Origin of the sequence: Sphingomonas qilianensis (genome assembly GCF_039614825.1) — a bacterium.
GTDB lineage: Bacteria > Pseudomonadota > Alphaproteobacteria > Sphingomonadales > Sphingomonadaceae > Sphingomonas > Sphingomonas qilianensis.
The window spans coordinates 394,455-451,769 of record NZ_JBDIMF010000002.1 but is presented as its reverse complement, the minus strand read 5'-3'; the positions used below and the strand labels follow the sequence as shown (position 1 = coordinate 451,769).

The window sequence follows — 57,315 nt, the reverse complement described above, 5'->3', positions numbered from 1 at the left end:
CGCAGCGCCTGTACCAGACCGATCAATTTGTCCTGCGGGCTGGTGCCGAAATCCCCCGCCACGCCCGAGGCCAGATGCTGCAACTGCCCGAACGCGCGCGTCGCATCCGGCGTCGCCGCGGTGGTATAGGTCAGAAAGCCCTTGGGCCGGTTGATCCCGGTGCCGTTGATGAACGCGCCGCCTTCCGCCTTGGCGAATTCGGTCGCGATCTCGCTCGCCAGCCATGCCTCGACATCGAATGCGGCATCGTCGAGCATCGCTTGGCTGGCCGAGGGGTTGGCATAAAGCTCGCCCATCGGCGGCGCGAGTTCGACGAACACCGGCGTCGCCGTCTCCGGCCGCACCGCCGTCTCCGCTGCCCAGCCCGATGGCGTGCCGCCGGTCGTCACCAGCTTGCGATAGCCCGCCGTGCCGACCTTGACGACATTGGCCACCGACCGGATCGGCGACACCGCTTTGAGCGTCGCATCGATCACCGCATCGATCTCGCGCGGCACGGCAAAGCCGCCGGCATCGCCGGTCAGCCCGGTAAACGACTTCATCTCCACGCTCGCGCCCGAGCGCAAGAACCCGTCAAACGCCGCGCCACCGGCCCGCGCGCCCTCCAGCATCGGCCGCGCGGTCGCCGCCAGTTCCATCGTCTCGAAGCTCGCCTCAAGCGCGTCCATCGTGTTGTCCGTCATGTCCGTCTCCTCCACCCAAAAGAAAAGGCGCGCCCGAACCGGACGCGCCCGACAAAACTCTCCCACCCCCTGCCGTCACCCGGTGGTCTTCGCGGATCGCCGCTCACGGTCCGCTCGTTTCGTCCACCGCATGCACCCGCGCCAGCCGCTGCATCGGCTGCGCCACCAGGCTGATCTCGACCAGCTCCAGCGCGGTCAGCTCGCGCACCCGCCCCCCGGCGAGACGGTGCCGCGCCGCCCGCACGCGGTACCCGAACGACAGCCCCGCCACCGCGCCCGAGGCGACCAGCCCCGCCAGCCGCGGTTCCTCGATCCGCCCGATCACGCGCAAGCCCCGCGCGTCCTCGCGCACCCGCTCGATCACGCCGACCGGCTTTCCGCGATGCTGCCACAATAACGGCACGCCCGCGGGCACCGCCCCGAACGCCCCGGCGCGCACCACATCGCCGCCGCGATCCGCCACATCGAACACCGCGGCGTAACCGGCAAACCGCACGCTCATTCGAGCAGCTCCCACAGCCGCAGTTTCACCGCCAGACCGGCCAGCATCAGCACCAAGGCCATTTTCACGATCCACCCCAGCACCGCCTTCCACAAAGATTTCTTCGCCGCGCGCCACGCCGCCAGCAGCTCGCGCAGTTCGGCCATGTCCTTGGCCGCCTGCGCGTCCTCCAGTCCGAGCCGCGCCAGCGCGCGCCCCGCCGCCAGATCGCCCGCTTCCTCGGCGATCGCGCGCAGCGCGAGCAGATCCGCCCCCTGCCCCGCGCTCTGCGCCAGCAATTGCGCCAGCACCGCGCTGCCCGGCCCGCTCATGACAGCCCCACCATCGCGCGCTTCTCCTCCGGCGTAAGAAAATCCGCCCCCGCGGCCTGCTGCCATAATGCCGCGCGATCCTCCGCCAGCGCGGTCACGCGGTCGAGATCGACGCTCAGCGCCGCGCCCGGAAACCACCCGGTGAGCCCCTGCGCCAGCGACGCCAGGATCGATCCCGCCAGCGGCAAAATCGTCAGCCGCCACAGCGCCCGGCTCGCCTCGCGGTAATTGGCATAGGTCGCATCGCCCGGAAGGCCCAACAGCATCGGCGGCACGCCAAAGGCACCGGCAATCTCGCGCGCCGCCGCCGCCTTGGTCGCGGCGAAATCCATGTCCGCCGGTGATAGTGATAAGGATTGCCATTTCAGCCCGCCCTCCAGCAGCATCGGCCGCCCGGCATTGCCCGCGCCGGCAAACCCCGCCTCCATCTCCGCCTTCAGCCGTGCAAACTGCTCGCCCGACAGGGCCGAGCCATCGCCCGCATCATAGACCAGCGCGCCCGATGGCCGCGCCGCATTGTCGAGCAGCGCCTTGTTCCAGCGCGCCGCGGCATTGTGCACCGCCACCGCCCCCGCCGCCGCGCCCAGGCACCCGAGGCCATAATGATCGTCGCTCGGGTTGAACGCCTTGATGTGCACGATGGCCGGCCGCCCCCCGGCATCCTCCGCTGGCAACCGCGCCACCCGCTCGCCCACCCGGTAGGCATAGCCTGCGGGCCACCCGCCCGCATCCGGCTCCACCGTCACCCGTTCGGGGCGCAGCGCGAACAGCTCGCGCAAGCCCCCGTCCGCATCGGTCAGCAACTGCACATAGGCATTGCCATGCAGCAACAGCTGCGCCGCCACCGTGGCGAGCAACGCCTGCCCGCCCGATCGCGCGCGCACCAGCGCTTCCAGCTCGGGCGACGATGCCGTCAGCGGCGCCTCGCCCAGGCCATCCGCCACCACGCGCACCGCGCGCTGCGCGATGGCATTGCCCAGATACGCCTCGCGCACCTGCGCCTCATAGCGCATCGGCCAGTCCCCGATCACGCGAGACGCGCCGACACGCGACAACACCGGACGCACTTCCGCGCGCCCGGCTGATTTCCAGCCGAAGATTTTCATGTCATGCTCCTGAAAAGCGCCGCGCGCGCCAACCGTCATCCCCGCGTTGGCGGGGACGCATAATCCCGAACGCCGAAACTACCCCGTCACCCCGGACTTGGTCCGGGGTCCACCGTGCCGCATGCCCACCCGTCGAGATTGCGCGGCACCGCAGACCCCGGAACACGTCCGGGGTGACGACAGGGGATAGCGCAGTCCCTGAGGGGTTCAGCCTATACGGGAATGACCAAGATCACCCCTTGGTCGCGAACCAGATCACATGCCGCGGCCCCTTGCCGTTGCTCCTGGCCTTCACTGCGACCTCGTCCACCGCAAACCCGGCATCGCCCAGCCGCTTTAAGAACTTCGGATCCGACGCCGCCGACCACACCGCCAGCACGCCCCCCGGCGACAGCGCATTCTTCGCCGCCGCCAGCCCACGCGCCGAATAGAGGCGCCCGTTGCTCGGCCGCACCAGCCCGTCCGGCCCGTTATCGACATCGAGCAGGATCGCATCATACGTCTCCGTCCCGTCGAAGATCGGCGCCGCGACATCCTCCATCACCAGGCTCACACGCGGATCGTCGAGGCACCCGGCGGTCAGATCCGCCATCGGCCCCTCGGCCCATTCGATGATCTTGGGCACCAGCTCGGCCACCTCGATCCGCGCGTCCGGCCCCACTTCCGCCAGCGCCGCGCGCAGCGTGAACCCCATGCCATAGCCACCGATCAGCATGCGCAGCCCCGCCAGCCCGCCCGGCCGCGCGCGCAGCCGCTCGCACGTCATTACCGCCAGCGCCTCTTCCGATCCGCTCATCCGGCTGTTCATCAATTCGTTGCGCTCGAGCACGATCATATAATCCGCGCCGCGCCGGAACAGCCTGAGCGGCTCGCCCCCCGGCACCTCCGCCACATCGATCAATTCACGCGGTACCATCGGCTGTCCTCATCTGAAGGCGCCGCGATACGCAGATCAGCGCCGCAACGCCACCGTCACGTCCCCCCTCTCACGTCCCCTCACTCACCGCCCCGTCGGCGGCGGCGCGGACCCGGTGGCGCTGTCATCGTCATAATCCTCGCCCGGCGCGCCGCCCGCGCCCGCGCCTGATCCCTCGACCTTGCCGCCCGGATCGACCGCCAGCGCATCCTGCCGCCGCCGCCAATCCTCTTGCCCTGCGGAATCATATTCCTGCCCGGAATAGCCGCCGCCGGTGCCGATCGCGCCCAGCCCCGTATCGATCGGTTTGGCAAAAGCCGGCCGTTTGCCGTTATCGGGGCCGACATCGGGTGCTTCGTCGCTCATCACGCATCTCCTTTGATCCCACGACAACGCACCAGCGCGCGGGAAGATCACAGGCCCCGCACCGCCGCCTCCCCGTGGCTGCCCAGCATCAGTTCGGTCAGCCCCCACACCAGCGCATCGGCGCGATCGGGCGAGCGCCCCGGCCCGCGGTACACCCCGCCGACCACCATGCCGCACAATTCGTCCTCCAGCTGGCGCAAGCCGCTGACATGGCCGATGCGCCCGCCTTCATACAGCGCCGCCACCGGCTCGGCCCGCGCGATCTTCCCCCGCGCGGCGTGCACCAGCGTCAGCGGCATCACCGCATTCGCCGCGCGCAATACGCTGCGCACCATCTCGCCGCCCTGGTTCTTTTCCGCCACCACGCGGTCCGCGTGGTGCCGCGCCGCGCAGTCGGCCACCGCGCGCGCCCAGCCCTCGGGCGATGCGCCGCTCAGGCTGGCATCCTCGATCACATAGCCACGGCCATCCGCGCCCAGCCCGACGCACACGATCCCGCAGGCATCGCCGTCGATCCCCGCCGGCGGATCCACCGCCACCACCACGCGCACCAGCGCGGGCAGCGCATCCACCCGGCACGCCTCGATCATCGCGCGCGTCCACAGCGCGCCCTCGATATCCTCGAGCAGTTCGCCGTCCAGCTCCTGCCGCCCCAGCCGCGTGCCGCCATACAGATGCGTCACCGCGGCGACATAGCTTGGCGGCAGATGCGGATTATCCGCGGTGCTGCCACGCCGTACATTGTCGCCCGCCTCGCGCAGCACGCGCCGTAGCAGCATCACCGGCTTGGGCGTCGTCGTCACCAGCACGCGCGGCTGATCGCCGCGCCGCACGCCCAGCACCATATTGTCCCACGCCGCGTCGCCATACCGCCACTTGGCGAGTTCGTCGCACCACGCCGCATGATGTTCCGGCCCGCGCAGCTTTTCCGGTGCGGCGGCCGAAAACACATAGGCTTTGGCGCCCGAGGCGAATTCGATCTCGTTGCGCGTCTGTCGCCACACGATCGGCTCGTTCGAGCGCGCCACGGCAAGCAGCCCCGATTGGCCTTCGATCATCACGCGGCGAACCTCGTCGACCGTCGCGCCGATCAGCGCGATCCGCGCGTCGGGCGTGGTGCGCGCGACATCGCTGACCCATTCCGCGCCGGCCCGCGTCTTGCCGAAGCCGCGCCCGGCGCAGATCACCCACACGCGCCAGTCGCCGACCGGTGCCAGTTGCGCGGCGCGCGCCCAATTGGTCCAGTCGTCGAGCAGGTCGCGTCGCTCCGCCGGCGGCAGCTTCATCATCTCGATCGCCCGGTCGCGCGCGTCGAGCGCGCTCAGCCGCGCGATCAGCGCGCGCCGTCCGGTCGGCGCGGCGGCGCTCATGTCGCATCCTCGCCGCGCTCCTGCCGGCGGCGCGCCGCCAGCGCATCGAGCCGCTGAAGCAATGCCGCATCGACCTCGCCCTGCGTCTTGATCACCGGCGGCGCGCCCTGCGGGCCTGCGCGCTTGGTCGTCTCACTGCGCAGCTTGAGCACCTGGATGGCCAGCGCCGGGTCGAATGCGGGCAGCACGGCGGGGGGCGTCATGATCTCCGCGCTGGTCGGATTGTCGCCGCTCGAAACGAGCCCCAGCGCGCGTGCCACCAGCTCGTTTTCCAGTCGTTCGTAACCGACCTCGAGCGCTTCGGCCCATAACAGCGAGAATTCGCCGTCGCGCTTGCGCAGCGCGCGCGCCGAATGATCCGATTTGCCCGCCGCGCGCGCCGCCGCGGTCACGTTGCAGGTCGCCGCCAGCGTCGCCAGAAACACCGTCCGCTTGCCCGTGGTCCACCCGCCCTTGCGCGTCGCGCGCTGCTGCACGCGACATCCGTTGCTACCGCCGATATCCGCCACCGCCCATCTCCCACGCAAAAGGGCCGGAAAGCGTCCCCGCTCCGGCCCGTCCCCGGCGCTGCATTCCCGCACCGCCCGACTCGCAATTTGTCATCGTTCCTGATATGTACCAGAACAGCGTGACGCTGTCAAGCGGATTATCCTATATGGTTCGCCTTAAGCCTGGCCTACACCGTTAGCTCCCGTAAGATGGCGTAGGGCTACGCGCGATCACCCGGCCGGTCGCGCGGCCCGCCGCTTGTTGCGTTTGTCGGCCACGTACGTTTGCCCAGCATCGCTCCTGCTAATGTCGAACAGGCCGACTGCTTTGAACAATGCGGGAAAGTTTTTCGCGCCATGCGCGCGCGGGTCGATCGATGATTGCCGGATCGCAGCATTACCTGCTGCGCCGATCATCGCCCAGCCATCGTCCTTCATCGATGCCTCCACCGCACTGCGCAGGCCGTGAACGAGTTTCGTATTCTGCCGCAGCGCCTTTTCCGTTGCCGATAATGGCGCAGGCGCAGGCGCCGACCCGTCAATTTTTGTCGGGGCCTTGGCCGCCGGCAGGGCATTCGCTTCCGCCACGTTATCCTGCAACGGCATGCCCGCGGCACGGTCGCCAAGCTGGTCGAAATAGGTGAACGAGGTACAGGCATCGGCGAAGGGCTGTGGTGCCTTCCGCTCACCATAGCCATATACATCGCAGCCGCGCTCGCGCGGATGCATCACCAGCGGTGTGAAATCCGCGTCGCTGGAAACGATGCAAAAGGCATCCGGTCGCTGCGTGTGGAGCAATTCCATGGCGTCGATGACCAGCGCGATATCGGTCGCGTTCTTGCCGCTGGTGTAGCAGAATTGCTGGATCGGCCGGATCGCCAGCGCGTGCAGCGTCGTCTTCCACGGCTTGAGCAGCTCGCTACTCCAGTCGCCATACGCGCGCCGGATATCGGCCGTGCCGTGCTCGGCGAGCGCCGCGACGATGCCGCGGAGACGGTCACAGGCCACGTTATCAGCATCGATCAGCAGCGCGATGTGCCGCCTGGGGCCAGTAAATGTGTCGGGGTTCATGGCGTCTCGCAGGCTGCAAAGCGCCGACCCTGCCCGGACAAGATTGACAATGTGTAAGCGCTACAGGCTGTCCACCAGCGCGGACCAGGCGGCGATCTCTTCCGGGTAGTGCCGCGTCACTACCAGGTTGCTGGCCACCTCCATCGTCAGGTCGACCTCCACCGTACCGGCAAATTCCCACGTCGCATTGCCCGATAGCCGCACCATGCCGTCGCGCTCGGCTTGCGCGCGGACCAGCCCGCCGCGGTTGAACACCGATAGCTCGGCGCCATACGCGATCCGCCCGGTGAGGCACGCCGCAAAGGTCGATGCCGCCATCGCGCTCCCGCAACTGTCCGTCAGCCCCACGCCACGCTCATGCGTCCGCACGAACAAATCCCCCCCCCGAACCTCCACAAATGAAACATTCGCTCTATTTTTCAACCACTTAGGCGCCGCTCCGCACGCTTTTCCCACGCGCACTAGCTCTGTTTCGTTGATCACGTCGACGAAACTCACCAGATGCGGATTAGGCATCCCCACCGCGGTGAATGTGCGCGCACTCGGCAGCATCGGGATGGTCTGCTCGACGATCTCCCGCCCCATACCCGTCAACGGCCAGGCGGCAATATCGAGCGACGCGGGTCCGGCCACCTCGCGCACGGTGTACACGCCGGGTGCAAGGGCAGCATCGCGCGCGGCCTGCGCTACTGAGGTCTTGAGGCGCACCGCGCCATGATCAATATCCAGCGCCTCGAACCCGGCGCGCGCCACGCAGCGCACGCCGTTGAGACATGTCTCCGCCTCCGAGCCATCAGGATTGAGCATGGTCATGCCAAATGGATGCGCCTTGTTGCCCTCGGTCAGCAACAGGATCCCATCGCCACCAAGCACGCCACGCCGGTCCGCCAGCGCGCGCGCCACGCTTGCCCAGTCGCCAGTGCTCAGCGTGCTCCCGCGCGCGTCGATCAGGGGGAAATCATTGCCCGATCCATGGCATTTGACGAAATCGAGTTTCATATCCTGCATTTAGCGCCGCGCGCCCCGTCCGCAAGGTCGCTTGGCGCGGTGCTGAAGTCGAGTCCGCAGGAGTTCAAATTGGCGCGACATGCCGGTGGCAGATCCGATCCGTCGCCGAAGGCGTGATCGGATTATCGATCGAGCAAGGGCGCTACGCCGCCCGCCATCGATATTTCGGCATGGATTGGTGCCAAGGATGATGCGATCTCGCGGGCGACGGCGAGGGCGGCGCTGGTAAGATAGCGCGATAGGCCAGCGCGCCCGGATGGAAATCCCCGCTCTTCAAGGTGCTAGCATTTCGGAAATGGTCCCGCGGCGAAAATCGATCTGCCGCCCGGCCCGGTCCCGCGCATTGTTGACCGCCTCGCTGGTACTTTCGCCTAGCGATTCGAGATGCTGCGAAAGCGAGCCCATGCGCCGGTCAAGCGCTGTCGCGGCGGCGCGCACGTCGTTTGGCAATAGTGGCTGAACTATTTCGAGAAAACGGGCTAGTGTCAGTTCGGTCAACATTGCTGCAGACGCAGGCTGGGTCACGAACATTCGCAGAAACTCGTGCAAATGGTCGGCGGGCGCCGCGCGAATGGCCTCGATTACGCGATAATATTCATCGCCCAGCGCATCGTCATTAAAGCCGCCGCCGACGACAAGCGCAACGCGCTCGGCGGCGGTTTCGTCATGGTTCGCGGTGCTCATCTAAAGGCTCCTCGTCAGCGTATTACCCGTGCTCGAATCGGCGACGGCTGTCGCGTTTGTCGGTGCCGGAAATGGAAAACGCGTCGTGCGCCGCCGCCTCACCCAGTTGACGACATTATCGTTCGAGGGATCATTGTCGGGATTGGGCGAATGAAGATGCTGAATCCGCAATCTGACGCGCGCATCCGGCACGGCTAGGCCATAGGCTAGCGACGGGTTCGTATTGAACGGAAAGAAAGCGCGGAAGGCGAGGTCCGACACGGGGGGCTTCGGGCTGAGATCCGGCCGGTTGAACAACACATGATGAAGCTCGTGCGCCAACGTCGTTCCCTCGGGATTGATGCCGGGATTGATAAAGACGAAGAATCGGTCGCCAAGCGTGGTCGCGGTGCGCTCGAAAAGGGTGGTATAGGCATTGCTGGATGGCATGCGCACGAACACCACGGTGAGCGTATTGTCGGCGGATCCCGGCAGCAGGTCGTTTAGCGCCGCAATCTCAGCGGCGTCGTCCTTCACCTGCTTTGCGTAATTGCCATGGGCATCCTTGGCGGCGGCAGGAAGATTGCGCGCCTCTGTCTTTGCAGGATCAATCCGCAGGCCCGCTTGTGCCCAGCGACGGTTTGCAGTTGCAAAATGTCCGTTGATGTCCGCCGGCGTGGCATGACCGTCATAGTTTACCACGCGCACCGCGAGCTTGCGCCGGACGTCGGGCGCACGCTGAAAAACGGGTAACCTCTCCGTTACTGCGGCGCCGGTCGAGGGAATGTAGCGTGTCTCGACAAAGCCATCGAGCGCGGCGCGGCGCAACCGGTGGTTGCTCTCCCCGCGTTGGCGCAAACCTGCATCAGGGCCGGACGTAAATCCACTATGCGTCGCCTGTTTGGCATCGGTGTTATTCGACACGATCATCAACGCCTTGGACACGAAGACGTGCGATCCCGGGGCTGTTTGAGTCAGGGTGACGGCTAGGGATGCCGGCGCATCGTCCGTTGATCCATTGGCTTTCAATGTTCGCCAACTGGCGGTCACGGTGGATCCGCCGGCCAATGGGTCGCGCACGCGAATGTAAAAGCGCCGAATATCAAGGCCGACGAAATTGTCGGTTTCCGCGGCAGCGTTGCGGACATTTCCGGACCCATCATAAGCCTGATCCCACAGGCCGAACATCAATGCCGTCGCCGCGGGTGCGCTGGCATCGGCGCGGTGGTCGCCATCCTCATCCGTAACGAATGCAACCGAGGCCGCCTTCGCGGGTGGCGGCGTGGGCGCCGGGCCGGTCCCTGAACCAGCCAACAACGCAGCCCAGGTATGCGGGCCGACGACGCCGTCCCACTCCGACGGGTCGGCAGGAAAAGCGACGCGCTGGAACGATAGTACCGCTGCGCGTGTCAGCGCGCCGAACTTGCCATCGACCGTTAAGGGGCAGCGATCGATCGGCGATTCCCCCCGCGACCGTCGTGATGCGTCGACCGCATTCAGTCGCGCTTGCGCTTCGGCGACGGCCGGCCCCGATGATCCGACGCGGATCGTGGCACGGTTTGAAGGGGCTGGCGCGGCTTCGTCCTGCTCGCCGATGCGCCGCACGATCCGCACATTGGGCAAAACCAGGCCCTCGGGGCCGGTCAACCGCCGTGCAAATCGACTGCCCGATTGCCCGCTTCCCGGTTCGAGCACGCGCACATAACGGCCCGGCAATGGCCCATCGGTCATCAATGCGCGGCGGCGCGCGGTGGCCCTGGTCATTGGCTGCGGCTCGTCGACCACCGACAGTCGCGGCGTGCTGTCGGCGCGGTCGCGCAGGACGAGATCGCCCCGCGCCAATGGCTGCGTCATGCGTTGCCCAGGCCAACCGATCACCGTCATCGAGGGGTCGTCAGGGTCGAGCGCACGCTGGATCAACCGGCCCGGATCGTCGCCGACGAGAGCCGAGATAAACGCCTCGGCCGAAATATCCTCCTCGATCAGCCGCTCTGCCACTTCCGCCATTTCACGGGACATTACATCTCTCCTCAAGCGGTTTCGAGCTGCGTTGCGACGGCAAACTTTGGGGGTTGAACCCGGCCGAGCGCAGGGCCGCCGCCCGCAATATAGGCAATGCCGTCGATCACGGCGGCGCGGAACGCCTTGTTCCTGAAACACGCCGCATGTTCGACGCCGCTGAAAGCGTGAACGAAATGCGGCGCGGCCAGATCGGGGGCGCGGGCGCTGAACGTCGGCACGGTGCCGTCACCGGCCTTGTGTCGTTGCTGCGGATCGAACTGCGTATCGGTCGTCAGCCCGTCGGAATACAGCAGCCCAGTCACTGGATGATATCGTCCACCAACCCGGTCGTGAAAGGCTTTCGCGGCGGCCAACCGCTGCGCCAGCGCATCCCCCGCGGGATCATGGCGCAAACCGGTAGGAATCAAGCCACCCTGATCCCATCCTGCGGCGTACAAGTCGAATACCGAGATCGTTGGACGCTTCGCCGCATGCGGCCACCATCCGCGATCTGCGCCATCCGACGGCAGCAGTTCGTTGGCGCCGGCGACGCCCGCCATTAGGCGTGCATAATATTCCGGATGCGGACCGAGCTTAGTGCTGCTGAAAACAGCCTGCATAATCCAGTTCGCGGCGAATTTTTTGGCCTCTGCGCCTTCGTCATACCAGCCGTCGCGGCCGTCGCCGGAGCCGACCTGTTCCTTCAGCATCTCGGCCATGGCTTCACCGAGCGACCCGTCGATCTTATAAGTGAATCCCGTGCGGAACCGTCGCGCCGCCACGACGGCACCAACCGCGGGCTGCATCGCATGAATAACGCCCGCGATGCGGCCCGCCAGTCTTGGGTAAGCAACCAGCGCCGCGCGCGCCATGAGACCTCCCATGCTGTGCGTGAGGAGGATTAGTTGGGGGGCGTGTTCGGTTTTTAGAATGAGGTCTACATAACTTGCCAGGTGGTGGGCGTGGTCGAGATTGGACTGCCGCCAGTCATAGCCCATGGCCCAGACCGGGCAGCGCAGCGCCGCGCCCGCCCCGCCGCGGTTGAACGCGGCGTCGATCGCCGTCAACAACGGGCGGTAAAATCCCGCGGGCAATTGATCCCAGCCGCGGCGATGCTCGCCGGCATGCTTGCCATCGGCCACAATGGTGACGCGGCTGCGCATATCCAACCCGCGCAACTTATCGTCAGGATCGGCGCGGAACCAGCCGAGCATCGCAGCGGCATTGTCAGGATCCCAGCGCGGCAGCGGCGAATTGGTGAAATCGAGCCGCGTGCCCATGATGCCGGGCAGAACGACTATGGGGACGACCCGACGCCCCGACCCCGACCCCCGCTGCGGCGGCGGCGGCGGTGCCGCAAAGCCTTCGATCGGTCCGGCCGGTGATGGCACTTTCGGGGGCGGCTTTTGGGCGAGCGCGCGCGCGCGAACGACCGCCGCCATGATATCGAGCTTGCCGTACCCCCAGCGCGCATTGTCCTCGCTCACCGGTGCCAGCGACGCGAACAGGCAGCGGCGCAAGGCACTGATCCGTTGCGGGCCGGCCGCTTGCAACATCAGCGCGAGCGTGCCCGTCACCAGCGGCGCGGCCATGCTGGTGCCGCTCATCCGCACATAGCCCGGCGCCGCGGCGGGATCGGCGCGCGACCGCACCGACAATGTCCGGACGCCGGGGGCGGCCAGCAAAGGCTTGCGCCGACCGTCACGGGTCGGCCCGACACTGGAAAAAGGCGGCAACGGGTGCGCGGGATCATGCCCGTCATACGCGCCGACCGCGATCGTGCGGAGCGCGTTACAGATGCTGCCGGTGGTGCCATCCGATGCCGAAAGATCGCTGGGGAACTGCCCCTGGCACGGCGCGCACGCGGCGTTGCGCTCGATCCATGCATGCCATCGTCCGTCGACGACATCGATGCCCTCTATCTGAAGCTCCCAAGCCCCGCTTTTTGCGTGTGGATTGAGGAACAAATTGATCAGATTGTCGCCGTTGTTCGGATCGTTGCGGCGGTGGTAAAGGCGCCCGACTTCCTGCCCGGCGGCGGTGCGCAGCTCGGCCTTGCCGCCCAACGGCGCCTGCGCCGCCACGCCATCGGGACCGCGCGCCGAAGCGATGAATTCATCGGCCCCCTTATACCAGATTTCGACCGACACCGGCTGGGTGTCTCGCCGACCGAGCCTGAACGGCAAGCGGGCAATGCGCGCCTCGCTGATCCGCCCGTTCATATGCACGTCGCGCGAATAATAATTGCCTGTGCTCTGCACGATGGCGGTGCCGGGGCGGTTCATCAGCAGCCAATCGATAGCGCGTTCGATCAACAGCGTGCCATCATGGGGACCGGCATGCCGGCCCAGGCTGAAGTTGATCGCAAGCGGCCGATCCCCGGCCATGCGGACGGCAAAGTCGACCGCTTCGAGCAACTCGATCGAACTGCCGAGATCTTCGCCGCCATTGCCGAGATGGACGAAGATCAGATCGGCCTCGGGCGCGACGCCGGCCGGTCCGCCCGCTCGCCCATTACCTGCCGCAATACCCATAACATGGGTGCCATGCGCGCGATCCGTGCAGGGATAGCCCAACGCCACGAACGGATCCTGCTGCAGCAAGGCGCGGTCGATTGCCGCGCGATCATGCATCCGGCCATAGCCGTAGCGGTTTTCGGCACGACCGATGCGCTGATCCCATAAAGCCAGCAGCCGTGTCCTGCCATCGGGATGGCGAAAATCGGGATGCGCGAAATCACACGACCAATCGATCACACAAACAATCGTGCCCTTACCTGTTTCGGCAAGGCCCGCCGGACGGCGCTCGTCGCCGGGTTGGCTGTCCTCGATCCCCTCCAGGGCCACGCCCAAGGGCTCGTGAATCGCGTCGAGCTCCTTGGCGTAGAGCCGCGGCGCCTTCAGACTGGCGATCGCCGGGTCGGCATGCAGCCGCGCCAGTTCGTCCCGTTGCGCCCGGGCGGTAGCCACCGGGCCGAAACGGCTGATCAACCGCATGCCGACCGGAGGCTCGGCCTTGTCCTGTAACCGAACCACGATCGCGACCTCGTCCTCGGGCCGCCCCTCGGCGATCAGTTCTTGGAGTGCCGGGTCCACCGCCGCCTCCTATGCGCGCTCTTTAGGCTGGTTCTTGACGAGCCGTTCGACCGACTGGCTCAAATTGTGGATCGACTGGTTGAGCGACGCCACTTGCACCTTGTCCTGCGCGGCGAGGTCATTGATCGCTTTGGTCAGCGCCGCCGAATCCCGTTCCAGCTGAGATTTCAGCGGCGCCACGGCAGCCTGGACATCCTTGGTCGTCGCCACCGGCAGCGAGCCGGGATTGGCGCTTGCCCGACTTGCCTGGCCATTGGCCGGCGGCGGAAGCGCGCCGGTTATGGTGCCGTTGTTACCCTTGTCATCAGAATCCTTGCCATCGCCATCCTTGTCGGCTTGCGCTCTTTTGGCGGCGCGGATCGTGTTCGTGGCCAGCACCGCGCCGATGGGGGTGACACCGCCCAGCCCCATCATCAGCCCGGCGCGTGTTGCTGCCTTGGGAACGCCCGCGCCCCGGGCCATTGCGATGCCCAATACGACGCCCTGTCCTGAAATCCCGGTCATGGTCTCTCTCCCAAATAGGTCGTCATTTTTTGCCGCTGGTCAGCGCCATCATGATGGCCAGCGTCGCCATGCCGTTATCATTGCCCCCGAACATTCCCGGACTGGCGCCCGGCGTTGCCGCAGCCGCGTTATTTCCGCCCAGGCCGCCGGATAGCAGGAGGATGGGCAACAGCTTCGACATCTGATCGCCATTGTCGACGACGACATTCGGCACGCCCAGCGCATCGGTCGTCTCTTGCGTGCTCAGCAACGGAAGCATGACCGCGAGCTGCCGCTGTTCGTCGAGACTGCGTTTCAACGCTTCGGTCACCGCCTTGCGTTCGGCGAGTTCACGCCGGAATTCGACCCGCAATTTGTTCGTTTCGTTCTCGATCGAGCGCGTCCGCGTGTCGAGCGTGGTCACGGCCTTTGAATTTGTGGCGATCCGCGCATCGAGCCGCTGGGCTGTCACATGAAGATCGGCCTTGGTGGCATAGCCATCCGCAACCTTTTTCGGGACCGGATTGCCCTTTGGCGCGGTGGCCACTTTACCAAACCGGTTGGCTATCGGACGCGCCCCGCGACCACGGCGGGCGGACTCGTAATCCTCATAGTCTTCGGTGTCTTCGACATCCTCGACGGCTTCAACGGCTTCGAGCAGTTCGCCGTAATCTTCATACGTGTTGAACATCATTCGTTCCTTTCATGTCTCTCTGGGTGGTGTCTTGCTGCGCCGCCTGTCGCGACGGCGATGTCCGGGCTTGAGACGCGTGGGACTGGAGTGGACCGAGCAAAGTTGCGCGCAATTCGGGATCGGGCCGGACCATTCCCGGTCGCCCGCGGCCACGACAACTCGGGCAGCGGTCGTCCTCCCCCCAGCACAGGCCGCACGCACCGAGCGCAGCGGCAAGATCAGCCAGCCTGGCTTGCGCCTCATGATGCGATTGATAGAGCCGGCGCGCCGACTTCTTCATCGCGTCGATCCGGCGATGCGCCTCGGCAAGCCGATCAGCGAGTTCGACCACATGCTCGCCCAGATCTTCCGAGACGGGCGAGGGCACGATCGCGCGGGCCTGCATCATCTGCGCGATCATCGCCAGTTGTGGGTTGCTCGCCTGCAGATCGGCCATCATCTGACTGGCCAACAACGCGGGATCGGGCGCCGCGCCTTCGGGCGGATCGATGACGGTATCAGACATAAAGCGGATCATCCTCGCGCTCGGCCTCGTCGTAATTGGGCCATGCCTCATCGCTGGTTTCGTAATCTTCGCCGGTATCGGATTCCCACACGTCCTCGCCCGCCGTCACCAGCGGCGGCGCTGGCCGGTATGCCGGTTCGGCTGGTGGCGTGACGGTGACGTTCACGGGCCGCTGCGCCTGCGCGCCCCAGATCGAGGGCGACAGCGCCAGCAGCGTCAGCAGCGTATCCGCCCGCCCCTCGGCATCCTCGACATCGAGGCCAAGCGCTTCGCCGGCATCTTCCATGAATCCGGGCAGGGATTCTGCCCCTTGATAATATTCGGCGGCTTCGTGCGCGGTACGATTGGCCAGCGTGCCGAGGGCGCTCATCAACATGTTGACCGGCACCTGCTGCGCGCCGACCGGAACCGTCGGTCGGCCAAAACCACCCATCGCGCTGGCGGAAAGCGCCTGCAGCGTTTCGGGCCGCATCAGCAATCCCAGCAAGGCATTGGCACCGCCGCCGCCGCCCAGCATGGCCAGCGGGTTGCGACCGCCGGCTTTGCCACCGGTTATCGCACCAAGCGCGCCAAGCGCGCCGGCCGGGCCACCGCCACGGACCGTCGACACCAGATTGCTGACGGTGCCGATCCCGCCGCCGACGGCGCGGGCGGTTGGATTGCCGGATTGCGACAATATGCTGCCGGCACCACCCGCAATGCCCCCCGCCAATGCCCCCCACGGCCCCAGCGCCGCGCCGGCGCTGGCGCCCTGGATCATGCCGGGAACCGCCTTGGCCACCACGGGCGCCGCCTTCTGGGCGAACTGGCCGACAGCGCCCGCCGCGTGTTTCAGCCCGCGCCCAATATCGCCAAAGAGCGATTCGACGTCCTCCGCCGTGGCTTCCGGGCCATAGATTTGCTGGACGATCGCTTCCAGCTGATCGGCTTCGGCATGGGCATATTCTGCGCCCAAACTGGCGCGCAGCAGGGGGAAATCATCGGCCATGATACAGTTCCTCATTGCGACGAGTGGGGAAATTCTTCGGGCTGCGGGGCATCGAGCTGTCGCACGACCAGTGCCGCCAGGGCCTCGATCGAGCTGAACGCGCCGAGCATGACGCCGCCAAGCTGGGCGACCGTGCCGCGCAAAATGGGTGGCGCGCCGCCCACCGGCTCGAGCCAGGCGCGCACGACCAACGTGACGGCCGTGCCGGCGAGCGTGTATTCGCGCTGGGCTGACGAGCCTGCATCATCCGCTCCGTGCATTAGATTTATCCAGGGACTCAAAATCCCGATTCGTCATGATCCATGCACCGCGACGATCACTGGCCGATCACGGCAGGATCACGCCCGCAACACCGGCGCTATGGATGATCCGCCAAAGCCTTTTCGATCATGCCCAGCGCATCGCGCACCGCATCCCGCGCAGAGACCAACGCAACGCGACCGGCGGGGCGCGCTGGTACCGCCGGGCCGGCCGCGCGATGACCGAGAATCTGGCGATACAGATGGGCGGTTTCTTCCATCGGATCGACGGCCAGCTCCGCCTGCAACACCGCGGCGCAGGTGCGGAATTGCTTCAGCGCGAGCGCGCGATTGCCGGTCTGCGCATAAGCAGTCATCAGAAGGCGGTGCGCATCTTCGCGCAACGGTTCCAGCGCGCAGAGCGTCCGGGCGGTGCCCATTGCTCTGGCCCAATCGTTGCTATGGGCACTCATCATGGCGAGCGCATAAAGGCCGTCAAGCCGGAGACAATGGAGCCGCTCCCGCTCGTACAAGGCCCATTCGGAATCGACCAGGGGCAGGAAATCGCCGCCATAATCATCCAGCGCGCGCGCCAATTTCAGGCGCAAGTGTTGCTCATGACGCATGGTGCGCGCCCTGAGCGCCGTGCGGACACGCCGATCGAAGGCCAACGCATCGATCCAGCAGGATCCCTTTATACGGAGCGCGATCAGCTCCGCATTAGTGGTTATGAAAGCATCAGCGTCCAGCACCGACTTGGCACGCCACAAGGTCGTCGCCAGGCAGTGCCGGGCGGAGTCCTCGTCGCGCCCCGGCCAGAGCGCATTGGCGATCGTCTCGCGCGGCGCCTCCAGCCGCGGCCGCGTGGTTAAAAAACCAATCAAAGACCAGCAACTGGAAGACAAGGCGACGGCGCCAGCACCAACCTGATTGGCCTGCGTCCCGCCAAGGACTGATAGACGCCAGTGAGGCACGGCTCCCTCCTGATTATTTATCTAGGCGGATGCATAGTTTGTCGGCGTTATTTACCGAATCGTGATTGCTCTGCGACTCGTGCCGCGGACGCGACATCTTCGGCTCATTAAAAGTTATGGCAAGATATCACGCGCTATACTGCCAACAGCGTATTTGGTCTTACGATTGCCGGTCCTGGCGGTGCCGGACCGGCTGGCGGCGGCATCGTAATCACGCGTCACCGTTCTGGCGTGACCCGCCTGCGCCGGTTGCACGGCCGGCGCACGACTTACCGCACATTAGACGCGCTCTATCGAAAGCGGCCGCAGCGGCACTTTTCTAACCTCCCGCAGCGGCTACAGGCGGCGCCGCGGCCACGATCCGCCATCACCACGCTCATCGCCCCCCGCGATGGCCGTCAATAAAGCTTCCCTAAACTCGGCCGCAACCCAACAACCAAGCACGTTCATTGGAGTTTACAGAAGGATGGCGCTTCACGATCCAATCCGTACCGAGGCTGAAGTGCATTATTCGCGCATGACGCAAGATGATCCCCACGATATTTTTCGGTCGTCCACTACAGTGCAGCTGCCTTGCTCGACCGGCGGCAGCAATCCGGAAGCGATATTTGTCTGCCTGGCAGAAAGCAGCGATCAGCGGAACTCGGCCACGGAGCTGGTCAACCACATGTATGCCCGGCGCGGATATGGCGGCAATCATAGCATCCCGCAGACGTCCCTACATACCACCTTTACCGCACGCACGGCGACGAGGACCATTGGCACCATCACTCTTGCCATCGATTCGGCCGCGGGCCTGGCGGCGGATACTATTTTTCGCGCGGAGATCGATGCGTTCAGGCAGGTGCCAGGCGCAAAGGTCTGCGAACTGACCAAGCTGGCGTTCGATACGGAGGCGCCGTCGAAACCGCTGCTGGCCGCGATGTTCCACGTGATCTTCATCTACGGGCAGCGGCGGCATGATTGCACCGATCTGTTCATCGAAGTGAACCCGCGCCACACGCGTTTTTACGAAGTGATGCTCGGATTTGAGCGAGTGGGTACGCTCAAGACGAATGCCAGCGTGGCAGCACCGGCGCAGCTGCTCAGACTGGAGATTAAAAAGATACATGCGGCGCTGGACGGACGACAGGGCTGTGGAGAGAACCGCCGCAGCAGATCACTATATCCCTACTTCCGCTCGAACGACGTGGTTGGCAATATGGATCTGCGCGTAACGGCCTGACGACTGGATCGGCCAAATTGTTTATATTTATACTAATTAATCTATTAAACGTCTGGGCAGAAGATCTCAATGCACCAAGCGGTGTTCAATGACATCGATCGTGTCGTCAACACCGCCTTCTTCAAACCCGTCTGACCAGAACTGATTGCCCGCCCCCCTGCCGATGATCAGTGTAACGCCGTGGGCGAAACGGGCCAGCGTCATCCCGGCGGTCCGCCCTGTTTCAAAGCTATCAATCAGCGAATCGAGAATTGGATCTTTTAACATTCGCAATCAACATCCCTGCTGAGTTTATTGTTCCAGCCGATCCACGCCCCCCTCGAGCGTGAGCGCACCACGCCCGCGGACGCCCGATGGCAGCCGTGAAACGGCGCGCGCGCCAACCGCGCTGTCCGGCTTTGAGACACCTCGCCCGCACCGATATTTAAGTGGAATATGGGCGCCGAATCGCTTTGCAATATATTAACAATGGATTAAGTACATCCCACGAGTGGGTGTGCGAATCGTCGAAATAGTCAGGGAAACTCTATGAAAAATACTTTGTTAGGTGCTGCAGCATTCGCCGCAGCCATATGCGTGTCGCCAGTCGCCAACGCGGCCGATTTCACGCCCGGAACGCCACAGTTCCAGGTTTTCGGCGAAATTACCAACGGTACCGTGTCCGCCTCGATCGGCAACCAGGGGATTGCCGCCGGTTCGTTCACCGACAATTTCATCTTCAAACTCGATCAGACCGGCATCGGCAGCGGCTCGCTGTCGACGAGCACGTCGATCTTCCGCAGCGTTACCGATGTCGATATCGTGTCGGTCGTGATCAATGGCCTGGCGGCAACGAAGATCGCGGGCCCGAACGCTCTGGTCGAATTCTTCAGCATCACCGGTGTTCCGATCTCGTTTGCTGCAACAAACACGCTGACGATCACGGGGACGTCACGTGGCAACGGCTCCTACGGCGGCAACCTGACGTTCGAACCAGCGGTGACCGCAGTTCCTGAGACCGCGACTTGGGCAATGATGCTGTTCGGCTTTGGCCTTGTTGGTGGCGTGATGCGCCGCCGCGTGCGCAAATCCGAGGTCAGCTTCGCTACTTCCGCGGCATAAGCCGAGGATCTACGAGTTCGACAAGCCGCCGGTCGAGAGACCGGCGGCTTTGTCATATGCTGTTGAGCCGACGAACAAGTCCCGGCGATTAACGCGGATCAGCCTAAGCCCCGCGACTGCGCCCAGCGGTAGAACAGATCGGGCCATGCCGCCACCGGCTTGCCCGCCGCGCGGCGCAGCCCGAAACCATGGCCGCCCTGCGTGAACAGATGCGTCTCCACCGCCACGCCCGCCGCTCGCAGCGCGGCACGCATAGCCACGCTGTTGTCGACGGGTACAATATCGTCATCCTCGGCATGAACCAGAAAGCAAGGTGGCGTCTCCCGCGTGACGTTACCCGCCGGCGTGTGCGCCCGTTCGAGCGCGGGCGATGCATCCGGCCCGATCAGCAGGTTGCGTGATCCCTTGTGCGCCAGCGGGAGCGTCATCGACTGGACGGCGTAAATCGGGGCGGCAATATCGGGTCGGGGCGACAAGCGATCCGCCGCATCAACTGCGTTATAGGTCGACTTCGCGAACCGCGTCGCGAGATCGCCACAGACATGGCCACCCGCCGAAAACCCCATCGCCGCGACACGCCCGGGCAGGATGCCATAATGCTGGGCACGCGCTCGAATCACGCGGACCGCGCGCTGCGCGTCGGCCAAGGCGACGTCTGGCCCGGCCGCCCAGCCCTCGCCCGGCAGCCGGTAGAACAGCACGAAGACGGTGTAGCCCCGCGCCGCGAGCCAGCGACCCATTTCATAGCCTTCCTTGTCGACGACCACCCAGCGATAGCCGCCCCCCGGGGTGACCAGCACCGCGGAGCCGTTGGGTGTATCGGGCCGGAAGACGACCAGGCGGGGGCGCGTGATACCGTACACGGCACGGTCGCTGACCTGGTTATCCTTGCTGCGGTCTTCGACGGTTTCGACGGGCGGGGTCGCGGGCATGCCGGCTGCCCCGAACGGCCACAGGTCGATCGTCTCATATGGTTCGGGAAGCCCAGCGACCAACGCCCCCCCCCCGTTACCGGGGGCGCGGTCTGCGCCGACAGGCGTCCGCCCAGTCCGGCGGCGAGCGTTTCGATCAGGGCCTGTCGGCGATCGATCAAGGGCATGGAGCTGTCGGCGCCTTTCAAAAGCGCCTGTCCGAAGACAGGCGCGCCGAGCGGGGAAGCGATCACACCGCAGCGATCACATCTTGAAGCGCGCCCCGATCAGGATGGTACGGCCAAAGTGGTTATATTCATAATTCCGCTTGGCATCGAGATCGGTGTAGCGATCGCGATAATCGTCGGTGAGGTTCGTGCCTTCCAGCGAGACTTCAAAGTTCGGCGTCAATTTGTAGCGGAGCGACGCATCGACGTTGAGCGAGGAGTTATAGCCCTCGAAGATGTTGCCGGTGCCTGAGCCGCCGTCGATGTAAGGGCCACGATAGCTGACCGAGCCACGGGCACTAAACCTGGCGTCCTCGTAATAAAGCGTGCCGTTATACGCGCGCTTCGACAGCCCGTAGAGCGTTTCGGTGCGGGTCACCGGGATCAGCGCGCCGCCGGGGACGATCGCCGGGCCGCTCTGCGTGTAGGCCGCGTCCGATCCAATGAAGGTCGCGTTGGTGATCAAGCCGAAGTTTCGCAGAAAGCCCGGCAGGAAGCGAAAGGCAGTCTGGAACGATATCTCCATGCCTTTCAGCGACGCGCCCGTGCCGTTGGTGATCGAGCTGATCTGCCACAGCTGGCCTTCGGGGTTCGACGCTGCGGGCGAGCTCGGCGGGATGATCGACGTCGGCAGCCCGGTCGAGGCATAGGTGCCCGACGTGGTCACCGATACCGGGAGCCTATCCACTCCAATCCATCAAGCCAATGGATTTCACGGTGGAACTGCGGTGGCCCCTACCGGGCCGGCCCGTTCGAGACCAGCCCTAAGCTATGCCTTTTTGCTTGTTGGCTGCAGCGTCGCGTTACCAGCTGCCGTCCCCACCGTATAAGTCGGCTTGGACCGAGCCCGCTTCCTACCCAAAGCGTCCCAAGCAGGACCCAAACGCGCACCCTACTTTATGAACTTCCAGCCGTAAGTTTCGGATTTCCCTTCTTAAAGGGATGGTGCCGCTTACAGGACTCGAACCTGTGACCCCCGCATTACGAATGCGATGCTCTACCAACTGAGCTAAAGCGGCATAGTGCCAAGGAACGTCGATCGACCTTAGCAAGGCGGCGCGGGTAGCAAATCCTTTTCGGGCTGGCAAGCGTATCGCGCATGCACACCGCTTTACCCATCGTTTACCACGCGTGGTGCACAAGGGCCGCACCGACGGATCGGCCATCGGTCCCCCTGGAGGTGCTTGCGCGATGGAAACTGTTCTCGGGATCGACGACCCGCGCGAGCGCGAGGACGCCCCCCAGGTCACCGGGGACGTGCCGGCCATCGCCATCGGCAGCGATGAACGCCGCATGCATGTGCGCGCCTATAATCACTGGGTCTCGCTGCTGCAGGCGCGGTCGTTTCCGTCGATCGCCGATCTTGATCCCGCCAATATCGCCGATTTCGGCCCGCACAGCGTGTTGCTGGATTTCTCGCGCGGCGCGGAGGATCCGGCGATCGCCTATCTCGGTCGCGCGCTGCGCGACGAGTGCAGCCTCGATTCGTCTGTGGCGCAGATCTCGCAAGTGCCGAGCCGATCGCTGCTGTCGCGGCTCACCGATCGCTATCAGCAGATCATCGCCAATCGCGCGCCGATCGGGTTCGAAGCCGAATTCGTCGGCTCGCGCGGTTTTCACATGATGTATCGTGGCATTCTGATGCCGTTTTCGTCCGATGGCGAGTCGATCGATTTCATCTTTGGCGTGATCAACTGGAAGGAAATGGTCACACCCGATGCGCAGACCATGCTCGAGGCCGAGGTCGCGCAATCGCTGCGCGCCGCGCCGCGCGCCGCGCCCCCCGCGGCGGTGCCGGCCTGGGCAGATGGCCCGAGCGCCCAGCGCAGCGATGCCCCGGTCACATCACCGACGCCAGGCGTCGACCTGACTCATCAGATGACCAGCGCGCGCGCATCGGCCGCTGCCGGGCGCGCCGCCGACGCGCGTGGCCGCGCCGCGCTGCATCGGGCGATCGAACGCGCCTATGCCTTTGCCGCGGCAGCCGACCAAGACCCGCAACACTATGAAGCACTGCTCGATCAGGCCGGCATCACGCTGCATCTGCGCGCGCCGATGCTGTCGATCGCCAAGCTGGTGTTCGGGGCAGACGCGCCGCCCGCGCGGCTGGCCGAATACGCCACCGTGCTCAGCCACGCCCGCCGGCTGAACGTTGCGCCCGATGCGGTAGCCGACTTCCTCGATGCGTTCGAAGGCGGGATAGACGGCGTGGTCACCGCGGAACGCGCGCTCCGCCACGGGAACACGCTGGATGAGGATCAGCGCGCGGTGCTCGATGACCGACCCAGCCTGGCGCGGCTCGCGGCGCCGAGCGGCACCGCTGCGGGCGACTATGTCGTGTTGCTGGCGCGCGCGCGCGACGCTGAAGCGCTCGATGTGGTGGCGACGCTCGACTCGGTGGCGCTGGTCGATCAGGTCGTGCGCGCCGCGCTGTGATCGTCCTCCCCTGCCGGATGCGCAGAATTGCGCACTCGCCAGGGGTTGAGCTGGAAAAGCGGCAGGCGCATAGGTCTCGACCATGGCCAAGACCACGTTGAATTCGCTGTCGGACGCGCTTGCTGCCCGATTGACCAAGGGCGCTCTTCCAGGGGAATTGCAGGACTTCGGCACGGAGGAGCGGCACGCCGCAGCGGCCTTCGTCGCTGCCACGGCGGAATGCCGCACGCCCGGCGCGCCGGCGCTGGAACTGGAGCCGATTTCAGGCACCGATCCCAGGCGGCGCATGCGGCTGGCCATCATCAACGACGATATGCCCTTTCTGGTCGATTCGATCGCCTCCACGATCAGCGCGCACGGCATCGGCATCGATCGCATCATCCATCCGGTACTGCGCGTAACGCGTGACGACAGCGGCGCGCTGACCGCGGTCGGCGATACCGGCCAGCCTGAATCGATGATCTATATCGAGCTGGAGCGCGCCGATGCGCGCGAACGCCGCGATTTGCTTGCCGAGCTGACCGCCAATCTCGCGGATGTGCGCGTCGCGGTGGCGGATTGGCCCGCGCTGCAGGAGGCGCTGGCGCAGGATGCCGATACCCTGCTCGCCAGCAGCCATCACGATAACGATGGCGAAGGCGCCGCTTTGCTGCGCTGGCTGCTCGACGAGCATTTCACGCTGCTCGGGCATGAAACGTGGATCGCCGGCAAAAGCGCTGCGCGGGCCGGCATTGCCCGCAATCCGCACAAGATACCGATGCTCGCCGAAGCGTCGCGCGATCTCGCTGTCGCGCATTTTGCGGAGGGCGGCGAGGCGCCTTTGCTGCTCAAATCGAGCCTGATCTCGGGCGTGCATCGCCATGTCCCGCTCGATCTGGTGCTGGTGCCGGTGATGCACGGCAGCAACGTCGCGGGACTGTCGATCCATGCCGGGTTGTGGACCAGCGCCGCTTTGGCCGCCGCGCCGCAGGACGTGCCGGTGCTGCGCACGCGGCTTGCCGCGCTTGAGGAAAAATTCGGCTTCGATCCCAAGGGCCATACGGGCAAGGCGCTGACGCACGCCTTGGCCGCATTGCCGCACGATGTGGTCACGGCGTTCGACGCGGACGCGCTCGAGCATCTCGCGCTGACCGCCATGTCGCTGGCCGATCGCCCGCGGCCCAAGCTGGTGTTGGTCCGCTCCACGCTGGGGCGGCACATGTTCGCCTTCGTGTGGCTGCCGCGCGACGATCTCAGCACCGCGCGCCGCGTGGCGATCGGCGACATGTTGTCGGATGCCTGCAATGGCGGGCTGCTCAACTGGAGCCTGTCGCTTGAAGACGGCGGCGTCGCGTTGATCCGCTATACGTTCGATCTTCGCGGCGACGGGCATATGCCGGCGGCTGCACCGCTCGACCTGCGCCTTGCGCGCATGGTGCGCGGCTGGATTCCGGCGGTGGAGGCCGCGTTGGGCGAGATGGTCGATCCCGCGCGCGCCGCGCGGCTCGCCTTGCGCTATGCCGGCACTTTTCCGCAACATTATCGTAATCACGCAAGCGCCGATGAGGCCGCGCGCGATGTCATCCGGCTCGCGCGGCTGGAACATCCAGGCGACCGCGATGTGCGGCTGTATCACGACGCCGACGGCGCTGTCTGGCTCAAGATCTACCGTCAGGGCGGCGCCTTGGCCTTGTCCGATGCGGTGCCGGTGCTGGAGAATTTCGGCTTCCGCGTGATCGCCGAACTGCCGCACGCGCTGACCGACGAGGCCAAGGGCTTCGTGCATGAATTCTATGTCGAGGCCGCGCGCAAATTCTCCGGCGACGCCATCGTGCTGGAAAATGCCATCGCCGCGGTGCTCGAAGGCCGGGCCGAGAATGACGCCTTCAACCGGCTGATCGTCGATGCCGATATGGCGCCCGCCTCGGTCGTGCTGTTCCGTGCCTGGTTCCGCTATCTGCGCCAGGCCGGGCTGACCTACGGCCTGGCCACGGTGGTGGATGCGCTGCGCCGTGCGCCGACGGTGGCCAAGACGTTGATTGATCGATTTGCGGCGGCGCATGATCCGGCACGGGATGCCAGCAGCATCGCTGCCACTGATGCAGCGATCGAACGCGGGCTCGATGCCGTCTCGGCGATCGACGACGATCGCATCCTGCGCGCGCTGCGCAGCGTGATCGCCGCGACGCTCCGCACCAACGCCTTTGCCCCGGCGGGGCAGACGGCATTGGCGTTCAAGCTCGACAGCCAGCTGATCCCCGGCCTCCCCGCCCCCGTGCCGTGGCGGGAGATCTGGGTCTATTCACCCCGCGTCGAGGGTATCCATCTGCGCGCCGGCCCGGTCGCGCGCGGCGGCCTGCGCTGGTCCGATCGGCGCGACGATTTCCGTACCGAGATACTCGGCCTGATGAAGGCGCAGCGCGTAAAAAACGCGGTCATCGTACCGACCGGGGCCAAAGGCGGCTTTTACCCGAAGCAACTGCCGCCGTCGTCCAACCGCGACGCCTGGCTAGCCGAAGGCACCGAAAGCTACCGCGTGTTCATCCGCGCCTTGCTGTCGATCACCGACAACATCGTCGAAAACAAGGTCATCCACCCTGAGGGCGTGGCCATCCTCGATGGCGACGATCCCTATTTCGTTGTCGCGGCCGACAAGGGCACGGCGACGTTCAGCGACGTCGCCAATGCGATCGCGCTGGAGCAGGATTTCTGGCTTGGCGACGCGTTCGCCAGCGGCGGATCGGTCGGCTATGATCACAAGGCGATGGGCATCACCGCCAAGGGCGCGTGGCTTTCGGTCCAGCGCCACTTCGCCGAGCGCGGTGTCGATGTGCAAACCCAGCCCATCCGCGTGGTCGGCTGTGGGGATATGTCTGGGGACGTGTTCGGCAACGGCATGCTCCTGTCCAAGACGCTCAAGATCGTCGCGGCCTATGATCACCGCCATATCTTCCTCGATCCCGATCCCGATCCGGCCGCGAGCTGGGAGGAGCGCAACCGCATGTTCGCGCTGCCGCGATCGAGCTGGGCGGATTATGATGCCAAGCTGATCTCCAAGGGCGGCGGCGTGTTTCCGCGCACCGACAAGACGATCAAGCTGAGCAAGCAGATCCGGTCGGCCCTCGGCATCACCGCCGAGGAGATGGAGCCGACGGCGCTGATTTCGGCAATCCTCAAAGCGCCCGTCGACCTGATCTGGTTCGGCGGCATCGGCACGTATGTGAAGGCGCGGGCGGAGAACAATATTTCGGTCGGCGACCCGGCCAATGATCGCCTCCGCGTGGATGCCGAGGATCTGCGCGCCATTGCCATCGGCGAGGGCGCCAATCTGGGCGTCACCCAAGCAGCACGGATTGCCTTCTCGGCCCGTGCCAATGGCCTGGGAGGCGGGCGCATCAACACCGATTTTATCGACAATTCGGCCGGCGTCGATTGCTCGGATAACGAGGTCAATATCAAGATCGCGCTCAACCGCGAGATGATCGAGGGCCGCCTGTCGTACGAGAAGCGCAACAGCTTCCTCGCCAGCATGACGGAGGACGTCGCGCATCTCGTGCTGGAGGATAACCGGCTGCAGACGCTGGCGCTGTCGGTAGCCGAGAATGACGGTTCGCAAGCGCTGCCCAGCTATGTGCGCGTGATCGAGATTTTCGAGAGCACAGGCCGGCTCGACCGCGCGGTGGAAGGGCTGGGCAGCAACGACGATCTGCTGCGCCGCGTGCAGGAACTGCGCGGGCTCACCCGCCCCGAACTGGCGGTGCTGCTCGCCACCGCCAAGCTCGCGCTGCAGGATGCGATCGAACATAGCGATCTGGCGCTCGATCCCGAGCTGAACGGCGATCTGCACGCCGCCTTCCCCAAGGCAATGCAGAAGAAATTCGCCCAAGCGATCGACGAGCATCGTCTGCGCGGCGAGATCGTCGCCACCAAGCTGGCCAACCGCATCGTCAACCGTATGGGCGTGCTTTATCCGTTTGAATTGGCCGAGGAGGAAGGTGCTGCGATGTCGGACATCGCGGCGTTGTTCGTCGTCGCCGAACGGCTGTTCGATCTGCCTGCGCTGTGGCGTGAGATCGAGACGGCCGCGATGCCGGAAGCGGCCCGCATCGCGCTGTTCGATGAGGTCGCCGTGGGCGTCCGGGCGCAGATCGCCGATCTGCTCCGCATCACCCCGCCCGGCGCCAGCCCCAGCCTGGTGCTCAGCCGCATCGCCACGGGCATTGCCAATCTCGACAAGCAGACCAAGCATCTGCTGCTCGAGGAAGCCAGTGCGCAGAGCGCGCGCATCGCCACGCGCCTGGAGACGGCGGGCGCACCGAAGAAATTGGTGCAGAAGGTGGTGCGCCTGTTCGAGATGGACGGCGCCGTCGGGCTGGCTGATCTGGGCCAGCGGCTGGAGCTCGACGAACTGGTGCTGACCCGTGCCTTTACCAGGCTCGGCCAGGCGCTGGGACTGGATTGGGCGCAGGCCAATGCGGCGCGCATCAGCCCAAGCGATCCGTGGGAACGGCTGCTGATCGCCGGGCTGGCACGTGATTTCCAGCAGCTGCGGCTCGACTTTCTGGGGCGCAGCGAAAGCGATCCGCAGGCGCTGGTGGAAAGCTGGCTCAGCAAGAATGCCGATCGGGTCGCGCAGTTCAAGGCGGTGGTAGATCGGGCCCGCAATGCCGCGGCGCCGAATGCGGCGATGCTGGCGCAGATTGCGGGCCAGGCGCGGGTGCTGCTGGGGCGATAGTCCTTAATTCCTCCCCGTGCTTCGCTGGGGGAGGAATAAGGACGAAGCCTCGCCCAGCACCCACGTCCTGAGCGCACTCGCCAGGTTCGGCGGATCGTCGGCGAGGATGCGCACCGCATCCACTTCCGCGATCAGCGCGCTCAGCGGTAACTGCCGCGCTGCCGCCGCCTGCTCGACCGCTGCCCAGAACAGCGGCTCCAGACTGATCGAGGTCTGGTGGCCGGCGATCGTCACCGAACGCTTGACCGGCCCGACGAACCCGCCCGGCGGCGGATCAATCATTCTTGTCGAACAACGCCGCCAGCTGCTCGATGATCGTGCCGCCCAATTGCTCGGCATCCATGATCGTCACCGCCCGGCTATAATAGCGCGTCACATCATGCCCAATGCCGATCGCCACCAGCTCGACCGGCGATTTGCCTTCGATCCAGCCGATCACCTGGCGCAAATGGCGCTCGAGATAGCTGCCCGAATTGACCGACAGCGTCGAATCATCGACCGGTGCGCCATCCGAAATGACCATCAGGATCTTGCGATCCTCGGATCGCCCGATCAGCCGGGAATGCGCCCAGATCAGCGCCTCGCCATCGATATTCTCTTTCAGCAGCCCCTCGCGCATCATCAGCCCGAGATTGGGCTTGGCGCGGCGCCACGGCTCGTCGGCGCGCTTGTAGACGATGTGGCGCACGTCGTTGAGCCGCCCTGGCTGCGGCGGGCGGCCCGCCGCCAGCCAGGTCTCGCGGCTCTGCCCGCCCTTCCAGGCGCGCGTGGTGAAGCCCAGAATCTCTGTCTTGACCCCGCACCGCTCCAGCGTGCGCGCCAGGATGTCCGCGCTGATCGCCGCGATCGAGATCGGGCGGCCGCGCATCGATCCGGAATTGTCGATCAGCAGTGTGACGACGGTATCCTTGAAATCGGTCTCGCGCTCGATCTTGTAGCTCAAGGACTGCATCGGATTGACCACCACGCGGGCGAGCCGCGCCGCATCCAGCATGCCCTCTTCCTGATCGAAATCCCATGAGCGGCTCTGCTGCGCCATCAGCCGGCGCTGCAGCCGATTGGCCAGCTTGGTCACCGCGCCTTGCAGATGAACCAATTGCTGATCGAGATAGGAGCGCAAGCGCGCCAGTTCATCGGCGTCGCAGAGTTCGGTCGCGGCGATCACTTCGTCGTAGGACGTGGTCCACGCCTTGTAATCGAACTGCCCGGCGAAATCCTGCATCGGGCGATTGGGGCGCACCGGCAACATGCCGTCCTCGCCCTCGTCGCCCGGCTCGCCATCGGCATCGTCGAACTCCTGCTCGCCTTCCTCGCCGCCTTCGCCCTGTTCGCTATCGGCATCGCGTTCGGAGCCGCGCGCTTCGACCTCGCCCTGCCCTTCTTCGCTTTCGGACTCGCCATCGTCGCCCTCATCGGACTGCTGATCCTCGGTGCCCTCTTCGTCGTCGCCCCCATCGTCGCTATGCTCGGGGATCATATCCCCCTCGATCAGCTCGAGATCCTCCAGCACCCGCGTGGTGAGCGTTGCAAAGGCGCGCTGATCGTCGATCGCCAACGCCAAGGCATCGAGATCCTTGCCCGCCTTGCCCTCGATCCACTCGCGCACCAGCGCCATGCCCGGCGCGGTCACCGCCGGCGCCGGCAACCCGGTCAGCCGCTCGCGCACCATCAGCCCAAGCGCGGTGGATAGCGGCACTTCTTCCCGATTGCGCGCGCGCGTGATCGGGTCGGCGCGCAGCTTCATATCGAGCGCCGTCGCCAGATTGGCCGAAATCCCCGCATAGCCGCGCGAGCCCAGCGCCTCGACACGAGCGCCCTCGACGGCATCGAACACCGCGCGCGCCACCGCGTCGCCGGGTGCGCCACGGCTGTGCAACGCGGCATCGTGATGCTTCAGCCGCAGCGCAAAGCCATCGGCAAAACCACGCGCTTCCGCGACCTGTTCGGGCGGCAAGGTCCGCGCCGGCATCGGCACCTTGATATGCTTGCCCGAGCTGGCCGGCGCATCGGCGGTGAACGCCAGCTCGATCTCCGGCTCATCGGCCAGCGCGCGCGACGTGCCGCCCAGCACGGCCTTGAAGCGATCGAGGGGCGTCTCGGTCGTCAAGCCTTGCCCACCACGCTCTCGGGCAGATCCTTGCCGAACACGCGCTGGTAATATTCCGCCACCAGGCCGCGCTCCGCCTCATCGCACTTGTTGAGGAAGGACAAGCGGAACGCGAAGCCGACATCCTTGAAGATCAGCGTGTTCTGCGCCCAGGTGATCACGGTGCGCGGGCTCATGACGGTGGAGATGTCGCCGTTGATGAAGCCCTTGCGGGTCAGATCCGCCACGCGGACCATGTTATCGACCTGCGCCTTGCCCTCGGGCTTGTCATATTCGCCCGATTTGGCGAGCACGATCTGCGCCTCGACTGCGGCGGGCAGATAGTTAAGCGTGACGACGATGTTCCAACGGTCCATCTGCCCCTGATTGATCTGCTGCGTGCCGTGATAGAGGCCGCTGGTATCACCCAGGCCGATCGTGTTGGCGGTGGCGAACAGGCGGAAATGGGGGTTGGGGCGGATCACGCGGTTCTGATCGAGCAGCGTCAGCTTGCCCTCGGTTTCGAGCACGCGCTGTATAACGAACATCACGTCCGGGCGCCCGGCATCATATTCGTCGAACACCAAGGCGGTCGGCGTCTGCAGCGCCCAGGGCAGCAGGCCTTCGCGGAATTCGGTGATCTGCTTGCCATCCTTGAGCACGATGGCATCACGCCCGACCAGATCGATGCGGCTGATATGCGCATCGAGATTGATGCGGATGCACGGCCATTTGAGGCGCGCCGCGACCTGCTCGATATGCGTCGATTTGCCCGTGCCGTGATAGCCCTGCACCATCACGCGGCGGTTGAAGGCGAAGCCGGCGCAGATCGCCAGCGTGGTATCGGCATCGAACACATAGGCCGGATCGAGATCGGGCACGCGCTCGTCAGCTTCGCTGAACGCCGGCACCTCCATATCCGAATCGATCCCGAACATGTCGCGCACCTTGACCATGCGGTCAGGCGCATCGAGGATCGTGGTCTCGCGGCTGTCGGGCTGGATGTTCGGAATATCGGTCATAAAGTGCGCCTCGTGTCTGGCCCCATGCCTTAGGGCAAGGCGGTAGGCCGACTCAACCGTCCGCGATCAACTTTGCTCCGTTCACAAGAAGAACGTGCCCTCGATCGTCGTGACGCAGTGCCCGCCGAGGATGACCCGATCACCCTCCAGCCGGCAGGTGAGATGCCCGCCGCGCGCGCTGGCCTGAAACGCGGTAAAGCTGTCGCGCCCCAGCCGCTCGGCCCAATAGGGCACCATCACTGCATGCGCCGATCCGGTGACGGGATCCTCATCGATGGCATAGGCCGGGGTGAACACGCGGCTGGCGATATCCGTAGCATCGCCCGGCGCCGCCACCACCGCGACGATCGGGCCTTCCGCCGCGAGCGCGCGCAAATCGGGATCGAGCCCGCGCACTGCGGCTTCATCGGCAACGATGATCAGGGCATAGCCCTTGTCGTACCATAGCGTGGCGACCGGATCGACGCCGAGCGCGGCGACGATGCCGGGCATGTCCTTGGCCACCGGGGCCCAGGCGGGCAGCGCCAAATGATAGCCGCCGCCATCGCGCGTCACGCTCAGCACGCCGGCCTGGCGCGTCCGAAAACTGACGCTGTCGCGTTCCGGATCCCCGGAAAGCACGAAATGTCCGCTGGCAAGCGTCGCATGGCCGCACAACGCAACCTCGTCGCCAGGCGTGAACCAGCGCAATTCGAAATCCGCGACGCCGCTGTCATCAGCGACCAGAAAGGCGGTTTCGCTGAGATTATTCTCGCTGGCGATGGCCTGCAGCACATCATCGGCAAGCCATGCACCAAGCGGCATCACCGCCGCCGGATTGCCGGTGAACGGCGCGCTGGCGAAGGCATCCACTTGGACGAAGGGAATTCTCATCTGCGAAACCTTTCTACAGGCGCTTGGCGAACCAATGCGGCGTGACGTCCGCTTCGATCAGCGGGTTATCCGTATCGACATGGCCTTCGGGATCGAGATGGATCAGCACCTCGACCTTGGGATAGGCCTTGCGCAGCGCGCGCTCCACGCCCTCGACGATATCGTGCGCGGCAAACACCGTCAGATCACGCGCCACTTCCATATGGAATTGCGCGAATTCGTGGCTGCCCGAGCGCCGCGTGCGGAAATCATGGATGCCCTTGATACCCGGCTGCCGCGCGGCGACCTCGATAAAGTTCGCGCGCTCTTCCTCGGGCCATTCCTTGTCCATCAGCTGATCGATCGCGTTGGACGAGGCCTGGAACGCGCCCCAGGCGAGCCACAAGGCGATGATGATGCCCATCACCGGATCGGCGCCACGCAGCCCGAGATATTGATCAAGCACCAGCGCGACGATCACCGAGCCGTTGAGCAGAACGTCCGACTGGTAATGCACATTATCCGCCATGATCGCGACCGAGCCGGTCTGGCGGATGATGCGGCGCTGATAGGCCAGCAGAATGACGGTCGCCAGGATCGCGATGAGCGATACGCCGATGCCGAAATCGGCGTCCTGCGTTGGCGCCGTATCGCCAAAGGCCAGGATCGCGCGCCAGGCGATGCCGGCGGCCGATGCGGTGATCAGCGCCACCTGGAACAAGGCGGCGAGCGATTCGGCCTTGCCGTGGCCGAAGCGGTGATCGTGATCCGCGGGCTCGGCGGCGAGCTTCACGCCATATAGCGTGACAAGGCTGGCGAGCAGATCGAGCCCGGTATCGGCGAGCGAACCGAGCATGGCGACGGAGCCCGTGTGCCAAGCGGCGAAACCCTTCAGCAGCAGCAGGAAGCACGCCATGCCCACGCTGGCGAGCGCAGCGCGCACGGCGAAGGGGATGGCGCGGCGTTGTTCCTCCGTCATGGGTAGAGCATTCCCTCGCGCCAGCCGGCGCCATCGCGCGTGAAGACGCGGCGCTCATGCAGGCGATGCGCGCGATCCTGCCAGAATTCGATCGTGGCCGGCGTTACGCGGTAGCCACCCCAATGCGGCGGGCGCGGGACATCGCCGCCGGCGAAGCGCGTTTCGATATCCGCGAAGCGCGCCTCGAACGTGGCGCGATCGGCCAGCGGACGCGACTGATCCGAGGCCCACGCGCCGAGCTGCGAATCGCGGCTGCGGCTGGCGAAATAGGCATCGGATTCGCCATCGCTCACGTGCGCCAGCGCGCCTTCGATGCGGATCTGGCGGCGCAGCGATTTCCAGTGGAACAGCAGCGCGACGTTGGGATTGGCGGCAATCTCACCCGCCTTGCGGCTTTCGCGATTGGTGTAGAACACGAAGCCCTCGGGCCCGTGCCCTTTCAGCAGCACCATGCGCGACGACGGGCGACCATCGGCGGCAACGCTGGCGAGCGCCATCGCGTTGGAATCGTTGAGCTCGCTGGCACGCGCCTCGACGTACCAGGCGTCGAACAGAACGAAGGGATCGGTGGTCATGACGCTGCTTTAACGCGTACCCCTCTTTTCGTCACCCCGGACTTGTTCCGGGGTCCACCGGCCCGCAAGCGTCGCCGACGTGTCACAAGGGCCTTCGTGGACCCCGGAACAAGTCCCGGGTGACGGGTGGGAACGGACTCGTTTCTGGGGAATTGAATCGGCTACGTAACGCTCTTGAAATTGGGACACGAACATGGCCGCACGCGCCTATTGGCAAGGACAGATCCGGCTCGCGCTCGTGTCGATTCCGGTGGAAATCTATTCCGCGACCAAATCGGGCGCGGCGGTGAGCTTCAAGCAGATCCACGAGCCGACCGGCAAGCCGATCCATTACGAGAAGGTCGTCACCGGCGTGGGGCCGGTCGACACCGATGAGATCATGAAGGGCTTTGAATACGAAAAAGGCGAATTCGTGCTGCTCGAGCAGGACGAGATCGACGCGGTGAAGCTTGAATCGAAGAAGACGCTGGAGCTGACGCAGTTCGTCGATGCCGACGAGATCGACGTGCTCTATTACGAAAAGCCCTATTTCGTCGTGCCGGCGGACGATCTGGCGGAGGAAGCGTTCATCGTACTGCGCGAGGCATTGCGGAGTACGCGCAAGGTGGGCCTGGGCCAGTTGGCGATGCGCGGGCGCGAATATATCGTATCGCTCAAGCCCTGCGGGCGCGGCATGGTGCTGGAGACGCTGCGTTATGCCGATGAGGTGCACAAGGCGCAGGGCTATTTCCGCGATATCGCCGATGACAAGCCGGATGCCGACCTGATGGATCTGGCCGAAGCGCTGATCGCCAAGAAGACCGCCAAATTCGATCCCGCCGGGTTTCACGATCGCTATGTCGATGCGCTGAAGGAATTGGTCGAGCACAAGAAGCAGGCCAAGGGCCGCAAGATCATCGAGGATGACAGCGACGAGAAGCCGGGCAAGGCCTCTAACGTGGTCGATCTGATGGCGGCGCTGAAGAAATCCATGGGCCAAGCGGGCGGCGCGGCAAAGACTCCGGCCAAGGCGGCGGCCAAGAAGCCTGCCGCAGAAAAGCCAGCGGCGGAGAAGCCGGCCACCAAACGCGCGCCGGCGAAAAAGCGTGCGTAGCCCTGCCCTGCCCGTCACCCCAGCGAACGCTGGGGTCTCAAGCGGCGGGCGCGGGACACTCCCCCGTGAGATCCCAGCATTCGCTGGGATGACGGCTGAGGCGCGCGCGCGTGGCTGAGGCGGCCGATCCGCTCGCGCTGTACAATGCCAAGCGCGATTTCGCGAAGACCGCGGAGCCCGCCGGCACGCTCGATCCGGGGCATGGCAACAGCTTCATGGTGCAGAAGCACGATGCCACGCGGCTGCACTGGGATTTCCGGCTGGAGATCGATGGCGTGCTGAAAAGCTGGGCCGTGACGCGGGGCCCGAGCAGCGACCCCGGGCAGAAGCGGCTGGCGGTGCGGACCGAGGATCATCCTTTGTCCTACGCCACGTTCGAGGGGACCATCCCCAAGGGCGAATATGGCGGCGGCACGGTGATGCTGTGGGATCGCGGCACCTGGTCCCCGATCAAGGGCAAGAGCGCCAAGGATCTGGAGAAGGGCCATCTGCACTTCGTGCTCGATGGCGAGCGGATGAAGGGCGAATGGCTGCTGATCCGCCTAAAACCGCGCGGCAAGGAGAAGAACGAGAATTGGCTGCTGCGCAAGATCGACGATGCCGAGGCGGGCGGCACGGATGCGCTGGTGGAAACCGGGCTGACCAGCGTGGCCACGGGCCGGACGATGGTGGAGATCGCCGAGGGCAAACCTGCTAAATCCTCCCCTGCGACGCAGGGGAGGGGGACCAGCGAAGCTGGTGGAGGGCTAGGCAGCAAGCGCAGCGTACATGGCAAGAACCCCTCCACCATTCGCATGAAGGACGCGAACGGTCCCCCTCCCCCGCAAAGCGGGGGAGGATTTCGCGAACTGCAGCTCTGCACATTGGTCGATACCGTCCCGACCGGCAGCCAATGGCTGCACGAGGTGAAATATGACGGCTATCGCGCGCTGATCGCCATCGCCAAGGGCAAGGCCAAGGTGTTTACGCGATCGGGGCTCGACTGGACCGACAAGTTTCAGGCGATCGCCGATGCCGCCGCCAAGCTGCCCGTGAAATCGGCGCTGATCGATGGCGAGATCGTCGCGTTCAAGAACGGCAAACCGGATTTCTCGACACTGAAGGACGCCATTTCCGCGGGCGGCGACATGACGCTGTTCGCGTTCGATCTGCTCGAACTGAATGGCGAGGACACCACGTCGCTGCCCAATATCCAACGCAAGGAAAGGCTCCGCCCGCTGATCGATGGCGCCGATGCGCGGCTGCAATATTCCGAGCATATCACGGGATCGGGCGAGCAGTTGTTCGAGAATATGTGCCGCGAAGGTTATGAAGGCGTCGTCTCCAAGCGCGCCGACGCGCCGTATCGCGGCGCCCGCACCAAGAACTGGCTCAAGATCAAGTGCATCCAGCGTCAGGAATTCGTCATCGTCGGCTGGACGCCGTCGGATAAATCGCGCGGCTTCAAGGCGCTGCTGCTCGGCGTCAACACGCCCGATGGCTATCGTTATGCCGGCAAGGTCGGCACCGGCTTTAGCGGCGAGCTGATGATGGAGCTGCTCGATCGGATGAAGAAGATCGAGCGCAAGACGCCGACGGTGGAGGCGCCCAAGGCGGCGGTGCGGGGCGCGCATTGGGTGACGCCGCAACTGGTCGCCGAAGTGGCCTATGCCGAGGTGACGCCTGACGGCGTCCTCCGGCATTCCAGCTTTATCGGGCTACGCGAGGACAAGGCCGCGAGTGAGGTGGTGGCCGAGACGCCGGCCGTGGCCGCACCCGATACACCCGAGATCCATGTGAAGGTCAGCAGCCGCGAGCGGCTGATCTTTCCGGATTCGGATGTCAGCAAGGGCGAGCTGGCGGATTATTATGCCGCCGTCTCGGGCATCATGCTGCCCTGGGCGGCCAATCGCCCGATCAGCCTGGTGCGCTGCCCGCAAGGGCGCGGCAAGCGCTGCTTCTTCCAGAAGCACGATGCCGGCGTGTTCGGTGACCATGTCCACCAGGTGCCGATCCTGGAGAAGGACGGATCGACCGCGGATTATCTGTATGTCCAGGATGCCGACGGACTGGTGATGTGCGTGCAGATGGGCACGATCGAGTTTCACGGCTGGGGCTCCTCGGTGGCGACGCTGGAACAGCCCGATCGGATGGTGTTCGATCTCGATCCCGACGAGGAGCTTGATTTCGCGGTGGTGAAGAAAGCCGCCGAGGATCTGAAGGAGCATCTGGCAGAAATGGGGCTGGTGAGCTTCGCGATGCTGTCGGGCGGCAAGGGCGTGCATGTCGTGGTGCCGCTGCAGCCCGAGGCGAAATGGCCGGCAGTGAAGGATTTCGCCGATCGCTTCGCGCGCGCGATGGAAGCGGCGGAGCCCGAGCGGTTCGTCGCCAACATGTCCAAGGCCAAGCGCAAGGGGCGCATCTTCATCGATTATCTGCGCAACCAGCGCGGCAGCACGGCGGTGTTGCCCTTTTCGGCACGCGCGCGCAGCGGCGCGCCGGTCGCGGCGCCGGTATCGTGGAGCGAGCTACGCGAGATCGACAACGCGCATCGCTGGGGCGTGCGCGATGCCGCCGAGCTGATCGAGCGCGCCGACTCTCGCGAGCTGGCCGGCTGGGGTTTCGCCGCGCAGGTGCTGCCGGATATTTGATAGCCTTCCATTGTCACCCCGGACTTGTTCGGGGTCCACCCAGCGGCTTGCGAGACGCTTCGTTACTCATCCTACGCGTGCGGCCCGGTGGACCCCGGAACGAGTCCGGGGTGACGAAAAGGGCAAGCGTGGAACGACACTCGCATGTTGCGCCCGCGCGGGGTTTGTGGTCGGGTCCGCGCAATATTTCTGGGAACCTGTTGTGGCCAGCCTACCCGCCCCGTCGCTGCTCGATGCCGGCATCCATGCGCAGCGCTGGATCACGGATTACTGCCAACAGGCGCTGCAGGGCGACGTGCTTTGCGCCAACCCCGGCGACCCCGCCTGGAGCGCGATGTTCGAGGAGCTTGCCGCGGTGGCGGGCGACGATCTCAGCCATGCGCGCGAACGCGTGCAGCGCCATGCCGAGGATATCGGCACCGGTTTTCGCATCATCGGCGAAAGCGACGAGCGGCCCTGGCCGGTCTCGCCCGTGCCGCTGCTGATCGGCGCGGCGGAATGGGCCGGTATCGCCGCGGGCGTGCAGCAGCGCGCCGATCTGCTGGAGACGATCCTCGCCGATCTCTATACCGATGCCAGCCTCGTCACCGCCGGATTGATCCCCGCCGCCCTGGTCGGCGGATCGCCCTATTTCCTGCGTCCGATGGTCGGGCTGCTGCCGCCGGGCGGGCATCATCTGAACTTCATCGCGGTCGATCTCGGGCGCGGGCCGACGGGCGAATGGCGCGTGCTGGGCGATCATCTGCGTGGGCCGACGGGCGCGGGCTATGCGCTGGAAAACCGGCTGGCGGTATCGCGCACGATGGGCGGGCTGCAATCGCGGCTCAATGTGGCGCGGCACGCGCCGTTCTTCGCGGCATTCCGCGATGGCCTGGCCGCCGCCTGCCGCCGGGTCGAACCGCGCATCGGGCTGCTCACCCCGGGCCGCTACAGCGCGAGCTATGCCGAGCAGGCGCATCTCGCGCGCTATCTGGGCCTCTTGCTGGTCGAGGGCGACGATCTCGCCGTGCTCGAAGACCGGCTGTATGTGCGCACGATCGGTGGGCTCAAGCGCATCGATGCATTGTGGCGCCGTACCGACCCGCGGATGCTCGATCCCCTCGCGTTCGATTCGCACTCGCGCATCGGCGTGCCCGGCTTGATCGACGCGATGGCGGCGGGCGAAGTGGTGATCGCCAACGCGCCGGGCGCCGGCGTGCTCGAATCCGCGGCATTCGGCGCGTTCCTGCCCGGGCTCGCCATGCGGCTGACGGGGCAGGATCTGTTGCTGCCCAATATCGCCACCTGGTGGTGCGGGCAGGATGCCGCGCATGGGGCCGTGCGCGAGGATCTGGATGCCATGCTGATCGGCCCGGCGTTCGGCGTAGCACCGCTCGGCCTGCCCGGCGGCGTCCCGCTGCACGGCTGCGACATTGCCGGCGCCGCGCGCGATCAGCTGCTCGCCGACATGACGCGGCGGCCCGAAGATTATGTCGGGCAGGAAATCGTGCGGCTATCCACCATGCCGGTGGTGGCCGAGGACCGTTTAGTGGCGCGCCCCTTCACGCTGCGGGTATTCGCCGCGCGCGGCAGCGATGGCAGCTGGACGATCCTGCCCGGCGGCTTCGCGCGGATCGGCGACGATAGCGATCCACGCGCCAATGTGATGGGCGAAGGCAGCTGGTCGGCCGATGTGGTGATCCACGGTGCGGAAGCGGTGGAGCAGGTGTCGCTGCTCCCCGCGACCGACTCGGTGCATATCCGCCGCAATCCCGGCACGCTGCCGAGCCGCGTGGCGGATAATTTCTTCTGGCTGGGCCGTTATCTCGAACGCGGCGAGGCGCTGCTCGGCGTGATCCGCGTGATGCTGGGCAATTCGATCGACGCCGATGCAGGCGCGGCACTGTCTTCGGGTACAGTGGCCAAATTGGTCGCCCTGGTGACCAATGCCGGGGCCGCGCCGCACCCTGCATCGCTCCGTCGCAGCGATCTGATGCAGGTTGCGCGCACCGCGCTGGAGGCGGACGCGCAATGGAACAGCGTGCGCTGGCTCAACGGCATGGCGCGCGGCATCGGCCAAGGGTCGCGCGATCGGCTGTCCGCCGATGTGATCCGCCTGCTCGACGCGCCGATGCCGACGCGCGGCGGGATGCTCGATCGCGCGGGATCGCTGCAGCGCCGCTATGCCGCATTGTCTGGGCTGGCCGCGGAACATATGGGGCGCACCGCGGCGTGGCGCTTTCATGATCTCGGCCGCCGCATCGAGCGCGCCCTGGTGGTAACGCGCGCGGTGTGGTCGCTCGGCCTGCCCGGCGCGAGCGCGGACGATCTCTCGACCTTGCTCGATCTCGCCGACAGCCAGATCAGCTATCGCCAGCGCTATCTGACCGGCATCGCGCGCGTGCCCGTGGTCGATCTCGTCGCGCTCGATCCCGGCAATCCCCGCGCGCTGGCGTTCCAGATCGACGCGATCTGCGCGCATATGAAGGCGCTGCCGGTGCTGGGGGATGACGGCATGGACGAGCCGCAACAGGCGCATGCCGCCGGATTGGTGGCGATCGTCTCGACCGCGACCGCGGCCGGCCTGGATGCGGCGATCCTGGGCGATATCGAGCGCCGCCTGTTCGCGCTGTCCAACGCCGTGGCGCGGCGCTATTTCCTGCAGGGGGCCGAGCCGCTGCGCGCGGCGGGAATGACGCTGGCATGATCTACGACATCCGCCACATCACGCGCTTCGATTATGGCCGCAAAGTGGATTTCGCGCGCTGCAACCTGCGGCTGAAGCCGATCCACTGGTCCGGCCAGAGCCTGCAGGATTATCACCTCACCGTATCGCCCTCCGGCCGCACCGCGCCGGCGCGCGCGGAAGCCGGGCTCGCCAATGTCACGCGGCTGGTGATCGAGGAACCGGTGCGCCATCTGGTCATCGAAAGCGTGTCGCGCATCCTGGTCGATCGCCCGGTGCCGATGCCCGCCGCGACCGACCCCATGTTGGGCGAGATCGCCGCCGCGGCGCGCGCCAGCCGCGATCCCTCCGCCGCCGGCCCAGCGGGCTACCTATTCCCTTCCCCGCTCATCCCGCTCGATCGCGACATTGCCGAGTGGTGCGCCGAGGAGCTCGCCCCCGGTCGCCGCTGCCTCGATGCGGCGATCGGGCTGGCGCGCCGCATCCAGGGCGAGTTTGCCTTCGATACCGAAGCGACCCTGGTCGATACGCCGCCGCACGACGCATTCGTCAAGCGCGGCGGGGTGTGCCAGGATTTCGCGCAGATCATGATCACCGGCCTGCGCGCCGCGGGCCTGCCCGCGGCCTATGCCTCGGGCTACATCCGCACCTTGCCGCCGCCCGGCGAAGAACGGCTCGTTGGCGCGGATGCGACTCATGCCTGGGTGTTGCTGTGGTGCGGCGATACGCTCGGCTGGGTCGGCGTCGATCCCACCAACGGCATCTGGATGGCGGGCGATCATATCGTCATGGCGATCGGCCGCGATTATGCCGAGATCGCGCCGATCGACGGCGTGGTGCTGGGATCGGGCGCGCAGAAGATGGAAGTGAGCGTGGACGTGGCACCGGTGCTGGTGGCCTGATCCTCTCGCACGTCATGCTCAAACACGTTCGGGATGACGTTATTGGGGCGGGGGTTTGCACTCACCCGTTCGATCCCCCAAATAGAGGCAAATCAACCGACCAGAGGAAACACGTGGCCGATCCCTACAAAACGCTCGGCGTCGAACGCACCGCCAGCGAGGCCGACATCAAGAAGGCGTATCGCAAGCTCGCCAAAGAACTGCATCCCGATCGCAACAAGGACAATCCCAAGGCGACCGAGAAGTTCAGTCAGGCGACGCAGGCCTATGACCTGCTGACCGACAAGGACAAACGCGCGCGCTTCGATCGCGGCGAGATCGATGGCGATGGCAATCCGGCCGCGCCATTCGGCTTCGGGCAAGGCGGCGGCGCGCCGGGCGGTTTTCAGGGCGGCAATTTCGGGGGTGGCCAGTCAGCCGATGTCAACGATCTGTTCGAGGGGCTGTTTGGCGGCCGCCAAGGCGGCGGCGGCTTTGGCGGGTTCGGGCGCCGGCCGCAGCCCAAGGGCGGCAATGTCGCGTACAAATTGAATGTGCCGTTCACGGATGCGGCAACGCTGGCCGCACAGCGGGTGACGCTGGCCGACGGCAAGACGATCGATATCAAGCTGCCGGCGGGCTTCGAAAGCGGCACGCAGATGCGGCTATCGGGCAAGGGTGACCCCGGCCCCGGCGGCAATGGCGACGCCATCCTGACGATCAATCTGCAGCCGCACCGCTTCTTCACGCGCGATGGCGATGACGTGCGGCTCGATCTGCCGGTGACGCTTGCCGAAGCGGTGCTCGGTGCCGGCGTGCCGGTGCCGACGGTCGACGGGGCGGTGAAGCTGACCGTGCCTGCCGGTTCGAGTTCGGGCAAGACGCTGCGGCTGCGCGGCCGGGGATTTCACCGCAAGGATGGCACGCGGGGCGATCAGCTCGTAACGCTCATGGTCGATCTGCCAGCCGAGGACACGGCGCTGGCCGAATTCGTCCGTGGCTGGAACGATCCACGGAACCCGCGCGCCAATCTGGGCGTCTGACCGCATGTGACCAGTATTTCCCCCGCCTCGCCCGAATATCGTGCCCTGCATGGCGAGGCGGGGGGCAACCCCGATGCCGCACCGCCGGCGGTCAAACCGTTCGCTTATGCCTGGCGGACGTTCAAGCGCGCCGGCATTGGCGTCTATACCAACGGCTTCATGTATGCGGGCAATCTTGCCTATCTGACGCTGATGACTGTGTTTCCATTCTTCATCGTCGCCGCCGCCGTGCTGTCGCTGTTTGGGCAGAGCGAGGAGACGCAGCGTGCCGTCAGCTCCTTCCTGCACGTCCTGCCGCCCGATGTCGGCGATCTGCTGCGCAAGCCGATCAGCGAGGTGCTCAAGGCGCGGACCGGGTCGCTGCTCTGGCTTGGCGCGCTGGTCGGGTTGTGGACGGTGGGCAGTTTCGTCGAGACGATCCGGGATATTTTCCGCCAGGCGTATGGCACGGTCAGCAGTTCGCCAATGTGGCGCGCGCGGCTGGGGCTCAGCCTGGCGATCGTCGCATCGGTGATCCTCGCGCTGATCTCGTTCGTTATTCAGGGCATTCTGGTGGCGGCCGAACAGTTCATCTATCGCCTGCTGCCGTTCGCGCAGGATATTGCCGGCTGGGTCGGCTTGTCGCGGATCATTCCCGGTCTGGTCATGTTCGGCGCGCTCTACATGCTGTTTTATTCGGTGACGCCGTCCAAATATCGCGCCAGCAAATGCCCGAAATGGCCCGGCGCGTTGTTTACGGCAGGCTGGTGGGTGAGCATGACGGCGGGGCTGCCGTTCGTCCTCGAATTGCTTGGCGGTTATGGCATGACTTATGGCAGCCTGGCCGGCGTCGTGGTGATGCTGTTGTTCTTCTATCTGATCGGGCTTGGGTTGGTTTTCGGTGCCTATCTCAACGCGGCACTGGCGGAACCCCCCGAACCCAGCGTACAGAGCCCGGCTACGAATGCCCCGATGGGCTAGAGTGCGGAAGGCGGCAACGGCGTGAACGGATTGATGCAAGGTAAGCGCGGGCTGATCATGGGGCTCGCCAACGATAAGTCGCTCGCCTGGGGGATCGCCCAGAAGCTGGCGGAACACGGCGCCGAACTGGCGTTCAGTTATCAGGGCGAGGCGCTCGAGAAGCGCGTGCGACCGCTGGCCGCGCAGCTCGGGCAGGATTTCCTCATCCCGTGCGACGTGGCCGATATGGATGATCTCGATCGCTGCTTCGCCACGCTGGCCGACCGCTGGCCGACGATCGACTTCGTCGTCCATGCGATCGGCTTTTCGGACAAGAACGAGCTGCGCGGCGGCTATGTCGATACCAGCCTCGACAATTTCCTGATGACCATGAACATCTCGGTCTATTCGTTCGTCGCGGTGGCCAAGCGCGCCTCGGCGATGATGAGCGAGGGCGGATCGCTGCTGACGCTGAGCTATTACGGCGCGGAAAAGGTCATCCCGCATTATAACGTGATGGGCGTGGCCAAGGCGGCGCTGGAGACCAGCGTGCAATATCTCGCGGTCGATCTCGGCCGCGACAATATCCGTGTCAACGCCATCTCGGCCGGCCCGATCAAGACGCTGGCGGCGAGCGGGATCGGCGATTTCCGCCTGATCCTGAAATGGAACGAGCTCAATTCGCCCTTGAAGCGTAACGTGACGATCGACGATGTCGGTGGCGCCGGGCTGTATCTACTCAGCGATCTGGCCAGCGGCGTGACGGGCGAGACGCATCATGTGGATGCCGGCTATAACGTAATCGGCATGAAGGCGGAGGACGCCCCGGATATCGCGCTGGTGTGATGCGACGCCGCTTGTTTTCAAAGACCGCGGCTTTCGCTTTCACTTCTTCTCCTTCGAAGGCAGTCCGCGCGAGCCGGTTCACATCCACGTCAAGGGCAATGGCAGCGACGCCAAGTTCTGGGTTGGTGACGAAATCGAGTTGGCGTACAATCGCGGCCTGAACAGCCGCGATCTAGCGATCGTCGTGCTCATTATCAGGGCACGGCGAACAGAAATCCAGGAAGCTTGGCATGGACACTTTTGTTAGCCCCACCGCCGTCCGGTTCGATGAATCGACCATGTGGGTTGATCTGTCGGACGGGCGCGTATTGGGCATGCCGCTGGCTTGGTATCCAAGGCTGTTTGGCGCGAAAACCGATGCGTTGAACGCCGTCGAACTGTCCCCGTCCGGTTTACATTGGGACGAACTCGATGAGGACCTGTCGATTTCTGGGATGCTCGCTGGCGTCGGTGCGCATGGTAATCGGCGCTCGGTCGCTGCATGAGCTACAACACGTTCGGTCGCGTCTTCCGATTTACCACTTGGGGCGAAAGCCATGGACCCGCATTGGGTGCGGTGGTCGATGGCTGCCCGCCCGGCCTGTTGTTGAGCGAGGCGGACATCCAGCCGTTGCTGGACAAGCGCCGCCCGGGCACGTCGCGCTTTACCACACAGCGGCAGGAGCCGGATCAGGTCCGCATCCTTTCCGGCACGTTCGAGGGCCGCACGACCGGCACGCCGATCAGCCTCATGATCGAGAATGTCGATCAGCGATCGAACGACTATTCCGAAGTCGCCCAGGCCTATCGCCCCGGTCATGCCGATTACGCCTATGACGCCAAATACGGCTTTCGCGATTATCGCGGCGGCGGGCGCTCCTCCGCGCGCGAGACGGCGGCGCGGGTTGCTGCCGGCGCGGTGGCGCGGCTGGTCATCCCCGAGGTGCGGGTCCGCGCCTGGGTGGAAGCGATCGGCGGGGATGCGATCGACCTCGCCAATTTCGATCCCGAACAGATCGACCTGAATCCGTTCTTCTGCCCTGATGCCGCCGCTGCGCAGCGCTGGGAAGGCATGATCGATGCCGCGCGCAAGAGCGGCTCCTCGCTTGGCGCCGTCATCGCCTGCGAAGCGGTGGGCGTTCCCGCCGGCTGGGGCGCGCCGCTCTACGCCAAGCTCGATAGCGAGCTCGCCGCCGCGTGCATGAGCATCAATGCGGTGAAGGGGGTCGAAATTGGCGACGGCTTTGCCGCGGCGCGCCTGCGCGGTGAGGATAATGCCGATGCCATGCGCCCCGGCGCGGATGGGCCGCAGTTCCTCGCCAACCATGCCGGCGGCATCGCCGGGGGAATTTCCACCGGCCAGCCGGTGACGCTGCGCGTCGCGTTCAAGCCGACCAGCTCGATCCTGACGCCGGTCGAGACGATCGACCGCGAAGGTGCGGCGACCGAGATCATGACCAAGGGCCGCCATGATCCGTGCGTCGGCATTCGCGGTGCGCCGGTGGTCGAGGCAATGATGGCGCTGGTCTTGGCAGATCAAAAGCTGCTGCACCGGGCACAATGTGGCTGAAAAGCGGCGACGAGCAGACGAACGGTTGGTTAACAAAGATAAACCGAGCGTCTTTTCTGCCGATCAAGGCGTTCTTGCTCCGACCTGATTAAACAGGCAGGAGAATATTTATGCATATCAAGACCCTGATTGGCGTTGCCGCCCTTGGCCTTTCGACTGCAGCGATCGCTCAGACCACCGCACCGGTGCAGTCGGCACCGGGCCAGACCATGGGCCAGACTGCCCCAGGCCAGACGCCGCCGACCACGGCGATGCCAGGCGACACGACGACCTCGACGACGACCGGCACCACGGCAACGACAACGACCGCGGATCCGGCAGCGCCGACGACCATGACGACCGATACCACGACAGTCGATACCGCGACGACGACGGAGCCGATGACCACCGACGGCACGCAGTCGAAGAGCAAGAAAAAGAAGCCGCGCTGATTCAGCCGGTTTTGAAAAAAAGGGGCCGCGACGCGTGTCGCGGCCCCTTTTTTTGTCAGTCGGCGAAGGGATCGCGCACCAGAATCGTGTCTTCGCGCTCGGGGCTGGTAGATACCAGTGCCACCGGGCAGCGGATCAATTCCTCGATCCGACGGATATATTTGATGGCCTGCCCGGGCAGATCGGCCCAGCTGCGCGCGCCGGCGGTCGATTCGTGCCAGCCCTTCATCGTCTCGTACACCGGCACGACCTTGGCCTGATCGGCGGCGTGCGCGGGGAAATAATCCAGCGTCTCGCCATCCAGCGTATAGCCGGTGCAGATGCGGATTTCATCGAAGCCATCGAGCACGTCGATCTTGGTCAGCGCGATCCCGGTGATCCCGCCGACCGCCGCCGATTGCCGCACCAGCACCGCATCGAACCAGCCGCAGCGGCGCTTGCGCCCGGTGACCGTGCCGAATTCATGCCCGCGCTGGCCCAGCCGCTCACCGGTTTCATCCTCGAGCTCGGTCGGGAACGGCCCCGATCCGACCCGCGTGGTATAGGCCTTGGTGATGCCGAGCACGAAGCCGACCGCGCTTGGCCCCAGGCCGGAGCCACCCGCGGCGGTGCCCGAAATCGTGTTGGACGAGGTGACGAACGGATAGGTGCCGTGATCGACATCGAGCAGCACGCCCTGCGCGCCTTCGAACAGGATGCGCTTGCCCGCCGCGCGCTGCGCATTGAGATCACGCCATACCGGCTTGGCAAATTGCAGCACGAAGCCGGCAATCTCACGCAATTCGGCGATCAGCGCGGCGCGATCGATCGGCGGCTCGCCAAAGCCAGCGCGCAGCGCATCGTGATGCGCGGTGAGCCGATCGAGCTGTGCATCGAGCGCATCCAGATGCGCCAGATCGCACACGCGGAGCGCGCGCCGGCCGACCTTGTCCTCATAGGCCGGGCCGATGCCGCGCCGCGTGGTGCCGATCTTGCCCGCGCCCGAGGCATCCTCGCGCAGCGAATCGAGATCGCGGTGGAAGGGCAGGATCAGCGCGCAATTATCGGCGATCATCAGCGTATCGGGCGTGATCGACACGCCCTGCCCGGCCAGTTTCTCGACCTCGGCCTTGAGCGCCCAGGGATCGAGCACCACGCCATTGCCGATCACCGACGGCGTGCCACGCACGATCCCCGAGGGCAGCAGCGACAGCTTGTAGACCTTCTCGCCGACGACGAGCGTATGGCCGGCATTATGCCCGCCCTGGAAGCGCACGACGACATCGGCCCGCTCGGCCAGCCAGTCGACGATCTTGCCCTTGCCCTCATCGCCCCATTGGGCGCCGATCACTGCTACGTTCGCCAAGGTCTTCGCACCCACTGTTACATTTTCGGTGCAGCCCTAATGCGCAGCGCGCGGGTGGTCCAGTTTATTGCAGCGACCTGAAGGGAACGGGGCCAGGCATCCGACTGCCGCCCCGGTCGGCGCTAGCGCTTGATCCTCGGCATCCCGAGGAAATCGCGCTTGCCGAGCTTTACGCCCTGCGCCCGCAGGATCGCATAGGCGGTGCTGGCGTGAAAATAGAAGTTGGGCTGCGAAAAAGAGAGCAGGAAATTCGCCCCGGTGAACGGCATTCTGGTTTCCCCGAACGCAAACTGCGTATCGCCTTCGGCCAGCGCATCCACGGCATCGCGGTCCAGCGCGTTGAGGCTGGCGATCGCCGTCTGCACGACGCGGTGCAGACCGGCAAAATCCGTCGGCCACGGCGCCATGTCGGGCGAGAAGCTGCCCGCCTGCACGCCTTCGATCCCGCCGACGGAATGCACCGCGCAGGACTTTACCTGGTAGCCGAAGGGCAGCATGTCGGGTGCCAGGCGCGTGTCGATCAGATCTGCTTCCGTCGTGCCGCGTTCGGCGCAAAAGGCCGCGGCCTTGTCGAGCAAGGCATCGACCGCCGCCAATATCTGCAGGTTCGACGGCACTACGGCATCAAAAAGCGAAAACGGCATCATCCTGCTCCCCAATGTTCGGCGCCAATTATGTCGATATGCCGCGCCGCCGTCGAGCACATGCGTGCACAGCTGCGCCCGCTTCCAATGCCGCGTCGGTGATCCAGCCCTCACGCGCATCCGCGCCGCAAGCGCTACATCGATGGCGAAGGGCACGAACAGCCGGCGGGGCTAGATCGCCCCCCGCCCACGACGATCGCGCAGTCCAATAGGATGCGCTTGCTCGCCTTGCGCAACGCATGGAGATCGCGCCACACCGGCTTGACCATTGCAGCACGTACGCGACAATCCCGCGCAGTTGGGTGACGAGCGCCGCGCGATCGCAAGGCGTCGGCGTAGGCCGGCTTCACGGCGTTCGTTCACGCTCATACTCCTAAGTTCGGGCGGCCTAGTGAGCAGTTGAAGTTGAAGCAATCGCAAGTTAATTAAGCACAGGTACTATGAAATGGTGGCATTCGCCTTGATCAGCAAACGAAAGGATCAGCACGGGTGAAGATCCGTCGAACTCATTTACGGCTTGCCTCAATAACGCTTGCCATGGCATTCTCGACGCCTGCTCTTGCCGAGAAACCCTACTTTTCGATGCTGCGGGCTGATTATCCAGCTGCGGCGCTCGCAGCGGGGATCGAGGGCGACGTCCCGGTCACCCTATATATTCGAGACGACGGCACCATCGACAGGTGCGTCGCAGAACCCGGCGGCAAGCTTGCTTTACTGAAGCGTGCCAGTTGCGCCGTGATTGCGCAGCGAGGGTTGTTTGCGCCTACTCTGAAACACGGCAAGCCTGTAGCTAGTGAAGCGGCCGTGATCGCCCGGTGGCGGATCTTGCCGGTCGATAGTTATTCCGGTGGCGCCACGCCAATCTCGCCCACAGACTGGGTGTCGGCTGCTGACTTGCCCTCATCAACCATGGATGCAGCAGGGGGCGTCGTTGTTGCTTTAGATGTTGCTGATACGGGTCGCCCAACGAGTTGCTCGATAGAAAAATCGAGCGGGTCAGCCGTGTTGGACAGGAAGATATGCCAACTAGCCTTGGCCCGCGCCCGGTACCTTGCCGCAGTCGACGATCAGGGACGCTTCCGCGCCACGAAGGCATTGTTCAAGGTAAAATGGGAGTCCGGCATGTAATTCTAGTGTTCGACCAAGTTGCAAAAACTTGTTCAACTTGGCAGCGGGCTGGAAATTCCCCATGGCCGACGGCGCTCATCGCACGGCAGCTGCTCGATCGGGCAAGGTAAGGCGAACAGGGCTCCGTGTCTCGCATCGCTAAATCCCTCGCTCCTTACCGTTGACCAACACATGCGTGCACAGCTGCGCCTCCGGCGTATCGCCCGCTTCCAGCGCGGCGACGGTGACCCAGCCCTCGGCTCGCTTGGCGGCGGCCAGCGCCGGATCCGTGCCCAGCGGCACGAACAGCCGCCGGCGCTCGATATCGCCCAGCCCGGCGGCGACGATCGCGTCGGCAAACAGCGAGAAGCCCACTGCGGCTTCCTCGGCGCCATCTTCGTGCACGATGGTGTAGCTGCCGCCGCGGCCGATTTCTCCCCGCACGCCATCGGCGAAGATCGAAAAGCCCAGCCAGGTCTGATATTCGAAACCGTGCCGCTCGGTCGGATCGAGCGTCAGCGCGACGCGCCCGCGAACGCTCTCGGCAATGCGCCACAGCCCATCGAGCCGCGAGGTCAGCGCGCCCTTGGCGTCCAGTGCGCAGAGCCGGTCATGCGCCATGTCGAACGGCCCCGCCGCCTCGATCAGCGGCAGATAGGCCGGGGCGATTTCCGCCACACCGCCGGCATCCTTGGCATCGAGCCGGTCGCGCACGGTCGGCACCAGCGCGGCGTCGAGCGGCAGCGGGCCGGCCGCCAGCGTGGCGACCAGATCGGGCAGGGTGAAATCGATCGACACGCCGGTGACGCCCGCCGCCTCCAGCGCCTCGACCGCGACACGCACCACCTCGACCGCGGCGGGGACGGTATCAAGCCCGATCAGCTCGCAGCCGATCTGGCGCAGCTCGCGCTCCGGGCTGAGCTGCGAGGCGCGCAATTTCAGCACCGGGCCGGCATAGGACAGCCGCACCGGGCGGGGATGATGCCCCATGCGCGTGGCGGCAATGCGGCCGATCTGCGCGGTCATATCGGGGCGGATGGCAAGCGTCGCCTGGCTGACCGGATCGACGAAGCGCACGGCATCCTGCGCGCGCGCCGCCTTGAGCCGCCCGGCAAGGCCGGATTCGAATTCGGCAAGCGCGGGATCGGTGCGCTCATAGCCATGCGCGTACGCCGCGCCCAGGATCGCCGCCTCAAGCCGCGCGGCGGCATCGGCGAACGGCGGCAGGCGGTCTCGGAAACCTTCGGGGAGTAAAGCGGTCATATATGGGGCCTATGGCAAAGCGCAGCGCATTCGACCAGCCTGTACCCGCCCTTTGAAGGGTGCCGCCAGCTCCCTCGTCACCCCGGACTCGTTCCGGGGTCCACTGCTCCGCAAGCTCTCCGGCTTCGGGAAATGCGGAATGGTAGACCCCGGAACAAGTCCGGGGTGACGGAGGGTTTCGCTTGGCTAAGGCCTAGCAAAGATGAGCTCAGAAGCTCAGCCCCATCGCCGTGCGCACGCCGGCGAGCGCGCGGACCTTGCCCAGCAGCTCTGCGGTCACCGGCTCGTCGACCGACAGCAGCAACACCGCCTCGCCGCCGGCGGAGCGCCGGCCGAGATGGAAGGTGCCGATGTTGACGCCCTGCTCGCCGAGCAGCGAGCCCAATCGCCCGATAAAGCCCGGCGCATCCTCGTTGACGACATACAGCATATGCCCCGCCAAATCCGCCTCGACCTTGATCCCGAACAGTTCGACCAGCCGCGGCGCGGCCCCCACTGCATCACTTGGACCGAACAGCGTGCCCGCGACCGAACGCTCGCCGGCATCGGTCTTGACCGAGACGCGCAGCAGCGTGTGGTAATCGCCCTCGCGCTCGGTGCGCACTTCGCGCACCTCGATGCCGCGTTCCTTGGCCAAGAGCGGCGCGTTGACCATGTTGACCGTGTCGGTCTGCGTGCGCAGGAACCCGGCCAGCACGGCAGACACCATCGGCTTCTGGTTGAGCTCGGCGGCGGCGCCTTCCGAATGGATCGAGATCCGCCCGATCGCGCCATGCGTCAGCTGACCCACCAGCGAGCCCAATTTCTCGGCCAGCGCCATATACGGCTTCAGCCGCGGCGCTTCCTCGGCCGACAGCGACGGCACGTTGAGCGCGTTGGTCACCCCGCCGGACATCAGATAATCCGCCATCTGCTCGGCGACCTGGATCGCCACATTGACCTGCGCTTCGCTGGTCGAGGCGCCGAGATGCGGCGTCGAGACGAAATTGGGCGTGCCGAACAGCGGCGATTCCTTGGCCGGCTCTTGCACGAACACGTCGAGTGCCGCGCCACCGATATGGCCCGAATCGAGCCCGGCCTTCAGCGCCGCCTCGTCGATCAGCCCGCCGCGCGCGCAATTGATGATGCGCACGCCCTGCTTGGTCTTGGCCAAAGCCTCGGCCGACAGGATGTTGCGCGTCTGATCGGTCAGCGGCGTGTGCAGCGTGATGAAATCGGCGCGGGCGAGCAGTTCGTCCAGCTCGACCTTTTCGATGCCCAGTTCCAGCGCGCGCTCCGGCGACAGGAACGGATCGAACGCGACGACCTTCATCTTAAGGCCCAAAGCGCGATCAGCGACGATCGAGCCGATATTGCCCGCGCCGATCAGCCCCAGCGTCTTGCTGGTCAATTCGACGCCCATGAAGCGGTTCTTTTCCCACTTGCCGGCCTGGGTCGAGGCATCGGCCTCGGGCAGCTGGCGGGCGAGCGCGAACATCAAGGCGATGGCATGTTCGGCGGTGGTGATCGAATTGCCGAACGGCGTGTTCATCACGACCACGCCCTGCGCCGAGGCGGCAGGAATATCGACATTGTCGACGCCGATCCCGGCGCGGCCGATGACCTTCAGATTGGTCGCCGCGGCGAGGATCGCCTTGGTCACCTTGGTCGAGCTGCGGATGGCGAGCCCGTCATAGTCGCCGATGATGGCGATCAGTTCGTCGGGGGTCTTGCCGGTGATCTCGTCGACCTCGACGCCGCGCTCGCGGAAGATCTGCGCGGCTTTGGGGTCCATGGCGTCGCTGATAAGGACTTTTGGCATAGGAAGTTCCTTGGAAAGAGCCGTCATCCCCGCGCAGGCGGGGATCCATAATCGCTGACGGCAATGGGCATGGATCCCCGCCTGCGCGGGGATGACGATACATTAAGCGGTGGTGGCCTCGGCCATCACGGTCGCATAGGCCCAATCAAGCCACGGCCCGAGCGCCTCGATATCGGCGGTCTCGACAGTCGCGCCGCACCAGATGCGCAGGCCCGCCGGTGCATCGCGGTAGCCGGCGATGTCATACGCCGCGTCCGCCTTTTCGAGCAGCCCGGCAAACGCCTTGATCGCCGCTTCGTCCGCGCCCTCGACCGTCAGGCACACGCTGGTCTTCGAGCGCGTCGCCGGATCGGCCGCGAGATGCCCCAGCCAATCCCGCTCCGCCACGATCTTGTCGAGCGCCGCGGCATTGGCGTCGCTGCGCGCGATCAGCCCGTCCGCGCCGCCGACCGATTTGGCCCATTCCAGCGCGACAATGGCATCCTCGACCGCGAGCATCGACGGCGTATTGATCGTCTCGCCCTTGAACACGCCCTCGGTCAGCTTGCCCTTGGCGACCAGGCGGAACACCTTGGGCAGCGGCCAGGCCGGCGTATAGCTTTCCAGCCGCTCGACCGCGCGGGGGCCGAGGATCAGCACGCCGTGGCCGCCCTCGCCGCCCAGCACCTTCTGCCAGCTGAACGTGGCGACATCGATCTTCGCCCAGTCGATATCGTAGGCGAACACGCCCGAGGTCGCATCGGCGAAGCTCAGCCCCTCGCGGTCGGCGGGGATCCATGCGGCATCGGGGACGCGCACGCCGCTGGTCGTGCCGTTCCAGGTGAACAACACGTCGTTCGACCAATCGACCGCACCGAGATCAGGCAGCTGGCCATAATCGGCGCGCATCACGGTGGGATCGATCTTGAGCTGCTTGACCGCATCGGTCACCCAGCCCTCGCCAAAGCTTTCCCAGGCGAGCGTGGTGACGGGGCGCGCGCCCAGCATCGTCCACATCGCCATCTCGAACGCGCCGGTATCCGAACCGGGCACGATGCCGATGCGGTGCGTATCGGGCAGCTTGAGCAGTTCGCGCATCAGATCGATGCAATAGGCCAGACGCGTCTTGCCGATCTTGGAGCGATGCGAGCGACCGAGCACGTCCGTCGCGAGTTTTTCGGGGGACCAGCCGGGCGGCTTTGCGCACGGGCCGGAAGAAAAATAGGGGCGCGCCGGTTTGATCGCCGGGGCGGCAGGTACGTCAGTCATGTAGTCTCTCCTCACAGAGAGCACGCGCGGCGTTGGGACCGCGTGGCCCGTTGCCGGTCCTAGAGACGTCAGCCGGTGTGTCAATCACGCTTCGCCGCAAAACCGTGTCGCGCACACCTTTACGCCGCTACGCTTGTGCTGGTGAAACGCGTAATACTTCTGCTTGCCCTGTTCCTTGCCGCCTGCGGGCGCGACGATAAGCGCCCGCCGCCCCGCCCGTCGGGATCCCGGCCGACGCTCAACATTCCCACGCCCGCCGAAACGCGCGCCTGCTTTGCCGATCTGTCGCGTGCGGGCATTCGGTTTTCACCGTTGCCGGATCGCGATTATGGCGGCGGGTGCAGCCTGATCGGCGCGGTGCAGTTGATCGACATCGGCCTGCCCGTCAGCGGCATCCGCGGCATGCGCTGCGGCGTGGCGCGCGCCTTCGTCGGCTGGGCGCGCAACGCCATCGCGCCGGCCGCGCGGCAGATGCTGGGCAGCGATGTGGTGCGGGTCGAGACGATGGGCACTTATGCCTGCCGCAACGTGGTGGGCCGATCGGGGCGCCCGGCGAAGCTGTCGGGCCATGCCTCGGGCAATGCCGTGGACGTGTCCGCCTTCATCCTGCGCGACGGGCGGCGCATCAGCATCGAGAAGGATTGGGCATCGAGCGATCCGCAGGTGCGCGCCTTTCTGCAAACGATCCGCGGGTCGGCGTGCAAGCGTTACGGCACGGTGCTGAGCCCCGATTACAATGCGGCGCATTACAATCATTTGCACCTGGAGGATGATCGGGCGACGTTCTGCCGCTGACCTCCTTCGTCACCCCGGACTTGGTCCGGGGTCCACCAAGCGGCTTGGTCAATCGTCGCAGATCGAGAACAGCGCCAACGGCGCAGTGGACCCCGGACCCAGTCCCGGGTGGCGGCCCGTGGCAATGCTTACCATTACGCCCAGGGGTTCAAACCCACCCCGAATTGCCCTAGGCGCAGCCGCATGACCGACACACATGTACCGTCGCGCGTGTTTCCGCGCGCTCGCCAGGATGCCGAGACCGCCAGCGCCGGTGTCCATACCCCGCAAACCGAGAGCCCAAGCTTCCGCCTTGCTTTCCAGGACATGGATTTCCTGCTGCGCGAGGATCTGCGCCCGATCCGCTTCCAGCTCGAACTGCTCAAGCCCGAGCTGATCCTGGACGAAGCCAAGATCGCCTCGACCTTCGTGATGTACGGCTCGGCGCGCATTCCCGAGCCGGCCAAGGCGCAGGCTTTGCTGGAGCTTGCGCGTCAGGCCGAGGGCCGCACCGAGCAATCGATCCGCATCGCCGAGAGCCTGGTGGCCAAATCGAAATATTACGATGTCGCGCGCGCGCTGGCTTATAAAGCAAGCGAATGCCCGCTCGATGAAGCGGGCAAGCGGCAGTTCGTCGTCTGCTCGGGCGGTGGCCCGTCGATCATGGAAGCGGCCAATCGTGGCGCCGACGATGCGGGGCAGGAATCGATCGGCCTTAATATCGTGCTGCCGCACGAACAGGCGCCCAATCCCTATGTGACGCCGCATCTGAGCATGCAGTTCCACTATTTCGCGCTGCGCAAGATGCATTTCCTGCTGCGCGCGCGCGCGCTGGCGGCCTTCCCTGGCGGGTTCGGCACCTTCGACGAACTCTTCGAACTGCTGACCTTGATCCAGACCGGCAAGATCAAGCCGATCCCCGTGCTGCTGTTCGGGCGCGAGTTCTGGAACCGCGTGGTCAATTTCGAGGCGCTGGTCGAGGAAGGCGTGATTTCGCCGCGCGATCTCGGGCTGTTCACCTTCGTCGAAACGGCGGACGAAGCGTGGGACGTCGTGCAGACGTTTTACCGCGAAGCGACGGCGGAGGACGCCGACTAACGCGCCCGCCCCTCCCCTTCCGGGGAGGGGGCTTGAGGTTTACTTCGCGTCTTCCTTGGCGCCGCGCACGGCGGCGGCGGGATCGATCGAGGGCGCGCCGGTGGCGGGCGCGGCCTTGTTGGCGAGATCATCCGTGGTCGGATCGGCCTTGCCGCCGGGATTGGCCGGCGCACCGGCCGGGCCTTCCGCCTCGGGCTGCGGGCCGGGCGTGGGCGCTGCACCGGCGGCAGGCGCGGCGGGCAGCGGCAGGTTCGAGCCCTGCGCGTTGAGATAGGCGATCACATTGGCGCGATCCTGGCCATTGCCGATCCCGGCAAAGGTCATCTTGGTGCCGGGAGCGAATTTACGCGGGGACGTGAGCCACGCGCTCATATTCTCGAAATCCCATTTGCCGCCCTTGGCTTTCAGCACGTCCGAAAAAGCATAGCCCGCTTTGCCCTGCGCGATCGCCGCACCCATCGTAGCGTACAGGTTCGGGCCGATGCCGTTGGCCCCGCCCTGCGTGATGGTGTGGCAAGCGGCGCATTTCTTGAATACTTCCGCGCCCTTGGCGACGTCGGCGGTCGCTAGCAAGGTCGCGATCGGCACTTCGGCCGCGCCCGCGTCACCGCCCGTTTCTTCGGCGCCCTCGATCGGATAGCCGAACTTCTCGGGCACGCCTTCATGGAACATCATGCCGCCGACGATCGATAGCCCCAGCGCCGCGCCCATACCGGCCAACACCCAGCCCGCGATCGTGTTCGTCCGATTATCCATCCTCAGCCCCAACCTGTTCGCAAAACTGGGCTTCCTTTAGATTCGCGTTGCCCGCACCGCAAGCGGCGCTTAAGCGCTCCGCCTTCATGGAGAATTTTGCCGCCCCCGCGCGCCCGATCGTGGCCAGCATGACCGAGGCCGCCGCTGCCGCCCCCGCGCGCGCCGTCGCCTTCCAGGGCGCGCCGGGCGCCAACAGCCATGTCGCGGCCGTCGCGGCGTTCCCCGATGGCCTGCCGCTGCCGTGCTTCGATTTCGCCGACGCGATCGATGCGGTGCGCGACGGCCGTGCCGATTGCGCAATCATCCCGATCGAAAATTCGCTGCACGGCCGCGTCGCCGACATGCATTTCCTGCTGCCCGAATCGGGGCTGGTGATCACCGGCGAACATTTCCTCGGCATCAAGCATGCGCTGATGGGGGTCGGCACGCGCCAGGACGTGCGCGAGGCGATGAGCCATCCGCAGGCGCTGGGCCAGTGCCGCCATTGGCTGCGCGAACACGGTATCGCGCCGATCGCCTATCCCGATACGGCGGGCGCGGCGGCGGTGGTGGCGGAACTGGCCGACCCCAAGGTGGCGGCGCTGGCGCCGCCGGGGGCGGCGCAAATCTATGGCCTGAACCTGCTCGCCGAGGGGCTGGCCGATGCCGATCACAATACCACGCGCTTCGTCGTGCTGGCGCGCGCCGGCCACGCCGCGGTCGGCGATGGCCCGTGGATGACGACGCTGATCTTCGAGGTGAAGAACGTGCCCGCGGCGCTGTACAAGGCGATGGGCGGTTTCGCCACCAACGGCGTCAACATGACCAAGCTGGAAAGCTACCAGCGCGGCGGCAGCTTTGCGGCGACCGAATTCTATGCCGATGTCGAGGGGCGGCCCGGCGAGGCCGGACTCGACCGCGCGCTGGAAGAGCTTGGCTTCCATTCGAAATGGGTGCGCGTGCTGGGCACCTATCGCCAGGCCCGCGCGCGCGGCTGACGACCGTTCTGAAACGTCATCCCAGCGCAAGCTGGGATCTCAAGCGGCCTGTGCACGACAGCGCCGCACGAGACCCCGGCTTTCGCCGGGGTGACGCGTTTACATTTAGAACTTCACCCGGCCACCGAGCGACAGCACCACGGCGCTGGCATTTTCCAGCCGGCCGCTGGTGATGATCGTGGACCCTGCGGCGATCGTCGCGCGGTCGATCGTCGTGTCCTTGAAATCGACATAGTTGACGCCGGCATCGATGCCGAAGCGCGGGGTCAGCTGATAGCTGCCACCGGCGGCGTAGACCCAGCGGTTGGCATCCGGCACGCGCGCATCGCGCTGGCCGTCCTGCGTCGGCGTGACCGCGCGCTTCACGCCGGCACGGAACGTCGCCTTGGGGCTGAGCGCATAATCGAGGCCGCCCGCCAGGCTCCAGCTGTCCCGGTAGTTTTCCGGGATCTGCTGGTTGACCGGCGCGCCGAGATCGATCGTGTCGAACTTGCTCCAGCTATAGGCAACGACCTGCGCATTGAGCGTCAGCGCCTGTGTTGCGCGGAGGCGACCGGCGACGATCACCTGCCCCGGCGTGCTGAAGCGCGCCTTGATGCCCGAGAGCGATTCGTTGCCCGCGGCGAGCGGGCCG

The 57,315-nt window shown here is 65.5% G+C and carries 52 protein-coding genes, 1 tRNA gene and 2 pseudogenes (2 of these 55 running past the window's edge); 19 read left to right on the top strand and 36 right to left on the bottom strand.

What is annotated here, in order from left to right; genetic code table 11:
- From ABC969_RS08635 to ABC969_RS08545, 19 genes are all read right to left on the bottom strand, one after another.
- Window positions 1–683, bottom strand: the 5' portion of a protein-coding gene (locus ABC969_RS08635) for a phage major capsid protein (RefSeq protein ID WP_345864266.1). It extends 364 nt beyond the left edge of the window; the window shows 683 of its 1,047 coding nt (coding positions 1–683); the start codon lies at window positions 681–683; its stop codon lies beyond the left edge, outside the window.
- Between the two features lie 103 nt (window positions 684–786).
- Window positions 787–1,185 carry an HK97 family phage prohead protease gene (locus ABC969_RS08630; protein ID WP_345864265.1) on the bottom strand — a complete coding sequence of 133 codons (399 nt, stop codon included), beginning with the start codon at window positions 1,183–1,185 and terminating at the stop codon, window positions 787–789.
- Window positions 1,182–1,496, bottom strand: a complete 315-nt coding sequence (locus tag ABC969_RS08625) for a DUF6127 family protein (protein WP_345864264.1) — start codon at window positions 1,494–1,496, stop codon at window positions 1,182–1,184. Before ABC969_RS08625 ends, ABC969_RS08630 begins: the two co-directional genes overlap by 4 nt.
- Entirely contained in the window at window positions 1,493–2,602 is a 1,110-nt protein-coding gene (locus ABC969_RS08620) for a phage portal protein (RefSeq protein WP_345864263.1), read from the bottom strand. The genes ABC969_RS08625 and ABC969_RS08620 overlap by 4 nt, the downstream gene beginning before the upstream one ends.
- A gap of 232 nt (window positions 2,603–2,834) precedes the next feature.
- On the bottom strand, window positions 2,835–3,518 hold the full coding sequence (locus ABC969_RS08615; RefSeq protein ID WP_345864262.1) for a spermidine synthase: 684 nt from the start codon (window positions 3,516–3,518) through the stop codon (window positions 2,835–2,837).
- An 84-nt stretch (window positions 3,519–3,602) separates the two neighbouring features.
- Complete coding sequence (locus tag ABC969_RS08610; protein ID WP_345864261.1) at window positions 3,603–3,884, bottom strand: hypothetical protein; 282 nt, start codon at window positions 3,882–3,884, stop codon at window positions 3,603–3,605.
- 47 nt (window positions 3,885–3,931) lie between these two features.
- Window positions 3,932–5,254, bottom strand: coding sequence for a DNA-packaging protein (locus ABC969_RS08605; protein ID WP_380808034.1), 1,323 nt, complete (start codon window positions 5,252–5,254; stop codon window positions 3,932–3,934).
- Window positions 5,251–5,763 (bottom strand): hypothetical protein, encoded by a 513-nt coding sequence (locus tag ABC969_RS08600; RefSeq protein WP_345864260.1) that lies wholly within the window; start codon window positions 5,761–5,763, stop codon window positions 5,251–5,253. Before ABC969_RS08600 ends, ABC969_RS08605 begins: the two co-directional genes overlap by 4 nt.
- Before the next feature lie 210 nt (window positions 5,764–5,973).
- Window positions 5,974–6,813, bottom strand: a complete 840-nt coding sequence (locus tag ABC969_RS08595) for an NYN domain-containing protein (protein WP_345864259.1) — start codon at window positions 6,811–6,813, stop codon at window positions 5,974–5,976.
- A gap of 60 nt (window positions 6,814–6,873) precedes the next feature.
- On the bottom strand, window positions 6,874–7,812 hold the full coding sequence (gene dapF / locus ABC969_RS08590) for a diaminopimelate epimerase (protein ID WP_345864317.1): 939 nt from the start codon (window positions 7,810–7,812) through the stop codon (window positions 6,874–6,876).
- Window positions 7,813–8,094: 282 nt separating this feature from the next.
- Complete coding sequence (locus tag ABC969_RS08585) at window positions 8,095–8,505, bottom strand: hypothetical protein (protein WP_345864258.1); 411 nt, start codon at window positions 8,503–8,505, stop codon at window positions 8,095–8,097.
- Window positions 8,506–10,503 carry a peptidoglycan-binding domain-containing protein gene (locus ABC969_RS08580; RefSeq protein ID WP_345864257.1) on the bottom strand — a complete coding sequence of 666 codons (1,998 nt, stop codon included), beginning with the start codon at window positions 10,501–10,503 and terminating at the stop codon, window positions 8,506–8,508. It abuts the gene before it with no gap.
- A gap of 11 nt (window positions 10,504–10,514) precedes the next feature.
- Complete coding sequence (locus ABC969_RS08575) at window positions 10,515–13,580, bottom strand: S8 family serine peptidase (RefSeq protein WP_345864256.1); 3,066 nt, start codon at window positions 13,578–13,580, stop codon at window positions 10,515–10,517.
- Window positions 13,581–13,589: 9 nt separating this feature from the next.
- On the bottom strand, window positions 13,590–14,084 hold the full coding sequence (locus ABC969_RS08570; protein ID WP_345864255.1) for a hypothetical protein: 495 nt from the start codon (window positions 14,082–14,084) through the stop codon (window positions 13,590–13,592).
- 22 nt (window positions 14,085–14,106) lie between these two features.
- Entirely contained in the window at window positions 14,107–14,757 is a 651-nt protein-coding gene (locus ABC969_RS08565) for a hypothetical protein (protein WP_345864254.1), read from the bottom strand.
- Window positions 14,738–15,274: a hypothetical protein gene (locus ABC969_RS08560; RefSeq protein WP_345864253.1), complete on the bottom strand. Its 537-nt coding sequence runs from the start codon at window positions 15,272–15,274 to the stop codon at window positions 14,738–14,740. Before ABC969_RS08560 ends, ABC969_RS08565 begins: the two co-directional genes overlap by 20 nt.
- Complete coding sequence (locus ABC969_RS08555; RefSeq protein WP_345864252.1) at window positions 15,255–16,250, bottom strand: hypothetical protein; 996 nt, start codon at window positions 16,248–16,250, stop codon at window positions 15,255–15,257. The genes ABC969_RS08560 and ABC969_RS08555 overlap by 20 nt, the downstream gene beginning before the upstream one ends.
- Before the next feature lie 11 nt (window positions 16,251–16,261).
- Window positions 16,262–16,510 carry a hypothetical protein gene (locus tag ABC969_RS08550; RefSeq protein WP_345864251.1) on the bottom strand — a complete coding sequence of 83 codons (249 nt, stop codon included), beginning with the start codon at window positions 16,508–16,510 and terminating at the stop codon, window positions 16,262–16,264.
- Window positions 16,511–16,608: 98 nt separating this feature from the next.
- Window positions 16,609–17,373: an AfsR/SARP family transcriptional regulator gene (locus tag ABC969_RS08545; protein WP_345864250.1), complete on the bottom strand. Its 765-nt coding sequence runs from the start codon at window positions 17,371–17,373 to the stop codon at window positions 16,609–16,611.
- 556 nt (window positions 17,374–17,929) lie between these two features.
- Here ABC969_RS08545 and ABC969_RS08540 point away from each other — a divergent pair.
- Window positions 17,930–18,688 carry an N-acyl amino acid synthase FeeM domain-containing protein gene (locus ABC969_RS08540; protein WP_345864249.1) on the top strand — a complete coding sequence of 253 codons (759 nt, stop codon included), beginning with the start codon at window positions 17,930–17,932 and terminating at the stop codon, window positions 18,686–18,688.
- 66 nt (window positions 18,689–18,754) lie between these two features.
- Here ABC969_RS08540 and ABC969_RS08535 read toward each other — a convergent pair whose 3' ends face one another.
- Complete coding sequence (locus ABC969_RS08535) at window positions 18,755–18,955, bottom strand: hypothetical protein (protein WP_345864248.1); 201 nt, start codon at window positions 18,953–18,955, stop codon at window positions 18,755–18,757.
- Between the two features lie 300 nt (window positions 18,956–19,255).
- Between ABC969_RS08535 and ABC969_RS08530 the strand changes: the two are divergent.
- Window positions 19,256–19,789, top strand: a pseudogene (locus ABC969_RS08530) (FxDxF family PEP-CTERM protein); the annotation flags it as partial.
- A 98-nt stretch (window positions 19,790–19,887) separates the two neighbouring features.
- Here ABC969_RS08530 and ABC969_RS08525 read toward each other — a convergent pair.
- From ABC969_RS08525 to ABC969_RS08515, 3 genes and pseudogenes are all read right to left on the bottom strand, one after another.
- Window positions 19,888–20,721, bottom strand: a complete 834-nt coding sequence (locus ABC969_RS08525) for an alpha/beta hydrolase (RefSeq protein WP_345864246.1) — start codon at window positions 20,719–20,721, stop codon at window positions 19,888–19,890.
- A 243-nt stretch (window positions 20,722–20,964) separates the two neighbouring features.
- Window positions 20,965–21,615 (bottom strand): annotated as a pseudogene (locus ABC969_RS08520) (TonB-dependent receptor domain-containing protein); the annotation flags it as partial.
- A gap of 255 nt (window positions 21,616–21,870) precedes the next feature.
- A tRNA-Thr gene (locus ABC969_RS08515) sits at window positions 21,871–21,946 on the bottom strand.
- A gap of 172 nt (window positions 21,947–22,118) precedes the next feature.
- On the opposite strand from ABC969_RS08515, the gene ABC969_RS08510 reads away from it, so the two are divergent.
- Both ABC969_RS08510 and ABC969_RS08505 read left to right on the top strand, forming a co-directional pair.
- Window positions 22,119–23,363, top strand: a complete 1,245-nt coding sequence (locus tag ABC969_RS08510) for a PAS domain-containing protein (protein ID WP_345864245.1) — start codon at window positions 22,119–22,121, stop codon at window positions 23,361–23,363.
- Between the two features lie 82 nt (window positions 23,364–23,445).
- Complete coding sequence (locus ABC969_RS08505) at window positions 23,446–28,077, top strand: NAD-glutamate dehydrogenase (protein ID WP_345864244.1); 4,632 nt, start codon at window positions 23,446–23,448, stop codon at window positions 28,075–28,077.
- A gap of 3 nt (window positions 28,078–28,080) precedes the next feature.
- On the opposite strand, the gene ABC969_RS08500 is transcribed toward ABC969_RS08505, so the two are convergent.
- From ABC969_RS08500 to pdxH, 6 genes are all read right to left on the bottom strand, one after another.
- Window positions 28,081–28,359 carry a ribbon-helix-helix domain-containing protein gene (locus ABC969_RS08500; RefSeq protein ID WP_345864243.1) on the bottom strand — a complete coding sequence of 93 codons (279 nt, stop codon included), beginning with the start codon at window positions 28,357–28,359 and terminating at the stop codon, window positions 28,081–28,083.
- On the bottom strand, window positions 28,352–30,184 hold the full coding sequence (gene cobT, locus ABC969_RS08495) for a cobaltochelatase subunit CobT (RefSeq protein WP_345864241.1): 1,833 nt from the start codon (window positions 30,182–30,184) through the stop codon (window positions 28,352–28,354). Before cobT ends, ABC969_RS08500 begins: the two co-directional genes overlap by 8 nt.
- Window positions 30,181–31,185, bottom strand: a complete 1,005-nt coding sequence (cobS, locus tag ABC969_RS08490; RefSeq protein WP_345864240.1) for a cobaltochelatase subunit CobS — start codon at window positions 31,183–31,185, stop codon at window positions 30,181–30,183. The genes cobT and cobS overlap by 4 nt, the downstream gene beginning before the upstream one ends.
- An 81-nt stretch (window positions 31,186–31,266) precedes the next feature.
- On the bottom strand, window positions 31,267–32,058 hold the full coding sequence (locus tag ABC969_RS08485) for a PhzF family phenazine biosynthesis protein (protein WP_345864239.1): 792 nt from the start codon (window positions 32,056–32,058) through the stop codon (window positions 31,267–31,269).
- A 13-nt stretch (window positions 32,059–32,071) separates the two neighbouring features.
- The gene (locus tag ABC969_RS08480; RefSeq protein ID WP_345864238.1) at window positions 32,072–33,016 is read right to left on the bottom strand and encodes a cation diffusion facilitator family transporter; all 945 of its coding nucleotides are present in this window, start codon (window positions 33,014–33,016) and stop codon (window positions 32,072–32,074) included.
- Window positions 33,013–33,591, bottom strand: a complete 579-nt coding sequence (gene pdxH, locus ABC969_RS08475) for a pyridoxamine 5'-phosphate oxidase (RefSeq protein WP_345864237.1) — start codon at window positions 33,589–33,591, stop codon at window positions 33,013–33,015. The genes ABC969_RS08480 and pdxH overlap by 4 nt, the downstream gene beginning before the upstream one ends.
- 193 nt (window positions 33,592–33,784) lie before the next feature.
- Here pdxH and ku point away from each other — a divergent pair, with 193 nt between their 5' ends.
- The 11 genes from ku (at window position 33,785) to ABC969_RS08425 (ending at window position 45,668) form a co-directional block, all read left to right on the top strand.
- Window positions 33,785–34,684, top strand: coding sequence for a non-homologous end joining protein Ku (ku, locus tag ABC969_RS08470; protein ID WP_345864236.1), 900 nt, complete (start codon window positions 33,785–33,787; stop codon window positions 34,682–34,684).
- Between the two features lie 110 nt (window positions 34,685–34,794).
- Complete coding sequence (gene ligD / locus ABC969_RS08465; protein WP_345864235.1) at window positions 34,795–37,314, top strand: DNA ligase D; 2,520 nt, start codon at window positions 34,795–34,797, stop codon at window positions 37,312–37,314.
- A gap of 202 nt (window positions 37,315–37,516) precedes the next feature.
- Entirely contained in the window at window positions 37,517–40,000 is a 2,484-nt protein-coding gene (locus ABC969_RS08460; protein ID WP_345864234.1) for a circularly permuted type 2 ATP-grasp protein, read from the top strand.
- Window positions 39,997–40,881: a transglutaminase family protein gene (locus ABC969_RS08455; RefSeq protein WP_345864233.1), complete on the top strand. Its 885-nt coding sequence runs from the start codon at window positions 39,997–39,999 to the stop codon at window positions 40,879–40,881. Before ABC969_RS08460 ends, ABC969_RS08455 begins: the two co-directional genes overlap by 4 nt.
- Before the next feature lie 113 nt (window positions 40,882–40,994).
- A complete protein-coding gene (locus ABC969_RS08450; RefSeq protein ID WP_345864232.1) occupies window positions 40,995–41,903 on the top strand; it encodes a DnaJ C-terminal domain-containing protein in 909 nt (302 codons plus the stop codon).
- A 6-nt stretch (window positions 41,904–41,909) separates the two neighbouring features.
- Window positions 41,910–42,863, top strand: coding sequence for a YihY/virulence factor BrkB family protein (locus tag ABC969_RS08445; RefSeq protein WP_345864231.1), 954 nt, complete (start codon window positions 41,910–41,912; stop codon window positions 42,861–42,863).
- 21 nt (window positions 42,864–42,884) lie between these two features.
- On the top strand, window positions 42,885–43,688 hold the full coding sequence (fabI, locus tag ABC969_RS08440; protein WP_345864230.1) for an enoyl-ACP reductase FabI: 804 nt from the start codon (window positions 42,885–42,887) through the stop codon (window positions 43,686–43,688).
- Window positions 43,672–43,935: a DUF4160 domain-containing protein gene (locus ABC969_RS16480; protein ID WP_380931657.1), complete on the top strand. Its 264-nt coding sequence runs from the start codon at window positions 43,672–43,674 to the stop codon at window positions 43,933–43,935. Before fabI ends, ABC969_RS16480 begins: the two co-directional genes overlap by 17 nt.
- The gene (locus tag ABC969_RS08435; protein ID WP_345864229.1) at window positions 43,919–44,173 is read left to right on the top strand and encodes a DUF2442 domain-containing protein; all 255 of its coding nucleotides are present in this window, start codon (window positions 43,919–43,921) and stop codon (window positions 44,171–44,173) included. Before ABC969_RS16480 ends, ABC969_RS08435 begins: the two co-directional genes overlap by 17 nt.
- The gene (gene aroC, locus ABC969_RS08430; protein WP_345864228.1) at window positions 44,170–45,237 is read left to right on the top strand and encodes a chorismate synthase; all 1,068 of its coding nucleotides are present in this window, start codon (window positions 44,170–44,172) and stop codon (window positions 45,235–45,237) included. The genes ABC969_RS08435 and aroC overlap by 4 nt, the downstream gene beginning before the upstream one ends.
- Window positions 45,238–45,347: 110 nt before the next feature.
- On the top strand, window positions 45,348–45,668 hold the full coding sequence (locus ABC969_RS08425) for a hypothetical protein (RefSeq protein WP_345864227.1): 321 nt from the start codon (window positions 45,348–45,350) through the stop codon (window positions 45,666–45,668).
- Between the two features lie 55 nt (window positions 45,669–45,723).
- On the opposite strand, the gene ABC969_RS08420 is transcribed toward ABC969_RS08425, so the two are convergent.
- Complete coding sequence (locus tag ABC969_RS08420) at window positions 45,724–47,013, bottom strand: adenylosuccinate synthase (RefSeq protein ID WP_345864226.1); 1,290 nt, start codon at window positions 47,011–47,013, stop codon at window positions 45,724–45,726.
- A 122-nt stretch (window positions 47,014–47,135) separates the two neighbouring features.
- Window positions 47,136–47,657 carry a DUF1993 domain-containing protein gene (locus ABC969_RS08415; RefSeq protein WP_345864225.1) on the bottom strand — a complete coding sequence of 174 codons (522 nt, stop codon included), beginning with the start codon at window positions 47,655–47,657 and terminating at the stop codon, window positions 47,136–47,138.
- Between the two features lie 537 nt (window positions 47,658–48,194).
- Here ABC969_RS08415 and ABC969_RS08410 point away from each other — a divergent pair.
- Window positions 48,195–48,785 (top strand): TonB family protein, encoded by a 591-nt coding sequence (locus ABC969_RS08410; RefSeq protein WP_345864224.1) that lies wholly within the window; start codon window positions 48,195–48,197, stop codon window positions 48,783–48,785.
- 138 nt (window positions 48,786–48,923) lie between these two features.
- Here ABC969_RS08410 and ABC969_RS08405 read toward each other — a convergent pair whose 3' ends face one another.
- From ABC969_RS08405 to ABC969_RS08395, 3 genes are all read right to left on the bottom strand, one after another.
- On the bottom strand, window positions 48,924–50,027 hold the full coding sequence (locus ABC969_RS08405) for an ATP phosphoribosyltransferase regulatory subunit (protein ID WP_345864223.1): 1,104 nt from the start codon (window positions 50,025–50,027) through the stop codon (window positions 48,924–48,926).
- A 208-nt stretch (window positions 50,028–50,235) separates the two neighbouring features.
- Window positions 50,236–51,828: a phosphoglycerate dehydrogenase gene (gene serA / locus ABC969_RS08400; protein ID WP_345864222.1), complete on the bottom strand. Its 1,593-nt coding sequence runs from the start codon at window positions 51,826–51,828 to the stop codon at window positions 50,236–50,238.
- Window positions 51,829–51,930: 102 nt separating this feature from the next.
- Window positions 51,931–53,076: a phosphoserine transaminase gene (locus ABC969_RS08395; protein ID WP_345864221.1), complete on the bottom strand. Its 1,146-nt coding sequence runs from the start codon at window positions 53,074–53,076 to the stop codon at window positions 51,931–51,933.
- Between the two features lie 138 nt (window positions 53,077–53,214).
- Here ABC969_RS08395 and ABC969_RS08390 point away from each other — a divergent pair, with 138 nt between their 5' ends.
- Window positions 53,215–53,871 carry an extensin family protein gene (locus ABC969_RS08390; protein ID WP_345864316.1) on the top strand — a complete coding sequence of 219 codons (657 nt, stop codon included), beginning with the start codon at window positions 53,215–53,217 and terminating at the stop codon, window positions 53,869–53,871.
- Window positions 53,872–54,054: 183 nt separating this feature from the next.
- On the top strand, window positions 54,055–54,948 hold the full coding sequence (locus ABC969_RS08385) for an LOG family protein (RefSeq protein WP_345864220.1): 894 nt from the start codon (window positions 54,055–54,057) through the stop codon (window positions 54,946–54,948).
- Window positions 54,949–54,987: 39 nt separating this feature from the next.
- On the opposite strand, the gene ABC969_RS08380 is transcribed toward ABC969_RS08385, so the two are convergent.
- On the bottom strand, window positions 54,988–55,704 hold the full coding sequence (locus ABC969_RS08380; protein ID WP_345864219.1) for a c-type cytochrome: 717 nt from the start codon (window positions 55,702–55,704) through the stop codon (window positions 54,988–54,990).
- A gap of 86 nt (window positions 55,705–55,790) precedes the next feature.
- Between ABC969_RS08380 and ABC969_RS08375 the strand changes: the two genes are divergently transcribed.
- On the top strand, window positions 55,791–56,681 hold the full coding sequence (locus ABC969_RS08375; protein WP_345864315.1) for a prephenate dehydratase: 891 nt from the start codon (window positions 55,791–55,793) through the stop codon (window positions 56,679–56,681).
- Between the two features lie 105 nt (window positions 56,682–56,786).
- Here the strand turns inward: ABC969_RS08375 and ABC969_RS08370 are convergent, their stop codons facing one another.
- Window positions 56,787–57,315: the end of an OmpP1/FadL family transporter gene (locus ABC969_RS08370; RefSeq protein ID WP_345864218.1), read on the bottom strand. It continues 761 nt past the right edge of the window; the window shows 529 of its 1,290 coding nt (coding positions 762–1,290); the start codon falls outside the window, past its right edge; it ends in the stop codon at window positions 56,787–56,789.

Excerpts from the sequence above, each read along its gene's own strand:
- ABC969_RS08630 (WP_345864265.1), bottom strand. The coding sequence starts at position 1,185 with ATGAGCGTGCGGTTTGCCGGTTACGCCGCGGTGTTCGATGTGGCGGAT.
- ABC969_RS08625 (WP_345864264.1), bottom strand. The coding sequence starts at position 1,496 with ATGAGCGGGCCGGGCAGCGCGGTGCTGGCGCAATTGCTGGCGCAGAGC.
- ABC969_RS08620 (WP_345864263.1), bottom strand. The coding sequence starts at position 2,602 with ATGAAAATCTTCGGCTGGAAATCAGCCGGGCGCGCGGAAGTGCGTCCG.
- ABC969_RS08615 (WP_345864262.1), bottom strand. The coding sequence starts at position 3,518 with ATGGTACCGCGTGAATTGATCGATGTGGCGGAGGTGCCGGGGGGCGAG.
- ABC969_RS08610 (WP_345864261.1), bottom strand. The coding sequence starts at position 3,884 with ATGAGCGACGAAGCACCCGATGTCGGCCCCGATAACGGCAAACGGCCG.
- ABC969_RS08605 (WP_380808034.1), bottom strand. The coding sequence starts at position 5,254 with ATGAGCGCCGCCGCGCCGACCGGACGGCGCGCGCTGATCGCGCGGCTG.
- ABC969_RS08595 (WP_345864259.1), bottom strand. The coding sequence starts at position 6,813 with ATGAACCCCGACACATTTACTGGCCCCAGGCGGCACATCGCGCTGCTG.
- dapF (WP_345864317.1), bottom strand. The coding sequence starts at position 7,812 with ATGAAACTCGATTTCGTCAAATGCCATGGATCGGGCAATGATTTCCCC.
- ABC969_RS08585 (WP_345864258.1), bottom strand. The coding sequence starts at position 8,505 with ATGAGCACCGCGAACCATGACGAAACCGCCGCCGAGCGCGTTGCGCTT.
- ABC969_RS08580 (WP_345864257.1), bottom strand. The coding sequence starts at position 10,503 with ATGTCCCGTGAAATGGCGGAAGTGGCAGAGCGGCTGATCGAGGAGGAT.
- ABC969_RS08570 (WP_345864255.1), bottom strand. The coding sequence starts at position 14,084 with ATGACCGGGATTTCAGGACAGGGCGTCGTATTGGGCATCGCAATGGCC.
- ABC969_RS08565 (WP_345864254.1), bottom strand. The coding sequence starts at position 14,757 with ATGATGTTCAACACGTATGAAGATTACGGCGAACTGCTCGAAGCCGTT.
- ABC969_RS08560 (WP_345864253.1), bottom strand. The coding sequence starts at position 15,274 with ATGATCCGCTTTATGTCTGATACCGTCATCGATCCGCCCGAAGGCGCG.
- ABC969_RS08555 (WP_345864252.1), bottom strand. The coding sequence starts at position 16,250 with ATGGCCGATGATTTCCCCCTGCTGCGCGCCAGTTTGGGCGCAGAATAT.
- ABC969_RS08550 (WP_345864251.1), bottom strand. The coding sequence starts at position 16,510 with ATGCACGGAGCGGATGATGCAGGCTCGTCAGCCCAGCGCGAATACACG.
- ABC969_RS08540 (WP_345864249.1), top strand. The coding sequence starts at position 17,930 with ATGGCGCTTCACGATCCAATCCGTACCGAGGCTGAAGTGCATTATTCG.
- ABC969_RS08535 (WP_345864248.1), bottom strand. The coding sequence starts at position 18,955 with ATGTTAAAAGATCCAATTCTCGATTCGCTGATTGATAGCTTTGAAACA.
- ABC969_RS08525 (WP_345864246.1), bottom strand. The coding sequence starts at position 20,721 with ATGCCCGCGACCCCGCCCGTCGAAACCGTCGAAGACCGCAGCAAGGAT.
- ABC969_RS08510 (WP_345864245.1), top strand. The coding sequence starts at position 22,119 with ATGGAAACTGTTCTCGGGATCGACGACCCGCGCGAGCGCGAGGACGCC.
- ABC969_RS08505 (WP_345864244.1), top strand. The coding sequence starts at position 23,446 with ATGGCCAAGACCACGTTGAATTCGCTGTCGGACGCGCTTGCTGCCCGA.
- ABC969_RS08500 (WP_345864243.1), bottom strand. The coding sequence starts at position 28,359 with ATGATTGATCCGCCGCCGGGCGGGTTCGTCGGGCCGGTCAAGCGTTCG.
- cobS (WP_345864240.1), bottom strand. The coding sequence starts at position 31,185 with ATGACCGATATTCCGAACATCCAGCCCGACAGCCGCGAGACCACGATC.
- ABC969_RS08485 (WP_345864239.1), bottom strand. The coding sequence starts at position 32,058 with ATGAGAATTCCCTTCGTCCAAGTGGATGCCTTCGCCAGCGCGCCGTTC.
- ABC969_RS08480 (WP_345864238.1), bottom strand. The coding sequence starts at position 33,016 with ATGACGGAGGAACAACGCCGCGCCATCCCCTTCGCCGTGCGCGCTGCG.
- pdxH (WP_345864237.1), bottom strand. The coding sequence starts at position 33,591 with ATGACCACCGATCCCTTCGTTCTGTTCGACGCCTGGTACGTCGAGGCG.
- ku (WP_345864236.1), top strand. The coding sequence starts at position 33,785 with ATGGCCGCACGCGCCTATTGGCAAGGACAGATCCGGCTCGCGCTCGTG.
- ABC969_RS08455 (WP_345864233.1), top strand. The coding sequence starts at position 39,997 with ATGATCTACGACATCCGCCACATCACGCGCTTCGATTATGGCCGCAAA.
- ABC969_RS08435 (WP_345864229.1), top strand. The coding sequence starts at position 43,919 with ATGGACACTTTTGTTAGCCCCACCGCCGTCCGGTTCGATGAATCGACC.
- aroC (WP_345864228.1), top strand. The coding sequence starts at position 44,170 with ATGAGCTACAACACGTTCGGTCGCGTCTTCCGATTTACCACTTGGGGC.
- ABC969_RS08425 (WP_345864227.1), top strand. The coding sequence starts at position 45,348 with ATGCATATCAAGACCCTGATTGGCGTTGCCGCCCTTGGCCTTTCGACT.
- ABC969_RS08415 (WP_345864225.1), bottom strand. The coding sequence starts at position 47,657 with ATGCCGTTTTCGCTTTTTGATGCCGTAGTGCCGTCGAACCTGCAGATA.
- ABC969_RS08410 (WP_345864224.1), top strand. The coding sequence starts at position 48,195 with ATGGCATTCTCGACGCCTGCTCTTGCCGAGAAACCCTACTTTTCGATG.
- ABC969_RS08405 (WP_345864223.1), bottom strand. The coding sequence starts at position 50,027 with ATGACCGCTTTACTCCCCGAAGGTTTCCGAGACCGCCTGCCGCCGTTC.
- serA (WP_345864222.1), bottom strand. The coding sequence starts at position 51,828 with ATGCCAAAAGTCCTTATCAGCGACGCCATGGACCCCAAAGCCGCGCAG.
- ABC969_RS08395 (WP_345864221.1), bottom strand. The coding sequence starts at position 53,076 with ATGACTGACGTACCTGCCGCCCCGGCGATCAAACCGGCGCGCCCCTAT.
- ABC969_RS08385 (WP_345864220.1), top strand. The coding sequence starts at position 54,055 with ATGACCGACACACATGTACCGTCGCGCGTGTTTCCGCGCGCTCGCCAG.
- ABC969_RS08380 (WP_345864219.1), bottom strand. The coding sequence starts at position 55,704 with ATGGATAATCGGACGAACACGATCGCGGGCTGGGTGTTGGCCGGTATG.
- ABC969_RS08375 (WP_345864315.1), top strand. The coding sequence starts at position 55,791 with ATGGAGAATTTTGCCGCCCCCGCGCGCCCGATCGTGGCCAGCATGACC.